Raw genomic sequence first — 57,671 nt, forward strand, 5'->3', positions numbered from 1 at the left:
ATCTGCTGACCCTCGCCCGGCTGGGTGTCGGGCATTTCCACATCGCCGACTTCGACCACTTCGAGTTGCACAACATGAACCGCCAGGCCGGGGCGAGCATGTCGCGAATGGGCTGGCCCAAAGTGGACGCGTTGCGGGACCTGGCGCTGGACATCAATCCGCAACTGGAGATCCGCAGCTTTCCGGAAGGTGTCCATACCGGCAACCTGGATGCGTTCCTTCAGGGGATCGACGTCTATGTCGACGGACTCGATTTCTTCGCCTTCCAGATTCGCCGCGAAGTCTTCGCCGCCTGTGATCGCATGGGCATCCCTGCCGTGACCGTGGCACCGCTCGGCTTCGGAGCTGCGCTGCTTAATTTTCGTCCCGGGGGCATGAGCTTTGATCGTTATTTCGATCTGCGCGATGACCTGTCCGACACCGAGCTGTCGATACGCTTCATGGTGGGTCTGGCGCCGGCGATGCTGCACACGGGCTACCTGGTCGACCCCGACGCGGTGGACTTCGAGGCCCGGCGCGGGCCCTCGACGCCGATGGCGTGCGAGCTGTGTGCCGGGGTCATGGGGACCGAAGTCCTGAAAACCCTGCTGGGCCGCGGTAGAAGCACCTGGGTCCCGCGCGGGGTGCACTATGATGCCTATCGTCAGCGCCTGGCACGGACCTGGCGACCGGGTGGCAACCGCAATCCGGTCCAGCGACTGCTGATTCATTTCGCGCGCCGCCGGCTCGCTCGACTGCAGCGACGGCGCGCGACCGCTTCACCTTCGGGAACGGGGTAACCCCATGCAACGAATGAAAACGACTCTCATGGCCCTTGGCATGCTGGCCGTCGGACCGGTACTCGCCCCGGTGGCCGCGGCCGACGACGCGGGCCGCGAACTGGCAGAGGCCGTCCACGAGCGGCCCGAAGGCAACGACGTCGTCACCCGGGGAACCATGACCCTGACCGGGGAGGGCCGCCGCGAGCGCGTGCGCGAGAGCTATGAATACCGCCTGGATGGCGATGAGCCCGGCGAGAGCTGGAACCTCATTCGCTTCACCTCGCCCGGGAACATCGCCGATACCGCCCTGCTGATTCACAACCACCCCGGTGGCGATGTGGACCAGTGGCTGTACCTGCCCGCAACGCAGCGTGAGCGCCGGGTCTCCGGCGAGAACCGGGGCGGGAGTTTCGTTCAGTCCGAGCTGTATTTCGAGGATCTCGAAGACCGCGAGCCGCACAAGGATGATCATCGGATCCTGGGTCAGGACACGTTCCAGGAAGTCGAGGTCACGATCCTGGAAAGCGTGCCGGTCGATCCCGGCAACTCGACCTACAGCAAGCGCGTGAGCTGGATACACGAAGAGACCCTGATCCCGCTGCGCATTGACCTGTACGAGGGCGGGGAAGAGCCGTCCAAACGCATGGAGGTTCAGGAAATGGAAGAAATCCAGGGCTACTGGACGGTCATGCGCAGCAGCATGACCGATCTCGACAGCGGCCGCATCACGATCCTCGGAGTTGAGGATGTGGTCTACGACAATGACCTGCCGCGTGACCTGTTCACCACGCGTGGTCTGGCGGATCCGCAGCGTGCGCGCCCCTATCGGCCCTGAACGGGCGCGGCCGCGCCGGCATCCGGGCCGGGCGGGGCTGTTCCTTGCCGTGCTGGGGGTCGTCGTGCCGCCAACGGCCGTCGGCGAGACGGCCGCGACGGAGGGTATGACGGAGAGTCCGCCGGAAGAGGCCCCCGTCCGCTTTACCTTCGGAGTTCAGGGGGAGGCCGGAGACGCTGAAAGCGAGGCACCCGAACCGGACTCGCCCTGGCGGACACGGGTGGATGATGCGAACGTGGAGGCGGGGATCCTCGCGACCTCCGATCGTCCCGTGGATTTCACCCAGCATGGCCGTGCCGTGGTCTCCGCCGCCCGCCCCCTGGGGGAGGCCTGGGAACTGCGTCTGGGTGCGCGCGTCGATGCGCAGCTGCAGCAAGGCGGTGACTATCCGGGGGTCTCGCGGCTGAGGGCCGACTACGACGAGACCTACCTGCGTTATCGCGGGGACCGGACACGCTTCACATTCGGGGCGCAGCAGATCCTCTGGGGGCGCGTCGACGAGATCCCGCCGACCGACCGCCTGAGCACGAAGGATCTGACTCGCTTCGGTCTGGATGACTATGCGGATCGGCGGCGCGCCAGCCCGGCGATCCGCGCGGAGTTTTTCCAGGGCGCCTGGCATGCGGATCTGGTGTTTCTCCCGCTGTTTCGCGAGGCCGAACTGCCGCACCGGGACAGCCTGTGGCACCCGGTGGATCGCAATCGCGGCGAACTGCTGGGCCTCCCGGCACAACCGGAGCTGGCCCCCTTCATTCGCCAGGCCGATGTCGACGATGATCTCTCCGGCAACGGGGGCGGGGGTATCCGCCTGGCGCGTGCCGGGCGCGGTGCCGATTTCGCCGTCACCCTGCAGCGGGCGCGTCACTCGGAACCCTATTATCGGTTTGACGAAGCAACACGCCAGGCGATCCTCGCCGGCATGCCTCCGCCGGAAGAGGCGACCCTGGAGGCCATCCATCCGCGAACCTGGGTCGCCGGGGGAGATATCGCCTTTGCCGCGGGGGCGTGGACCTGGCGCGCGGAGGCGGCCTGGCTGAGCGATGTTCCCGTGACTCGCGCGGACGATCTGCGCCAGGAAACGACCGAAGGCTTCGACTGGGTGATCGGTGTCGAGGGGTTCCCCGGCGATGGCGATTTCCGCATGACCACTCAGCTGACCGGGCAGCACCTGATGGGCGCCGGCGACGTGCTCGATGACACGGAGAGCTATTTCCTGACCGGCGAGTTCGAACTGCCGTTCGCGGGTCACGCGTGGAACGCGCGGCTGCGGTACTCGCTGGGACTGAACCGGCGCGACGTCTACCTGCATCCGGAACTGGCATGGACCGCCCGCGAGCCCATGGAGTTCTTTATCGGCGCTCACTGGCTGGACGGCGCGGATGGAACCGCCGGTGACTTCTATCGCGACAACCGGATGCTGGTCATTGGCTGGCGGGGCCAGTTCTGATGCACTGGATGCTGCGGCATCCGTCCCTGGCACTGGTTCTCCTGACCCTCCTGGTCGTCCTGCCCGGGCCCGTCCTGCTGCAGGTCGATTTCAACAACGCCCCCGAGATCTATTTCCCCGAGGACGCACCGGCCGTGGTCTTCGACCGCGAGCTGCGCGAGCATTTTCCCCAGGATCAGGTGATTGTCGCGCTGTTTTCCGGGGAGGGCGTCTACCAGACCGAATTCCTGCAACGCATCGGGGCACTCTCGCAGGCGCTGGCAGCCGCCCCGGCGGTCGAGCGGGTGCTGTCGGTCACCACCCTGGACCACATCCGTGCGACGCCAGCCGGCTTTTCGGTCGAGCCACTGATCGATCCGCGGGAGCTGGACAGCCGTACGCCGGAGGCCTGGCGGACGCGAGCGCTGGAGGACCGCTTCGCACCCGGGCTGGTGGTGGCCGACTCGGGCGAGGCGATCGCGCTGGTGGTCCGTCCGCACGCCCTCGACAACAGCCTCCAGCGGCTCCAGCTGGAACAGTTGCTGCGGGCCGGGATCGCGGAACACGGGCTCGCGGACGACCTGTCCGCGGTCGCCGGCCATATCGCCCTGGACGTGGCTCAGCTGCGCGCGATGCTGACCGACCTGGCGCTGCTGGTGCCGGGCACCATGACAATCGGACTTTTGCTGCTGTGGTGGCTGTTCCGGCGCTGGCTGGTGGTGGGAGTCGCGGCCGCCACCATCAGCGCCGTGACCGGTCCCGCCATCGCACTGCTGATCCTGCTCGAGCGGCCGTTCACGCTGATCTCCGCGATTCTGCCACCGCTGCTGACGGCCCTGACCGTGGCCATGCTGATGCACTTCTTCAATGCCCAGCTGCATGCGGCGCAGCGGGGTTATCTCGGGCGCGATCGGGTGGTGGCGGCCCTGCAGGCGGTGGCGCGCCCGATTCTTTTCATGGCGTTGACCACCGCGGCGGGTCTGGCTTCGCTGAACGTGAGCAGTATCCGGCCGATTGGCAGCTTCGGGCTGGTCGGGGCATTCGGCGTATTGCTGGCGGCGGCCATTGTTCTGTGGCTGTTGCCAGCCCTGATGGCCCGCTGGGACCGGGGCCCGTGGCATGCGCCCCGACGGAGCCTGCGCCTGCTGGACCGCGTCACCGGCTTCGCGGCCCATCTGGCCATCCGCCGCGCCGGCTGGGTGGTGGCCATCGCCGCAGCGCTGATCGCGATCGCGCTGCCGCAGATCCGGCATGTCGAGGTCGAGACCGATCTGTATGCCTTCTTTGACGATCACCACCCCATCACTCAGTCGACCCGGCAGGTCGAGGAGGAGCTTTCCGGCGTGATGGCCCTTGAGGTGGTGTTCCAGGGGCCGGAATGGGACAGCCTGCAGGCCCCGGACCGCCTGCAGGCCATCCATTCGGTGCAGGAATGGCTGGATGCCCGGCCGGAGGTGGATTACAGCATGTCGCTCCCGGATCTGGTCGCGGAGATGCACTGGGCCTTCAACGAAGAGGATCCGGCCTTCCGGACGATCCCGGACAGCAGCGACCTGGTGGCGCAGTATCTGTTCATCTACGACGGTCGCGACCTGTACGACGTGGTCGACCGGGATTTCGGGCGCAGTCGGCTGCTGGTCAACCTGAATGCTCACGGGGCCCGCGAGATCAATGCGCTGATGGATGATCTGCGCGACCGCCTGGAGGCGCACCCCCCGGCGGACATGCAGTGGGATCTTGCGGGGATGGCACGGCTGTTCGCCGATCAGGAACGCCTGCTGATTCAGGGGCAGCTCCACAGCCTGTACGCCGTGGCCGGCATGCTCGCGCTGCTGATGCTGGTGATGTGGCGCTCGGTCCCGCTGGCCGCCGTGAGCATGCTCCCGAACCTTGCTCCACTGGCCTTGATCTTTGCGGTGATGGGGTTTCTCGGCATCTGGCTGGACATGGCTACGGCGATGATCGCCAGTGTCGCGATCGGTATCGCCGTGGACGACACCATTCATCTGTTGTACGGCTATCGCCAGCGCCGTCTGGCCGGCAGTTCGGTCGCCTGGGCCCTGGCCCGTACGTTCCGCCGCACGGGCCGCGCGATTACGGCCACCACCATCGTGCTGGTCGGGCAGTTCCTGTTGCTGGCCCTGTCCGACTTTCAGCCGACCGCCGCCTTCGGTTTGCTCACGGCCTTCGGGCTGGTCGCCGCGCTGATCTTCGACCTGCTGGTGCTGCCCGCACTGCTGGTCCTGGGCCACCGTCTGAGGAACCGCCCGGTTCTCTCCTGACTGGCGGCGCGTAGACTCCCTGTAACCGGCACAAAAAAAGACCCCGTCCGGAGACGGGGCCGAAAAGGGGCCTTTCCTTGAGGGGGGGGGCAAGGAAGGCCCGGGCTACACCTGCGGGACTTGCGCCCGCAGGTTGTTGTCGTTCGTCTGCCGGCGGCCACGGATGGCGATGAAGCCCAGGAACAGCAGACCGGTGCCCAGCAGGATCAGCATGCCCGGCTCCGGCACTTCGTAGCGTACGGTGCTGTTCAGCTGGGTCTGGCGAACCAGAGCGCCGCTCTCCAGCTCCACCAGCTGGTCAGCCGTCGGGATGGGCGGATCCACGTTGGTGTCAAGGCGCCAGCTGATGGGGATGCCGGCACCGCCCTCTTCGCTCGCAATGTCGTAGAAGCTCTCGCCGGATTCGTGATCGATGAAGAAGTTCCGGACGAACTCGTTGTCGGCCCAATCGTCGTCGAAACTCACCTTGCCCATGATGTCGAGATTGGCGGCCTGGATCACGGAGCCCTCGACGTCCATGCGCATCACCTTGGTCCGGTCACCGGAGGCGCCGTCTTCAAAGTAGGTGTCGAAAAAGCCATCGGTGTAGCGAATGCTCAGGTCGCCGTTGTCCGTCTCGTAGACCTCCCCCTGGATCTCGTAATCGAAGGTGAGTCCCCAGCCGGTGTCGTCGTAGAACCATTCGTCGGAGGAGAAGCCGTTATTGGCCTGCGTGCCACCGACTCCGCTCACGAAGTTGAGATTCACGACATTCTTGTCGGCGACATCGTCCGGATATTTCAGCGATACCGATGATTCACCGTCGATTGCCGTGAAGTTGCCCTCCGAGAATCCGAAACCATCCATGGTGCTTTCGAGATTGGTGTCCACGAACTGGGTACCCGCGGTATTCGGGTCGCCCAGGTAGAAGGACGAGGCCAGCGTGTTACTGGTTCCGAGTGTGTCGATCTCGCCGGTCTGCGTGCTGCTGTTGCCACTGAAGTCCTGATCAACATCAATGACAAAGGATCCGGCGAGGGCAGGCGATGTCATCGCCATGCCCAGTGCTGTTGTCAAAAGGAGATTCTTGTAGTTCATCGTCATTTCCTTTGAAAGGTCTGAATGGGTACCGCAAGGATACTTATGCAGACCTCGTGCCAAAGGATGAATAGTTGCAGAAAAAGGCCTAATTACAGGAGGTTAAAATAACCTGTCTCCGGTGGTCCAGGTGCACCGGGCGGGTTTTCCGGGCCCGGTGTAAACCTTCTGTACGGGCCTGCCGGATCCCCCCCTCAGCGGGCCAGCTGATCGTGAAGCGCCCGCGCCTCGTTGCGCTCAGGGAAATCGCCTCCTTCCTGCAGGATGGCTTCCAGCAGGGTGCGTGCGCCCGTGGAATCGCCGGCCCGGTCGCGTGCCCGCGCCAGGTTGTAGCCGATGTCCGGGGTGGAAGCGGCATCGTCGAAGGCGGTCTCCAGCACTTCGCGGGCCTCGCCGGGCTGATCGCCGTAAAGCAGTACAACACCCAGGGTGTCGAGGACCACGGAATGGTCGGGCGCCAGGTCCCGTGCCCGGCGGGCGTGATCCAGCGCCTGCTCGTTGTCGCGTTCCCGCAGCAGCCAGGCAAGGTTGTTGAGCGCGATCACGTCGTTCTCGTGCCGGGCGAGCAGGACCCGGTAGGTGCTGATGGCGCTCTCCTCCTCGCCCAGCTCCACCAGGGTCGACCCGAGCAGGTGGCGTGCGCCCGGGTCCTCGGGATTGCGCTGTAACCATTCCTCCAGTTCGCTCAGCGCCTGTTCGGTCTGCCCGGCTGCCATGCGTACCTGATGACGTTCGGCCAGCCATTCCCGTCGTGGTTGCTGCTCGATCGCCGCAGAATAGGATTTCGCAGCGGCCTCGTGGTCCCCGGCGCGGGCCTCGAACCAGGCCCGCTGAGCCTTCACGGCCGGCAGGTCGGGCCCGGCCTCTTCCAGCGGGCCAAAGGCCTCCCGGGCCTCATCCACTTGCCCCATGAGGCTGAGCTGGCGCACCAGGGCCTGCCGTGCGTCCATGCGCTCGGGGTTCAGGGACAGGACCTCGCGTAGCGCGACCACGGATTCCTCCGGGGCGCCACTGGCGGCGAGAACGCGTGCCAGGCGGAACTGGAAGGTCGCGTTGTCGGGTCGCAGTGAAGTCAGCCGGCGCATTGGATCCACCGCTTCCTCCGGCGCTCCGCGGCGCTCCTGCACGTCGGCCATGGCGAACAGGGCCTCCGGTTCTTCCGGGTGGCGTTCCAGAGTTTGTGCCAGGGTCTCAACGGCAGCATCCGGGCGGTCCTGTGCGAGCTGAGCACGGGCCAGAATGAGGCGCGGCTGCAGCTGATCGGGGGCCTGTTCGATGGCCGGCTCAAGCCACTCGGCCGCCTGTTCCGGGCGTCCATCGCTGAGGGCCATCCCCGCGAGGCGCATGGCTGACCCGGGATGGCCGGGTTGCCGGCGTTGCAATTCCTCGAACACCTCGGTGGCTGCATCGCGATGGCCCATCCGCAGCTCCAGCGAGCCCAGGTTCATGGCCAGACTGATGCTGTCGGGGACCTTCTGCAGGCCTTCCTGGAATGTCAGTCGGGCCTCCTCCACACGGTCCAGCCCCAGCAGGGCCGCACCCTTGACGTTGTAGCCCTGGGCCGCGTCCGGCGCGTCCGCAATCATCTCGCGCGTGAGTTCCAGCGCCCGAGAATAGCGGCCGGCCCCGAGATGGGTCATGGCTTCCGCCTCGGCCGTGTTCCCGGATTCGCCGGCCGTGCTCTCGCGGACGGCGGCGGCCTCGTCTTCCTCGCCGCGCTCGACAAGCACCTGTGCCAGCATGCGGCGCATGGTCGGCGTGGCGTGACCTTCTTCGATGGAGGTCCGCAGCAGCGCTTCGCCCTGCTCGGTGTGGCCGGTCTCCAGGTAAACTGCGGCCAGCAGGTTACCCAGCTCCGGCGTGAGTTCCGGGCGGCTCTCCAGGGCGTTCGCCAGCACTCGGCGTGCGTGATCGGTTTCATCGCGCTCCAGGTGGATCCGGGCCTGCAGCTGATAGGTCATGGAGGTGCTTTCGCCCAGCGCGCGGTGACGCTGGAGCTGGTGTTCCGCCTGAGTCAGGTTGCCGTTCTCCAGGTGAATGGCCGCCAGGTAGGGCATCGCCGCGCGGTAATTGCGGGCAGCGGAAAGGCTTTCTTCCAGATACGCCTGAGCCTGGTCGTATTCGTCCTGGTGGAAATGGATCATGCCCTGCAGAAAATGGCCGCCGGGATGCCCGGGTGCGCCGGTCCGCAGGACCTCGGCATCGGCCGCCGCCGCTTCCATGTTTTCCAGGTGGAAGTGCGCAAAACCTCTCTTGAGACGCTCGGTGATCTGGTCCGGACGCAGCTCCACGGAACGGTCATAGGCGGCGAGGGCAGCATCGACATCCCCCTCCACACGTTTCAGGTCTCCCTTCAGGCTCCATGCGGCACCCAGCTCTTCGTCGGCGTCGAGGGCGGCCCGCACTGCGGTGAAGGCTGCCTCGATATCACCGTCACGAAAGGCCTTCTCGGCCTCGGTCAGGTGCAGAATGGCCAGGCCGGGATCCAGCGAACGAGCCTGTTCGAGACGTTCATGGCCGGACTCCGTATCTCCGGCTCGTACCAGGCCCAGGGCCTGATAGCTCAGGAATTCCGCTTTCTCCGTGTCGGTCAGATGCGCCGGAGGGTCCAGGTCCTCGATCTCCTCCAGCCGGTTCAGGTGAAAAAGGCTGCGGGCCAGCGGCAATACGATATCGGGCTGCTCCTGCTGGCGCCACGCGCGCTCAAGATGGCTCGCGGCGTTGTCGTGCTGGCCGTGGTGGTGGTAGGCGAGGCCGAGACCGGCGCGGGTTGGGGCCCGGCTTTCCTCGCGCAGGGCATTGCGGTATTCGATGATCGCCGCAGCGTAATCACCCCGTTCCATGTACTGGTCGGCACGCTCGAGGTAGTCGGCCTCGCTGGCGTTGCCCAGTCCATCGCAGCCGGTGGCGGCCAGCAGGGCCAGCGCCAGAAGAGCGGTCGGGAACGCCGGGCGCGAGTGACGAAAACGCGCGGGGCGTTGCGGGTACGGGTTCTTCATCGGGTTTCCCTCAAGCCAAGTTTGTCGAGCAGGCTGTAGACGGTCGGGCGGGTAACGCCCAGGAGGTCCGCGGCCTGGGCGATGTTCTGATTGCTGCGCGCCATGGCGCGCAGGATGGCTTCGCGTTCGGCGCTGTTGCGGACCTCGCGCAGTCGGGGAGAGGGCGCCTCTTCCGTCAGGTGATCCAGTCCAAGGTCGCGGGCGGTAAGCAGTGGCCCGTCCGCCATGATCACGGCGCGGCGGACTACGTTCTCCATCTCGCGCACATTGCCGGGCCAGTCGTAGGCTTCGATCGCATCCGTTGCGTCACGCGTGAAGCCGCGGTGGGGCTTCCTCTGTTCCCGTGCGAACTGTTTCAGCAGGGCGTGAGCAATCAGGCTGGCGTCGCCCTTGCGGTCTTTCAGGGGCGGGATCCGGATCTCGATTTCGCCGATCCGGTAGTAGAGGTCCTCGCGGAACGATCCGTCACGAATCAGATCCGCGAGGTTCTGGTTGGTGGCCCCGATGATGCGCACATTGACCGGGATTTCGGCGCGGCCGCCCAGGCGTTCCACCTTGCGTTCCTGCAGGAATCGCAGGAGCTTCGCCTGCAGGCTTTGCGGCAAGTCCCCGATCTCGTCAAGAAAGAGGGTCCCGTTATTGGCGTGTTCGATCTTGCCGATGGTCTGGCGGGAGGCGCCGGTGAAGGCCCCCTTCTCGTAACCGAACAGTTCGCTTTCCAGCAGGTTCTCCGGAATCGCCGCGCAATTGATGGCGACAAAGCGCTCGTTCGCCCGGTCGCTCAGATCGTGCAGCGCGCGTGCCAGTACCTCCTTGCCGGTGCCACTGCTGCCCAGCAGCAGGACTGTCGCATCGGATGGCGCCACGCGTTCCACCATGCGACAGACCTTGAGCATGTCGGGGTCCGAGGTAATCAATCCGGACAACGGGCTGTTCGAGTGGAGGGCCAGGGCGCGGTTCTCCGCCTCGAGCGCGTAGAGCCGTGCCGCACGATCCACGATCATGCGCAACAGATCGGACTCGACCGGCTTGATGTAGAAATCGTAGGCCCCGAGGGCCACGGCCTTGAGGGCATTGGACCGATCATCGTTGCCGGTCACCACGATCACCTTGGTTCCTGGTGCCTCGGCCAGGATTTCCTGCAATAGTTCCAGGCCCTCGGAGGCATTGGCCGCATCCGGGGGCAGGCCCAGATCCAGCGTGACCAGGCCGGGGGCATGGCGCCGGATTTCGGTCATCGCCGAAGATCGATCCTCCGCTTCCAGGATTTCGTAACCATCGAAACACCAGCGCAACTGATTGCGCAGGCCCTCGTCGTCTTCCACGATCAGTAATTTGGGCAGTGAGCTCACGCAACGCCTCCGGTTATCGGGATCTGGGTTTCGGGCGCCACGGCAGTCGGCAACGGGAGTCGCAATGTGAACTGCGTCCCCTCACCCCGCGCGCTCTGGACATCGATACGGCCACCCATGACGACAATGTGGTCACGGGCCTCGTACAGGCCTATGCCCATGCCGGCGTTCCCCTTGGTGGTCTGAAAAGGCCGGAACAGGCGGTGTTTGAGAAAATCCTGGTCCATTCCCTGACCGTTGTCGGTCACGGTCACCACGGCCCAGGGCTCCTGAGCATGCAGACCCAGCATTACGCTGCCGTCGTCCGGGGTCGCTTCCTGGGCATTGCGCACCAGGTGCATCAGCACATTGCGGAGCCCTTCGGGGTCGGCGGTCACCCGGACCGGTTCCGTGGTGGTCAGAAGAGGTTCCGGCTGCAGCTCCCGACTGGCAGTGATCACCTCCTGCAGGAGGGCCTGCAGATCTACGGTCCGCGGCGCGACCGCCGGCCCGGGCTGGCCCTGTCGCAGCTGTTGCAGGGTGCGTTCGAGACGCTCGCGGGCACCGGCCACGGTGCGGAAGGCATCGCGCACGAATGCCGGGTTCTCCGCATGGCGGTCGGCGTTCGAGCAGACCAGGGACAGCTGTGCGGAGACGTTCTTGAGGTCATGGACCAGGTAGGCGGCCAGCCGATGGAAAGTCTCGAACTGACGCGCCTCCAGCAGCGCCTCGTCGGTTTGCACCAGGGCCACGTAAACCGCGAGCTGGCGGGCTGCCGTCTTGAGGAGGTCGCGCTCTTCCCAGTCGATCTTGCGCGGCGCACGCGGGCGTGCCAGCACTACAAACCCCTGCAGGTCTTCGCCCTTGAGAAGGGGCACGATCAGCCAGTGTCGGGGGTTCCGGAGCAACCATTCGGGTAACTCGAGAAGGTCGTACAACCCCGGATCGCGACGATACTCGTCCAGGCTGACAACCCAGCCGGTCCGCCGCAGGAATTCCGCCAGCGCGCTCTCGGGAGGCTCGGAGGGGTAGTCCGGCTCGCCCATGTTGAGCACTCCGTCCAGACGACAGGAGCCGTCCCGCTCGCGCGTCCACAGGAGCCCTCCCGGACTTTCCACCAGTTCGCCGATCGCCTGAATCGCGCGCTGCCGGAATGGCAGGTCGTCATCCTCGGCCGACAAGGTGCTGGTGAAACGCAGCCATTCCTCGCGATAGTCGAACGAATCATGAAAGAAATGCTTGGAGAGAAAGACCCGCAGACGAGCACGAAGACTGCCCGAGGTGAGGATGACTCCCAGGATAACCACCGCCCCGAACAGGAAGGTGACCTGCAGCAGCGCACCCAGGTCGCCCCCGACATGACGGAGGTAGTATCCGGCCGCACCCACCGCCAGCAAGTACAGCCCGGCCCCGGTAAGGGCCGCGGTGTGGAACAGAAGCTTTCGGGAGACGGTCGGCGCGTCGAGTCTTACCGGGCGCCGGGCCAGGGAGATCGCGATCAGAGGCACCACGATGGCGTTGACCAGTCCGCGCGCCTGCCAGGCGGGTCCGTCCACCGCCTGAAACAGCACCAGCTCGGCGAACAGGAACAGGTCAAAGGCGAACACCCCTCCCAGGCCCAGGGTCAGAAACTTGATCTCCCAGCGACGGTGAGGGGGGGTGTTGCGATAGACCTGCTCCACCAGCACCAGGCCGAGGACCGCCATCGCCAGGACCGCGACCGCGGGCCAGGGACCAAGCAGCTCGACCGCCGGCCAGGTGAGCAAGAACAGCGCACCCAGCAGGAACACGAGGATGGCGAGGGTGACGGAGCGCAGGGCACCGAAGAGTCGGGCCGGCTGGTCATCACTCCCGCTGAGAAGCGCCAGCAGCAGCGCAAACCAGCCGGCATTGCGCAGGACCTCGAAGGCCCCGCCGCCGAGCGGGGTTACCCCCGAGCCCAGCGCGAGCAGACCCATGTAGGTCGCCCAGATCAGCGAGAGCCCGGCAGCCCCCGTAACCCAGAAACTGCCCGGACGCTCGCGCCATCGACCCAGTGCCAGGGCGATGAGTACGGCAAAGGCCAGGGCGGCGACGAAATAGCTGGCGGCGGCCAGATCCATGACCTGCAACCTAGCGCGCGCCGCGCCCGAACAGCACGACCTGGACTGTCTCGAACAGGATCAGCATGTCCAGGAACAGGGTGTGGTTTTTCACGTAATAAAGGTCGTACTGCAGCTTTTGCCGTGCATCCTCGACCGAAGCACCGTAGGGATATCGCACCTGGGCCCAGCCGGTAATGCCGGGACGGATCGTATGGCGGGTCGGGAAGTAGGGGATCTGTTCGGTCAGTTCCTGCACGAACACCGGCCGTTCGGGGCGCGGTCCCACGAACGACATGCTGCCTTCAAAGACGTTGATGACCTGCGGCAGCTCGTCGATCCGCAACTTGCGGATCAGTCGCCCCACGCGGGTGACCCGGTCATCGTCCTGTACCGCCCAGCGGGCGACGCCGTCGACTTCGGCATCCTCGCGCATGCTGCGAAACTTGCAGACTTCGAATGGCTGGTTGCCCAGGCCGACCCGGGTCTGCCAGAAGAAAACCGGTCCACGACTCTCCAGCTTGATCGCGGCCGCGGTCACCAGCATCACCGGAAGTGTCACCAGCAGCAGCAGCGAGCTGGCCATGATGTCGAAAGTCCGTTTGACGGTATTGCGAGTCCTGCCCTGGCGGAAACCTTCGCCAAAGACGAGCCAGCTGGCATTGAGCGAATCGAGCCGCACCCGTTGCTGCTCGCGTTCAAAGAACGTGGAAATGTCCGTAATGGCCACCCCTCGCAGCTTGCATTCCAGCAGCTGTTTCATCGGCAGGTTCGAGCGGCGATCGCGAATGGCAACGACCACCTCCTGAGCGCGATGCTGGCGGATCAGATCGATCAGGCTGGTCTCGCCGTCCAGAGTGAGGTGGCGCTCCGGGTCCTCGGGGCGGTCTTTCTCGCCGTCGGTCGCGATGTATCCGAGGATGCGGTACGGGAGTGCATCCGCGTCGATCGACTCGATGGCGCGAGCGCGACTTCCGGTGCCGAGCACCAGGATCCGGCGCTTGAATGCGTCCACCGAAGAAACATTGCCCCACAGGCTGCGTTCCGCCGCCAGACCACCCAGCAACACGAGCGCCGCGCCGGCTGCTGCAGCGGGCGAGAACAGGGCGCTGGGCGTTGTCAGGCCATACAGCGCAAGTACCCCGGCAACGACCAGCAGGGCAGGAACCAGGCGGGGCAGCGAACCGCGCACGCCATGGGTCGAAAGATAATCCGATTCGTAAAGCCCCGCGAGCATCAGTACCAGCAGCACGACGGCCGTGGCGCCTATCAATACGGGATCGAGCAGGCTGAGCCCCTCGGGCTCGAACGGGGGCAGCGTGAGCACCAGATACAGGCAGAGATACGCCATCAGGAGTTCTGCCGCGGCCAGCGCCAGAACCCGGCGAGGGATGTAATGACTGAAAATGCGCACAGCTAATACCTCCGCGCAAGCGCGCACGAACGAACGTGCCGGAGAAGGCGCGTTCCGCTGTTTCCGTACGCCCTCGAGTCGTTTGGGTTACCTGACGAGCGCGGTGAGAGCGGTGTGGCCGGACCGCAACGACCGGGCCGCAACGCTGTCAACGGGGCAGGCTGCCGGCGGCGGACAAGGTGGTCGATTCTCACGTTCCCCTTTTCTCCCACTTGTTCCGCGGAGTCGTGCGGGGCGTGGAGGACAACCCCCAGCCCACTCGTCGAGCCCCCGCCCTGGTGGCCTGTTGTTCTCCGTTCCGCGATGGGTCAGTCCGTGGCTTTATTGATGTCGCTCTTGAGATCCCCGTAGGCGGCCTCGGCCTTTCCGCCGTATTTTTTCATCTTTCCCTCCTGCTCCGTTTTCTTGTCACCAGTAATGTCTCCGGCGATTTCCTGGACCTTGCCTTTGGCAGCGTCTGTCCTGCCCTTGATCTGATTCTTGTTCATTTCAATTCCTCCATATGAACAGCAGTACCCGGTTCTCCAAATCCCGTCATGGATCGGGGGCTGCGTTGAGTGGAAAACTAATGGTCTGGGGAGGGGGCGTCTGTGCGCTACCGAACAAATCCCGGCTCTCGGGAGAATTCGGTTCGTCTTTGCAGGCGGTCGCTTTCCCGGCGACCTGGCGGGTGACTGAGGCGGGAAAAACCGGCAGTTGCGTTCTTATGGGGCTCTTCCCCAAACTGGCGACGCCGTTTCGGCAAGGAGGATGACTCGGCCACATTGAACATCTCCGGTGTCGCATTGATCGGGTTCGCCAACATGCGTCCGCGGGTGTCCAATGTAAAATTTGTTGACATTAATTCTGCTCTGGAAATGTTCCCTTGAGTTGGACTATGCTCGATCTGAAAGCTGGCTGTTAACCAGAACAAAAACACCCGCATCATGGCCGATCGTTGTTTTCGATTGCGGATCGATTTCAGGTTCGGGGGTGTGGCGAGGCAGGGGTGTTCTTAGCCATTTCTTGAAATACTGAAAGCCAGGGGAGAAATCACAATGTCCATTTCATACTTTCGAAACGCCGGGCCGGCTCTGATCATTCTCGTGCCACTGCTGCTGGCCGGCTGTGCCATGAATGATTCACCGGATGCTCCGAGCGAGGTTGAACAGGCCGTGCTGGATCAGTACGTGATTGGTCCGGGGGATTCCCTCCAGGTATCGGTGCGTGGCAATCCGGACCTCTCCACCGGGGTGTCCGTGCGGCCCGACGGGCAGATCACGACACCCCTGGTAGAGGACGTGCAGGCCAGCGGCCGGACCCCGACCGAACTGGCCCGGGAGATGGAAGAAGAACTCTCGCGTTTGCTGCGCGACCCGATCGTGACCGTGATGGTGACCGGCTTTGCAGGCCCGTATGACCGCCAGATTCGCGTGATCGGACAGGCGGCGGAGCCTCAGGCACTGCAGTACCGCGAAGACATGAGCGTGATGGACGTGATGATCGCCGTCGGGGGTATTACCGACTTCGCCGCCGGCAATCGCGCACTGATCGTGCGTCAGGAGGATGGTGAGCGGCAGCAATACCGGGTACGTCTCGATGACCTGGTCAACGGGGGGGACATCTCGGCCAACGTCGACATGGTCCCGGGCGACACCCTGATTATCCCCGAACGGCGTTTCTGAGGTGCCTGTCGGGTGCGGTTTCTCCGGGTGCGCGACGTCCCCGTGGCCAGTGCTGGCCCGGGACAGCGCTCCCCGCAGGTTTCACCTGACGATGAAGGGGGGCTCATTCTGGAGATCTTCTCGTTGCGCGCGCTGGCCGCCTGGCTTCTGCCTCCCGCGGGACCTCTGGTGCTGGCCATGGTCGGGTTGTTGCTTTGGCACCGGCCGGCGGGTCGATGGCTCGCCGTGGCCGGGGTCCTGCTGCTCTATCTCTTTTCCATCCCGCCAGTGGGCTACGCACTGATGGCACCGCTGCAGACCCCGTATGAGCCTCCCGATGATCCGGTGCTGGTCAAGGCCGACGCCATCGTGGTGCTGGGGGCGGGTTACCGCAGCGGTGCGGCGGAGTTTTCCGGGGAGACGGTCAATGACCTCGCCCTGGTCCGCCTGCGCTATGCGGCGGTGCTGCATCGACGTACGGGACTCCCGGTGATCGCTTCCGGGGGTGCCGCGAAAGGTCGCGAGCCGGAGGCGCGGTGGATGGCCGAGGTGCTCGAAGAATTCGGCGTGAGTTCGATCCTGCGGGAGGACCGGTCCCGCGATACGCGGGGCAATGCGCTGCATTCGGCCCGGCTGTTGCGCGAGGCCGGGCTGGAGCGCCCGTTGCTGGTGACCCACGCCCACCACCTGCCGCGGGCCATACGGGCGTTCGAACAAGCGGGGGTCGAGGTGATCCCGGCCCCGACCGGGGCGTTCATAGCCCCGGACAACGGGATGTCGCCCGGGGTGTTCCGGCCCCGGGCCAGTGCACTGCGTATGAGCTGGCTGGCAATGCACGAATATCTGGGCATCCAGTGGTATCGGTGGCGGTCCCGGGACCGCCCGGCAACGCCTGCGAATGCGGAACAGCCATCCGGAGGCCGGGAACAGGGGATATCATCATGAAACTGTTGGTAACAGGCGGCGCCGGCTATATCGGCAGCCACGTGGTGCGGCATCTGCGCGAAGCGGGGCATGCGGTCACCGTTTACGACAACCTCTCGACCGGCCATGCATGGGCCGTGGGTGACGCCGAGCTGGTGGTCGCGGATCTTGCCGACAGCGAGAGCCTGTGGCGGGTTCTGGCGCGCGGATTCGAAGGTGTGCTGCACTTTGCCGCCCACATCGTGGTTCCGGAATCAGTGGCCGAACCACTCAAGTACTACGACAACAACACCCGCAACACCCTGAACCTGCTGCGGGGATGCGCGGATACCGGCGTGGGCTATTTCGTGTTCTCCTCCACCGCCGCCGTCTACGGTATCCCGGATACGTCCGCGGTGGCGGAGGATGCCCCGCTGCAGCCGATCAATCCCTACGGCGCCTCCAAGATGATGTCCGAACGGATGCTGATGGATCTGGGGGCCGCTTCCCGCCTGCGCTATGTCAGTCTGCGCTATTTCAACGTGGCCGGTGCCGATCCCCGCGGGCGCCTCGGTCAGGCCACACCCGACGCCACCCATTTGATCAAGGTCGCCTGTCAGGCCGCCACCGCCCAGCGCGACGGCATCACCGTGTTCGGCACCGACTACGACACCCGCGATGGCACCTGCGAACGGGATTACATCCACGTCGAGGATCTGGCGGCCGCCCATGTGCGTGCCCTCGAATTCCTGCAGCGCGGCGGCGATTCGCAGGTCCTCAACTGTGGCTATGGCCATGGCTACAGCGTGCTCGAAGTGCTCGACGCCGTGAAGCGCGCGAGCGGTGTCGATTTCGCGGTGACCTTCGGCGGGCGTCGGGAAGGCGATCCGCCCGCGCTGCTGGCCAACGCCGAGCGCATCCGCGGGACCCTGGTCTGGCGACCGCAATACGCCAATCTTGACCTGATCGTACGTCATGCCCTGGCCTGGGAGGAGAAAGTCGCGGCATTTCCGGCCACGGCCCACCCCGGGGCGCACCGGCGATTCGAGCGCAAACACGCACATTGATCAGCGTTTCCCGGAGGTGTTTGTATGCATATCGTCATCATTGCGGGGGGCGTCGGTTCCCGACTGTGGCCGGTCTCCCGGGAAACCAACCCGAAACCCTTCATCCGGATGGAAGACGGGCGGTCGCTCCTGCAGAAGACCTGTCTGCGTGCAGTGGCCACCGGCAGCGTGGAGAGTCTGACCACGGTGACCAATCGCGATCTGTTCTTCCGCACCGAGGACGAATACCGCGAGCTGGCGCTGTCCGTGCCGCTGCACTACCTGCTGGAGCCCTTCGGACGCAACACGGCGCCTGCCGTGTGTGCCGCGGCGCTGGAGCTGCAGGCCCGCTACGGCGACGACGCGCTGATGCTGGTGCTTCCGGCCGATCACCTGGTGACGGACGAGGACGCCTTCGTGCGGGCGGTGGCGCGCGCGTCAGCGGCGGCCGCGAACGGGCGCCTGGTGACTTTCGGCATCCCGCCGTCGCGCGCGGAAACCGCTTTCGGCTATATCCAGGTCCCGGAGGGCAGCGATCTGTCCGGCAGCCATGTCCTCGAGGTCGAACGTTTCGTGGAGAAGCCCGATCGCGAGCAGGCGGAGCAGTATCTCGCCGGTGGCCGGCATCTGTGGAACGCGGGTATGTTCTGCTTTCGTGCGGGCACCCTGCTCGAAGAGCTGAACCGGCACGCGCCGGCTCTGCTGCAGGCCGTGACCGCTGCCCTGGAGGCCGCCGGCCGCAGCGAAGGGGAGGGGCACAGCGTAACTCGGCTTGCGCCGGAGAGCTTCGGTGCGGTCGAGGATGACTCCATCGACTACGCCCTGATGGAAAAATCCTCGCGGGTCTCCGTGGTGCCCTGCGACCCGGGCTGGAGCGATATCGGGTCGTGGCAGGCGATGGCCGGGCTGGTGGAGCCGGATGCGGCGGGCAATCGCGTCGTCGGCCAGGCCGAACTGGAAGACTGCCGCGATACCTATGTTCGCAGCCCGCATCGTCTGGTCGCCGCCGTGGGCGTGGAGGACCTGGTGATCGTGGATACCGCTGATGCATTGCTGGTGGCCCGCAAGGAGCACAGCGAGGACGTAAAGAAGATCGTCCAGCGTCTCAAGGCCAATGGCGGTGAGCTGCATCACCACCACGTGACCGTGCATCGCCCCTGGGGCACCTACACCGTGCTGGAGGAGGGCGAACGCTTCAAGATGAAACGGATCGAGGTGAAGCCGGGGGCGTCGCTGTCCCTGCAGATGCATCACCATCGCAGCGAGCACTGGGTGGTGGTGCGCGGTACGGCCAGGGTGGTCAACGGCGAAAGCGAGCACCTGCTGAGAACGGACGAGTCGACGTACATCGCGGCCGGTCACCAGCACCGCCTGGAGAACCCCGGCATTCTTCCGCTGGTGATGGTCGAGGTGCAAAGCGGGGAATACCTGGGCGAGGATGACATCGTGCGCCTGGACGACAGCTACGGACGGAGCTGAGCATGCCCGCCGGACAACATGGACCCGGTCGCTCGAGCGCAAGCGGGCGGGTGGATTCGCGCCGCCCCCGGATCGACGAAGTCCTGGCCCGCAGTGGCGTGGCCTTCGGGACCAGCGGAGCGCGGGGCCGGGTCGAGCAATTCGGTGATCCGGTCTGTACGGCCTTCACGGCGGCGTTCCTGACCGTGATGCGCGAGCGGGACGAGGTGCGGCAGCTGGTGCTGGGGCTCGACCGGCGCCCCGCGAGCCCGCCGATGGCCGCAGCCTGCACCGCAGCGGCACACGCAATGGGGGTGGAAGTGATCGACTGTGGCGTGCTGCCGACCCCGGCACTGGCCCTGGAGGCCATGGCCGGGGGCATGCCCGGCATCATGATTACCGGCAGTCATATCCCCTTCGATCGCAACGGCATCAAGTTCTATCGGCCGGACGGCGAGATCACCAAGGCCGACGAGCAGGCGATCATGGCCGTGAGCAGCGCGCTGCCCGAATGCGGACCCGGCGAGCGCATGCCCCTGAGTGAGCATGCCGCACGCCGCTATACGGCCCGCTATACGGACTGGTTCCCGGGGCAGCCTCTGACCGGCAGGCGCATCGGGCTGTATCAGCACTCCGCCGCCGGGCGCGCACTTAATCGGCAGGTTCTGCAGGCCCTGGGGGCCGAGGTGGTGGTACTGGGGCGCAGCGAACGCTTTGTCCCGGTGGATACGGAGGCGGTCAGTGACGCGGATCGCCGCAACGGTGAAGTCTGGGCCCGCCGCTACCAGCTGGATGCCCTGTTCACCACGGATGGTGATGGCGATCGCCCGCTGCTGGCGGACGAGCGGGGGCACTGGCTGCATGGCGATATCGTGGGTCTGCTGTGTGCCCGGGCGCTGGGCATTCAGGCACTGGCCGTGCCGGTGAGCTGCAACACCGCCATCGAGGCCTGCGGTGACTTCCAAAGGGTCGTTCGCACGCAGATCGGTTCGCCCCATGTGCTGGCCGGGATGGAGCGGCTGGGAGCGCAGTTTGACCGCGTGGCCGGGTTCGAAGCCAATGGTGGCTTTCTCCTGGGCACCGCAGTGGAGGAAAACGGGCGCCGGCTGGAGCCGTTGCCGACCCGTGACGCGCTGCTTCCCGCGCTGGCCTTGATGGTGGCGGCAGCCCGGGCGGATGTCCCGCTTTCGGCCCTGATGGCGGATTTGCCGGCACGTTACACCGCCAGTGACCGGCTCCGGGATTTCCCCTCTGAACGCAGCCGGGGCCTTTTGAATCGGTGGCAAGAGGACGGGGCGGCGTTCCAGCGTTCCCTCGGGTTGCCCGCTTCGGTCACGGCGCTCGACACCACCGATGGTCTGCGCGCGACCCTCGCCAACGGCGACATCGTACACCTGCGACCCTCGGGCAACGCCCCGGAGCTGCGTTGTTACGCGGAAGCAGACCGCGAGGATCGGGCGCGGGACCTGGTCAGCACAGCCCTTTCAAATCTGGCCGTTTTGTCCGGATAACCGTTCACCGGCACCACATCCCCGTGGTCGACGGCGGTCTCTGCTCGCAGTGAGCCCGCTCAGAACGTGAGCCCAGAGGCGTCGACCCGCCTTACGCCGCGCAGTTGTTCGGCCAGCTCGATCGCCATCTGGTGCTCCGCTTCGCTGTCCACCTCACCGCTGAGGGTGACGATACCATCCTCGGTGCTCACCGAGATGTCCCTGGCGCTTACGCCGCTGGACCAGATGAAGGTAGACCGTACCTTGGTGGTGATCCAGGTGTCACTGATGTAGTCTCCGGTGTCAGACGCAGTCTCCCGGGGCCCGGCCACGGGGCCGTCATCCGTGTCGGGTGCTTCGGCGGTGTCCGGATCCCGGATTTCCAGCCGGTTTTCCACCGAGATCACGCCGGTGGTGGTCATGGCCAGCCGCTCGGCGAGCTCACTCGCCTCCTCCGATTCAGCCGTCCCCTCCAGCGTGACGTGACCGGACGCGGTGCTCACGTCGGTGGCCAGCCCTTCCGCGTGCCGCGACCACATCAGCCGGGATTTCACCGCGGCGGTGATCGTCGCATCGGCGATCCGTTCGCCGAAGCCGGGCGAGTCTGTCGTTTCCGGAGGAACGTACTCCGCATCGACGATCAGCTGGTTGTCCACTTCGGTGACACCCTCAACGTTTCGTGCGAACTGTTCCGCCATCTCCTTGTGGATGTCTTCCGGTACCGTTCCCGTCAGCGTGGCCTTGCCATCCTCCACCGACACCGTGATATCGCCCTCCTGCAGGTGCGGATCCAGGGCGTAGGTAGTCGAGATCCGCTCCTCCAGCCGGATGTCGCTCGGGTTGCCGGACGGCGAGTCCTCGGTGGCAGCGCCGCTGGTGGCACCAAGCGCGAGTGCGACACCCGAGGCAATGATCAGTTTTCGAAACGTTGTGTTCATGGCGTGATCCCGTTTCCAGTTTTGGCTGCATCGCCAGACTGACGCAGCGTCTTCGTGGTGTCCGTACGTTATCCCACTCATCCCCTCGTATTCGCCGACGCAAGTGCAATGCGTGGCCGCATGCTCCTCCTTTTTTACCGTTTCAAAACGGACTGGTATGTCAATAAAATTTACATTCTTTCATTGGTTTTATTTCATCAGTCCATAAAAGCTTTTTTTATTAACCCCTTGGGTGTGTGGTATGCGAATTGCTTCTGGACCCGTATGTATTGCTCACGGGGGCGATCCCGTGGGAATCCACTGAGGATCTGGAATCAGGAACCCGGTCAGGCGTTTGTTCGATACCGAACCGATCGCGTGTAACCGGTCAACTAGCATCGAATGCTTCATGCATTCGATGGGGGCCAGTGAATGGGCAACAGTGAGGAACCAGTTCCGGGGTCATCGTTTCGGTCCGCCCTGAATGCCGGGCCACGCATGATCTTGCTGATCGAGGACAGCCAGTCCGATGCCGAATGGATCCTGAAGGCACTGGGGGAGCCGGAGACGCGAAGGTTTGATGTGGTATGGGTGACGTGTCTGGCCGATGCCCTGGGGCATCTGGCACGCAACACGTTCGACGTGGTACTGCTGGACCTGATGTTGCCGGACGGAGAGGGGGTCGAGGCCTTTGACCGGGTTTACCGGGCCCAGCCCGAGGCCCTGATCCTCGTGCTGAGCGCGGCCGATACTGAAGAAACCGCGCGCCGAGCCGTTCGCCACGGGGCATTCGACCATCTCGCCAAGGGACGAGCGGATCCCTATTGGCTCCCGCGTGCGCTGCGCTATGTGATGGAACGCAAGGCTACCGAGCGGGTATTGCGCCAGGCGGAAAAGAAACTGTTCGAGGAAAAAGAGCGCAGCCGGGTCACGCTCGACTCGATCGGCGACGCCGTGCTGGCCACCGATCTGGATTACAACGTGACCTATCTGAACCCCGTGGCGGAGCAGATGACCGGCTGGTCCGGGGCGGAGGCGCTGGGCCAGCCGCTGAGGAAGGTGTTCAACATCATCGACGGGGCCACCCGCGAGGCGGGGCAAAATCCGGCCTGGCGGGCCATCGATCAGGACCGGACCGTGGGGCTGGCCATGGACTGCGTGTTGATCCGTCGCGACGGCACCGAGATCGTGATCGAGGATTCCGCGGCACCCATCCACGACCGCGATGGCCGGGTGACCGGGGCGGTGATCGTATTTCACGACCGCAATCAGGCGCGCGCGGTCACCGAAAAGATGGCCTATCTGGCCCAGCATGACGGGCTGACCGGATTGCCGAATCGACTGTTGCTGAAAGAACGGTTCTCACGGGCGATCCCCCTGGCCCGGCGCAATCAAAAACTGGTCGGGCTGCTGTTTCTGGATCTGGATGATTTCAAGGAGATCAACGACTCGCTCGGGCACGCGATCGGTGACCGGGTGCTGCAGGGCGCCGCGGAACGTCTTCTGAGCTGCGTGCGGGCTTCCGACACCGTCTGCCGCTATGGCGGTGACGAGTTCGTGATCCTGCTGACCGAAATCAATCAGGCGCAGGATGCGGCGCTGGCTGCCGAGAAGCTGCACGCGGCGTTTGCCGAACCGCTGGAGATCGACGGGCACAGGCTTCGCATCCATTTGAGTATCGGCATCAGCCTTTATCCGAATGATGACGACAATCCTGATGACCTTATACATGACGCGGATGTTGCGATGCTGGATGCCAAGGCGCATGGCAAGGGTCGTTGTCGATCTTTTACTGCCGGGATGCGGCTGGGGCATGTAACCTGAAGCTCGCATAATGTGAAAATACCTCTATCCTTAATGAAATGACAACTTTGTTGGCGCATCTGATAGGGCAGGTGTCGTGCAGTCGTATGACCTGAACGGGAGCTTCAGGCGGTCGGGGGGGAGAACGGCCTTAGTCACGGGGGGGAATTGAAGGATATGTCGCAATCGACTGAACTAGGGGAAAACCATATTCTCGGCATGATTTCTTCGGAAGATTGTGCGCGCGTGTTTGCGTTGCTCGAACCCGTCACGCTGACGCTGGGCGAGGTGCTGTGCGAGGCCGGTGATCGGCCGAGCTACGTTTATTTTCCGGTGGATTCAATCGTGTCGCTGCTGTACCTGACGGAGAACGGCTCCTCGGCCGAGATCGCGGTGGTGGGCAACGACGGCATGGTCGGCATCGGGTCGTTCATGGGGGGTGGCAGCATGACCTGTCGCGCGGTGGTCCAAAGTGGCGGCCATGCCTTCCGGATGTCGGTCCCGCTTTTCGACGGCGAGATCAACCAGCATGGCGAGCTGATGCGCCTGATGCTGCGCTACAGCCAGGTTCTGATCACGCAGATGGCGCAGACGGCGGTCTGCAATCGCCACCACACCATCAAGCAGCAACTGTGCCGCTGGCTGCTGCTGTCGCTGGACCGGCTGCCGGGGAACGAACTGGTCATGACCCAGGAGCTGATCGCCAATATGCTGGGCGTGCGCCGCGAGGGGATTACCGAGGCGGCCCGCAAGCTGCACGAGCTGGGCGTGATCCACTATCGGCGCGGGCACATCACGGTGCTGGACCGTCCCGCGCTGGAGCAGCTGAGCTGCGAGTGCTACAAGGTCGTCAGGAAAGAAACGGATCGGCTGATGCCGTGGCCGCCCCGGGAGCAGGAACCGGTGTGTGGCATCCGTCACTTGACTGCTGCCCGGGTGCGCCAACGTCACTGAACGGCGCTACCGGCTCGTTGGGGGTGCATGACCGCTCACACACGGGATCCCGATCGCGGCGGCCAGACTGGCGATGGGCAGATGGACGACGAAAGCCCCCGCACCCACCATCGACATCAGCAGGGCGCCAAGCGCAACGATGGCCGCATTGGTGCCCATGGTGCTGAGCCAGGGCATCCGTCCCGCGCGCTGGCTGTATGTACGCAAGCGCACATCCCCGGCCTCCCGGCAAGCCGGCTGCGCATTCCTGCCGGTTCGGTGGGCGCCGTTACGCCACGCTGTGTGTTCGGCAACGTACAGACCTCCCCGTCCTGCTGGCGCGAGAGTGAAGCCATGCATCAGTCGCAATGACGCGACCGATATCGCTCACCGTGCCGGAGGAACTACATCATGCCCGTGGGAACCATCCTGATTATCGTCCTTATCCTTCTGCTGATCGGCGTGATCCCGACCTGGTCACATAGCCGGAACTGGGGTTATGCCCCCAGCGGGCTGATAGGAGTGGTGCTGGTCATCCTCCTTGTCCTGCTGTTGCTGGGTCACATCTGATACCGCCGGAAACAACGGCAAGGGAAGGTTTGACCGGGCTTTTTCGCCGCCCTTGCCCTTCTAAAGAGGAGTCCTGGATTGTGTACAATTACAAGCACTTTGCGCTTCTGTTCGTTGCTGTGCTGCTGGCCCTGTTCATGGCGGGCTGTGCCGCCACGGAGAGTCAGAGAAGCTTTGGCGAAACCGTCGACGATTCCGTGATCTCCTCCAAGGTGAAGACGGCGCTGTTCAACGAGCCCTCCCTGAGCGGATTCGAAGTGAGGGTCAGGACCCACCAGGGCCGCGTGCAACTGAGCGGTTTCGTCAGCTCACGGGAGGATATCGACAAGGCGGTGGAGATTGCGAGTGGTGTCGAGGGCGTGCGGTCCGTCGAGAACGACATGCAGCTCAAGTGACCTCCGTTGAGCTCTACGGCTCCGGGCTGTTGGGGCCGGTGATGTCGAGCAGGGTGATCACCACCCCGTCGATCACGTTGTCCAGCCTGCGATAGGGCATGATGCGGACCGAGAACCAGCGGCCGTCATCGGCCCGGACCTGCTTCTGCGAAAAGGCGAGGGTGCGCAGGGTTTCGCGCGCATCGTCGTGCAGGCCGGGGTAGTCGAGAGTCGTGTTCAGGTCACTCAGCGGCCGCCCGAGGTCCCGTTCCCGCAGGTGGATGAGGGTCGCGGCCCGTTCGGTATACCGCCGCACGTTCAGGTTCTGGTCCAGGAACAGGATCGCGATCTCGACACTGTTGAGCAGGTTCTGCATGTCGCTCTGGGCCAGTGCCAGATCGTCCAGCTTGGTCTGAAGCTCGGCATTGATGGTCTGCAGTTCCTCGTTCATGGACTGCATTTCTTCCTTGGACGTCATCAATTCCTCGTTCGCCGAGCGAAGTTCCTCATTAGTGGACTGCAGCTCCTCGTTGGCGGACTGCAGGTCTTCCCGGGAGGAACGCGCCTCGTTGCGCAGGCGGTGGATTTCGTCGTGGCATTGCTGCAATTCGGCCGTGCGGACGTCTCCGTCGGCATCCTGGATATCGCCGTCACCCGGCGGGGGAAGCGGGGCATCGCGGAACACGATCATGGTCATGCCCTGCAGGGGCCCGGGTTCCTGCAGGGGATCCACCGTGACCGCCACGCGGCAGGGGCCACCCGGGCTTGTCACTTCCACCCGGTGGAGGTGCTGCGGCTGCTGGCTGGCGGAGGCCCGTTCCAGCGCACCGACCAACGCCCCGCGCAGCCCCTCGCGCGCCATCGCGAAGATATTCCAGGTAGCCTTCCCGGCCGCGGGCTCCAGGTATCTTCCGGTATGCCCGCTGATGTAGACGATGTCCCCTGCTTCGTTGAGCAGGACCGCCGCCGGTGCGTACACCTGCAGCAGCAGCTGGTCGGCCGCCGTCTGGAGGTTGCAGGGGAGTGGAGAACGGGGGTCGGAAGGGGACACGCGAGCCTCCTTGGTTCTGCCGGAAAGCGGTGGAAACGAGTTCAGCAGGAAATGGGCGCCGTTCTGCAGGGCCGCGTCCCGGCGCTGATAGAGCCGCAATCGGAATTCGACGGGCGTAAAAAGGGAGCCGAATGCCCCCACTGTTTCGGCGCCACCCAGTAACAGCAGTCCTCCGGGACGCAGACAGTAATGGAACAGGGGCACCAGTTTGCGCTGCAATTCGGGGCCGAGATAGATCAGCAGGTTGCGGCAGGCGATCAGGTCGAGCCGGGTGAAGGGGGGGGCGAGCGCCACATCATGCTGGGCAAACAGCACCATGTCACGGATTTCCGGTTTGATTCGGTAGTGGGTCTCGTGCTCGATGAAAAAACGGTCCAGCCTCTCCTGACCGATCTGGTCGCGGATCGAAAGGGGATAGATGCCGCGGCGTGCCGTCGCAATGGCATCCGCGCTCAGGTCCGAGGCGAAGATTTCGAGGGTGAACCCATGGGGTTGCGGCAATCGTGCCACCACTTCACTGAAGACCATGGCCAGTGAATACGCCTCTTCGCCGGTGGAGCAGCCGATGACCCAGGCGCGCAGCTCGGGCTCGTGAGCGCGCCGCACGAGCAGTGCCGGCAGGGCCGTTTCCGCCAGATATTCCCAGACCATCGGATCTCGAAAGAAGGCGGTGACGCCGATCAGCAGCTCCGAGAACAGCAGGTCGGTTTCCTGTGTGTTGTGTTCCAGGAAATCCGCGTAGTGCACCAGTGAAGAGAGTTCGTGAATGCCCATGCGTCGCTCGATCCGGCGCTGCAGGGTGCTGGACTTGTAAAGCGAGAAGTCGTGCCCGGTGCGTTGTTGCAGCAGACGCACGATCCTTTCCAGGGCCTGCGCTCCATTGTCCTGGCTCGGGGGGGCCGGGTCGCGCATCCGGGCCGCATAGGCCCGGATGCGGGCCGGCAATGCCGCGGGCGGGCCGATGATGTCGGCACAATCCGCGGCCATGGCGCTGCGCGGCATGGACTCGAACTGCGCCGACCCGGGCTCCTGGGCCACGGTCAGGCCGCCTACTGCCTTGATGGCCAGGGCACCCAGCGTGCCGTCGGAGCCCATGCCGGAGAGCACGACTCCGATGGCCCGTTCTCCCTGGTCGCCGGCCAGGGAGGAGAACAGCACATCGATCGGTAGCCGCAGGCCCCGCGGCTCCGACGGACGGGCCAGTTGCAGGGTGCCATTGGCCACGGTCAGCTGGGTGTCCGGCGGGATCACGTACACGCAGTCCGGCCTGACCGGCGTGCCGTGTTCGGCTTCACGCACCGGCATCGCGGTTACGCGTTGCAGCAGCTGGGGCAGCAGCGCCTTCTGCGTCGGATCCAGATGCTGCACCACGACGTAGGCCAGGCCGCTGTCAGGCGGTACCTTTCCGAGGAATTGCTCCAGTGCCGCCAGGCCACCGGCGGAGGCGCCGATACCCACGATGGACGGCGGCCGGGTCGAGGAGGGAGGCGTTTGAGTCTCCATTGCCCGCCGAAGCCCGAGGCTGTGCTCAGGCCTCGGGAGATTGGCCGGATGGCGAAACGATCAGCAGTACGGAGTCGCCGCTCGCGGAGGTATTGGCCACGCCATGGAGCTCGTGCACGACGCCTTCCTCCCCCGTGCGTTGCACCTTGCAGCATGCCTGGGCGTGACCATCCCGCAGGCGGCCGAGCAGGCCGGTGAGCGCGGGCCGGCTTCCGTGGGCGAGGAAACCGGCGAGACTCTCGCCAACCAGGCTGGTGCGTGCGGCCCCCAGCAACTGGGCACCGGCCAGATTGGCTTCGATGACCTGACCCTCCGGGGTCATGGCGAAATAGCCGACCGGGGCGAAATCGAACAAGGCCTTGTAGCGGTCCCTTTCCTGGGCCAGCTCCTGCTCGTTGGCCACCAGTTGTTCATGCTGCAGATCCAGCTCCACCTGGTGGGTCTGCAGCTCATGCAGCAGCTTGAGTGCTTCGCCGGCTTCGGTCGGGTTGCTGGCCAGCCGGTACAGCAGCGCCAGTGCGTCCGGGCTTATGGTCCAGCCGCGACTGGGTGGAGCGGTGCCTTCCCGGAGCCGTTCTTCGGCGTCGCTGCGTAACCGGTCATGGTCGCCGGGATGGTGCGTGAGACTGGACATGGAACCTCCGTTGGAGATGAGGGCGAGCGGCATTCGCCCCGCCCTGGACCGCGGAACCCAATCCGGTTCCGCTGGCTTCCCCGGGTGTCGGATTGTGCCGAACCCGTGGGGACAGTATGACCTCCCTTGAGTATACGGCCTTGATCGAGTGTTCGTTGTCGTACAGACCGCAGAGAACCGACCGGTCATGCTGGTCAATCTCGGTTGCGAAATGCGATTCCGAGGCATTCCCACCCCGGAGAAGAACCTCATGAACAACATAATTTATATCATAGGTCTGATCGTCGTCATCCTGTTTATTCTGGGTTTTTTCGGACTTCGATGAATGCATTCCGGTTCGCCGGATCCGGAAGAACCCCCGTGGGCTGCGGCCGGAACGGGCCGCCACAAAAACTGAGGGAAACACGCATCCGTGTTTCCCCGGGAGGCCAATCATGAGCAAACTTCGACAGCGCAACAAAGAAGCCAGGAAACCACCGGTATTGACGCCCAAAGAGAAGAAGGCGGCGAAGAAGCTGAAGAAGCAGGATACGACTGCGCCGCGGATTATTCCCCGCTGAAGTGCCTTGCTCGCGCGAACGTCACGTCGTTGCCCGAGAGAAGATTGTGCGGCGCAACGCCGTGGACCGGCCGGTTGGCGAGTCACGCGTCGGGTGCATGAGCTGCGGCTGCGAGGCCTTGCGGCCGCCTGGAGTGTGGTGCTTCACGGGGCGCTTTTCCGGCGGGCCGTGTGCCAGTGAACGGGATCACCGACGTGCAGGGTCCCGGTCTCGAGCGGGCGCAGGCATATGCCGCTGTCGTGGCGCAGGGCGGCCGCCAGGTTGTAGCCGACGACCTGATTGAGCCAGCCGCAGGGCGGTCGCGGCCGCTCGACGACGAAGCGCGTGTCGCCGATACGGAGTTCTCCCTCGCGCGGGTTGCGTCCGAGTCCGGAGACCACCAGGTTGCGGCGGTGCTCTCCGGGGACGAGATTGGCGGGATGGCGCAGGCGCCGCGCGCGGCGCCGGGCCCGTTCGAGCTCCTCGGCGCCGATCAGGGTGACGCGGCAGGCCTCGACGGGATGCCAGTGCCCCCGGCCCTCGTGGTAGCGATCGCCCTGGAGGCCCGCGAGGTCGAGTTCGATGCGCTCGCACGGGGCCATCGGCGCGCCAGCCTGTTCCGCGATCCAGATAGCGTCCAGCGTGCCGGTCGCGGTGCGGCGGCGGAAGGGTCGGATCATGGGGCGTCCGGGGCTTTCTGGTCCCTCGGCCACATCCTGTCCAGTGCGCGGTAGCGTTCCACCGCGGCGGGGTCCACTGTCCGGTCGCGTTCGATCTCGAAAGATTTCATGGGATCGGCCCTCGGTCTGGCTGTCCCATGCTACGACCGTTCTGCGGACGAAAGGATCCCCGGCGAGTTCCAGCAGGTGGGAGACGTAGTCCTGGCGCAGGGGGTACATGTTGAGCTGGAAGTGTCACGCCGACCGGAGGCTCTCGCACTGGCGCTGGATCAGTAGCCGGTGAAGGCCGCGTTGCTGATGCCCGGCTTCGGCAATCCGCCGGGGTATCGCGCCGGTTATTCGTCTTTGTCCTCGTCGTCGTCCTTGCCGCTGGGGGTGATGGTGCGCCCCAGGGCGGCCGCGGTGCTGCCGGTGGCCTTGACGGTGCCGGTGGTGACGCTGACGGCGGCGCTGGTGGCCGAGCTGGCCACGCTGACGGCCGCGCAGCCACTGGCCAGCGGCAGGACGATGGCGAGGAGGAGTAACGGGCGCGCGCAGTGATGCATTCGCATGGGAGGGGCCTTGCGACGTGGACAGGTTTACAGTCTGGCCGGAACACCCGCGCCTTGAAAAGTCCGGGGCTGCGGCGCGGGTCTCATCAACGGCGTCGACAGACCAGGAAGACCTCTTCCACGCCGTCGGTGGCGACCATGCCGGAATGGAGTTTCAGCGGTTTCTGCAGGCGCAGGCCCAGGGGCATGAGGAAGCGGTTGTAGACCTTCATGGCCACGGGCCGGTGGCGCTCGAGGAACCACATGCCCAGGTCGTTCAGCCGCGAGGAGCGGGGTTTCATGCCGAAGATCGCGCTTTGTTCCACCTCCAGACCGTGGCGGTCGAGCAGGTCCATGAGGCGGTCGGGTTCATAGCGCCGGTAGTGACCGACGATGTCGTCGAACGGCGTCCAGTATTCGGGGTGGAGCGGGGTGGAGAGCAGGACCTGTGCGCCGGGTTCGGCCACCCGGCTGATCTCCGCCAGCGCCGCCTCGTCGTCCTCCACGTGCTCGATGATGTCCAGGGCGCTCACCAGACCGAAGCTGTCGTCGGCGTGCGGCAGGTTGGAGACCGGCGCGGTATGGGTGATGCCGCCCTCGGCGGCGAGGGTATCCAGCGCCGGCGGGCTGATGTCGACGAAGTGGGTGTTCTCGATGGGCAGGCGCGGGCGCATGCCGGGGCCGACCTCGAGTCGCCGGTCGTGGCTCCGGGCCAGGCCGGAAACCAGGCTCCAGGTGTTGAAGCGTTCGGGGCGGACCAGGCGGCTGTCCGCCCATAGCTGGTCGTAGAAGCGCTGGTTGACGTCGCTGACCTCCGATGCCGGAGGGGCGGCTGGATCGTGCGTCATGGGGAGGGCCGGTGTTGAGCGTGGGGCCCAGTGTAGTCGCCCGGGCCGGGGGACGCAGGTGGCGTTTCCGGGCGCCGCTGGCAAAAAGGGGAATGCGTCACGTTCTCAGTCCTGCGGCGGGTCCGGCCCGGCAAGCACGGCGACCGCTTCCGCGGGCAGCCGGAGTCCGGTGTGATCCAGTCGGATGTCCGGCTCGGAACGCAGGTACAGGGACAGGTGCGAGGTCTCCGGCGGCAGGGTGAGGGTTTGCGGCCGGGCGGCGAGATTGCAGGCCACCACCAGATCGGGACGCAGCAGCAGGAGCCAGCGGCGGGATTCGTCGAATTCCACGCGCATGCGGTCGAGACGGTCGTCGGCGAGGGCGGCTCGGGAACGGCGCAGCCGGATCAGGGCGCGGTGCCACTCGAGGATGTCTGCATGGGGTGCCTGCAGGGGTTCGTCCCAGTCGAGCCGCGAGCGCTCGAAGGTCTCGGCGGCCTGCGGGTCCGGGATGCGCGCGGGATCGTGGCCGAACCCGGCGAATTCCTCACGGCGCCCCTGACACACCGCCGCGGCCAGATCCGCGTCGCGGTGATCGGTGAAATACAGGAACGGGGTGGACGCGGCCCACTCCTCGCCCTGGAACAGCAGGGGGATGAACGGCGAGGTCAGCACCAGCGCGGCACCGACCTTCAGCAGACCGTGCGACAGCAGATGGCTGCTGCGCTCCCCGGTGGCCCGGTTGCCGATCTGGTCGTGGTTCTGCAGGCAGCCGACGAACCGTCGCCCCGGCACGTCACTGGCCGGCCGCCCGTGCGCCCCCCGGCGGTAGCGCGAGTAGCAGCCGTCCAGGGCGAAGCCGCGGGTAAGCACGCGGGCAAGGTGTTCAAGTCGGCCGAAATCCGCGAAATAGCCCTGCGATTCGCCGGTCAGCAGGGCGTGCAGGGCATGGTGAAAGTCCTCGTTCCACTGCGCATCCAGGCTGTAGCCGCCGACCTCGACCGGCCGGATCAGGCGCGGATCGTTCGCATCGCTTTCGGCGATCAGCGCCAGCGGTCGGCCGGTCTGCGTCTCCAGGTGCCGAACCTCGTCGGCCAGGGCCTCCAGCAGGTGGGTGGCGGAGGTGTCGACGATGGCATGGACCGCGTCCAGGCGCAGGCCGTCGAAGTGATAGTCGCGCAGCCACATGCGGGCGTTGTCGAGGACAAAGCGCCGCACCTCGTCGCTGTCGGGGCCATCGAGGTTGACGGCATCGCCCCAGGGCGTGCTGTAGGTGTCGGTGAAATAGGGACCGAACTGACCGAGATAATTGCCGTCCGGACCCAGGTGGTTGTAAACGACATCCAGGAGCACGGCGAGGCCGCGCCGGTGGCAGGCGTCCACCAGGCGCTTCAGGCCGTCCGGGCCGCCCAGCGCGTGATGCGGGGCGAACAGGCTGGTCCCGTCGTAGCCCCAGCCGCGGTCGCCGGGAAACTCGGCCACCGGCATCAGCTCGATGTGGGTGATGCCCAGCCGGACGAGGTGGTCCAGACGGTCGATCACCGCATCGAAGGTGCCGGCCGGCGTGAAGGTCCCCACGTGGATCTCCATGATGACTGCGGAGACCAGCGGCGGGGCGCGCCATCCGGCATCGCTCCAGTGGAACCGGGAATGCTCCAGCCAGCGCGACGGCCCGTGGACGCCCTGTGGCTGCCAGGGTGAACGCGGGTCGGGGAAGGGGCCGCGATCGTCGATGTGGAAAGCATAGTCCACGCCGTGTGCCACGGCGGGCGCGTCCACCGCCCACCAGCCACCCTCGCGGCGCGCCATCGGGAAGCGTTCGCCGGCGCATTCCAGCGTGACGTCGGCAGCGTGCGGGGCCCAGACCGCCACCCGGGTCACTGCACACCTCCCGTGCGTTCGAGCAGGGCCACCGGGAACGTCGCCAGCAGTTGCGCGAGCGGGATGTCACCGCCGTCGAAGTCCTCCCCGCTCAGGACATTGCGCCACCGCCCCGGCGGCAGAGGAAGCACGGTGTCCTGCCAGCCGTCGGCCAGCCCGAGCACCAGCCGGGGCACCAGGGTCAGCACCTGGTCGCCGCGCAAAAAGGCTACGGCGTGGTCGGCGCGGGGCCCGCGGGCGGCCACCGGCTGATAGCTGCCGTCGGCCCCGAACGCCCCGGGCCGGCGCCGACGCAGGGCCAGCGCCTCGCGCAGCAGCCACAGCTTCGGGAGGCCTTCATCGGCGCGATCCATAATCCGGGCGGGTGACAGCACGTCCAGTCGGGCCAGCTGCTCACGGCGCAGCCCGAAGTCCACCGGCCGCCGGTTGTCGGGATCCACCAGACTGAGATCCCACAGCTCCGTCCCCTGGTAGGTGTCCGGCACCCCGGGTACCGTGCACTTGATCAGGGTCTGCGCCAGGCTGTTGACCCGCCCGGGCGCCACCAGCGGCCGGACGAAGGCCTCGAGCGCCTCGACGAATGCCCGGTCGTCCAGCAGCCCGCGGGCGAAATCCATTACGGCCCGTTCGTAGTCCGGATCCTGGCGGGTCCAGCGCGTGTGGCGTTTCGCTTCGCGGACGGCCTTCTCCAGGTAGGCGCAGAGGCGTTCGGGATCGATCGGCCAGGCACCCACCAGGGTCTGGTAGATCAGATACTCCGTCGCGGCATCGGGGCCGGTGCTCGAGCGGTGGGGGGTGTTGCGTTCGCTCCATGCCGCCACGGCGCGGCCCCAGGCCTGCGGGATCTCCGACAACAGCAGCAGGCGGGCGCGCACGTCTTCGCTGCGCTTGGTGTCGTGGGTGGATGTGGCGAGCATGGCGTCCGGGTGCTGTTCCAGGGCGTCGCGACAGGCGCGATGGAAATCGGCGGGGGATACCCCGAACCGGTCCGGCGCGCCGCCCACCTCGTTGAGCGCCACCAGCCGATGAAACCGGTAAAAGGCGGTGTCCTCCACGCCCTTGGCCATCGCCGGGCCGGTGAGCTGCTGAAAGCGCAGGGCCAGCTCGGACTCCTGCTCCCCTTCCACCTCCAGCGAGAGCAGGGCGCGCAGGAAGTCCAGGAGCTCGGCATCCAGCTCCGGGGCTTCGGCATGCGCCTGTTCGATGGCGCTGCGGATGTAGCGGGCATCGGCCTCGGTCACGTCGGCGCCCCGGGCCAGATAGGTGCGGTAGACGGGAAAGCGGGCGGCGACCTCCAGCAGCACGTGATGCAGCTGCTCGCGGGTGTAGTCGCGGTGGCGGCGATGGCGTTCGCAGATCAGCACGAACAGCGAGGTCAGCCGGTGGAGTTCACTGCCCAGAAGCTCCCGCAGGACCTGGCGCTTGCTCGCGACCACCACGGTGTCGCAATCCGCGGGTTCCCCGGTGAAGCTCTCGTACAGCGAGGTCATCGGGGGCTCCCCGGCGGGATCCACGAACAGGCCCTGGACCCGGTTCAGAAAGTCGTAGCCCGTGGTCCCCGCGATCGGCCACTGTGGTGGCAGGCGCTCGCCGGGTTCCAGGATCTTCTCGGCCACGATCCAGGCCTCCGGGCAGGCCTCGCGCAGGCGCCGGAAGTATTCCCCGGGGTCGCGCATCCCGTCGGGGTGGTCCACCCGCAGTCCGTCCACGCTGCCTTCGGCCGTCCAGCGCAGGGGCAGCTCATGGATCGCGTCAAAGACCTCGCGCCGCTCCACGCGCAGCCCGGCCAGATCGTTGATGTCGAAGAAGCGGCGGTAGCCCAGATCCTCTGCGGCGGTGCGCCACCAGGCAAGCCGGTAGTTCTGTTCACCGATCAGGGCGTCCAGCGCATCGGGGCTGGCGTTGATGGCATCGACCTCGGCCTGGACGGCGGCCCGGGTCCCGGCGTTGTCGCGGCAGGTCTCGTCCAGTAGCCGGTGGATCACATCCTGGTCGCGTCGGCGCCGTTCGGCCGGCTCGCCGCCGGTCACCCGCGGGCGTGGCAGGCGTGCGCAGGACTCGGCCAGAAAGCCGAGCAGCTCCGGGCCGCTGCGCCGGTAGACCCGCTGGAGCAGGTCATGCAGGGAGGAGGGGTCGACGGGGAAGCGGTGTTCGTAATAGTGCAGCGTGAACCGGCCTTCGGCGAACCGCAGCTGCAGTTCGCCCGCCTCGAGGATACGGCCGTAATGGTCGCCCAGGACCGGCAGCAGTACCTTGTCGGGCCAGCGCTCTTCCGCGGCTGCCCAGTCAACGTCGAACCAGGGGGCGTGGCGGCTGGAGGGCCCGTTTTCGAGGACATCCCACCACCAGGGGTTCTGGTCGCCGGCGATCGCCATGTGATTGGGAACGATGTCCAGCACCTGCCCCATGCCGGCGCGGGCGAGGGCGACGTTCAGCCGTTTGCGCGCGGCTTCGCCGCCCAGTTCGGGATTCACGCGGCCCGGGTCGACGACATCATAGCCATGGGTGCTGCCGGAGACGGCCTGCAGGAACGGCGACAGGTAGACATGGCTGATGCCCAGGTCGGCCAGGTACGGCACGACCGCGGCCGCGTCATCCAGGGTGAACCCCGGATGCAGCTGGAGACGGTAGGTTGCGACGGGTCGAGCGCTCACCCCTCTCTCATAGCACGAAACCGTCAAAACCGGAACGCCCGGCCGGGTCGGATGCGGATCAGGTCCGGCCCAGGTTGATGCCGGTGGAGATCAGCCCGACGTGACTGAACGCCTGCGGGAAGTTGCCGAGAAAGGCCCCGCTGCCCGGGTCGATCTGTTCCGGCAGCAGGCCCAGCGGGCTGGCTCGGGCGCACAGCGATTCGAAGAGCTCCATCGCGGCGTCCCGTTCGCCCTGGCCCAGAAGGTTGTCGGCCAGCCAGAAGCTGCACAGCAGGAAGGCACCCTCGTGGCCGGCCAGTCCGTCGGGGGATTCATCGGGAAGATAGCGGAACAGCAGTCCGTCGCCGGCGCCCAGCCGACGCACCACCGCGCGAGTGGTAGCGACCATGCGTGGATGGTCGGCGGGAATGACCCGCCGCAGGGGCAGGGCCAGCAGGCTGGCGTCGATCCCGCCGCCGCCGAGGTGTTCGGTCAGGGTCTGCTGGTGCGGGTCCCAGGCCTGCTCGAGGATGGCCGTGCGGATCCGCTCGCACTCCATTTCCCAGCGTCGGGCATCGGTCTCCATGCCCATGGATCGGGCCATGCGCGCCCCCCGGTCCAGTGCCACCGCGCACAGCGCCGCGGAATAGGTGAACGGGCGCCCCGGTGTACGCACCTCCCAGATCCCGTGGTCGGGTGTCTGCCATTCTCTCGCCGCCGCTTCCACGAGGCGCCGCAGCCGGTCCCATAGCGCGGGTTCGAGTGCGCCGCCGCGACGCACCCATTGCCAGGCGCAGTCCATGATCTCGCCGAACACGTCATGCTGGCGTTGCTCGGCGGCGGCATTGCCCCACCGCACCGGCGCAGACCCGCGGTACCCCTCGAGTCCGGGGTCGTGCCATTCCGGTGGGGGGGCGTGGCCGTCCACGTCATACAGCACGCGTGGCCGCCCGGCCCGGTCCACCGCATCGAGTACCCAGCCAAGAAAACCCTCGGCCTCGTGCCCCATGCCGATCTGGGCAAGCGCATAGACCGAGAACGCCGCGTCGCGGATCCAGGCATAGCGGTAATCCCAGTTGCGCGGTCCCCCGATCGCCTCCGGCAGCGAGGAGGTGGGTGCGGCGATCATCGCGCCGGTCGCGGTGTAATCCATCATCTTCAGGGTGATCGCGGAGCGGCGGACCAGTGCCGTCTGCGGACCCTGGTAGCGGAACGAGCGCATCCAGTCGCGCCAGACCGCGATGGTGTCCGCGAGGAGTTCTTCCGGCGGGCGGGGATGGAAGCGGTGCCCCGCGGATTCCCAGCTGAGGATGAGGTGGTGGCGTTCGCCCGCGGACAGCTCGTGGGTGGTGTCCAGCCCGGCCAGCGGAAGCGAGGAGGCCAGGTGCGGCTCGAGATCCGGGCGGCGCTGCAGGCGCAGTTGCAGGCCCGCGGCATGCGGCCGGCACTCGGCGTCACCGCGCGGTTCCAGCCGGACCCGCAGGCGCACGCGCCCCTCCACTACCTCGACTATCCGCAGGAGTTCGCCGCGCCCGGCGGGGGCATCTTCCGACAGGTCGGCGCCGGCGCGGAAAGTCAGCGCGTCGGTCACGCGGACGCGCCCCTCCGGCCCCGAAAGGTCCGTTACGAGCACCCCGGTGTCCGGCTCGTAGCGCTGCGTGGCACCGGTCAGGTTTTCCGGAGCTACCGTGAAGGAGCCGCCGTTGCGATGGTCCAGCAGGCCGCAGAACAGGGCGTCGGAATCGAACCGCGGAATGCAGAGCCAGGAGATGGAGCCGTCGCGCCCCACCAGGGCCGCGGTGGTGCCGTCGCCGATCAGCCCGTGGTCCTCGATCGGGAGGTAGCCATCGCGCGGGTACGGGGGCAGCTCGGTGGCGTTCAACGGAACCCCCTGAAGTCTTGTCGTTAGCCAGAAGATTGGGGTTTCGTGACGAATCCTGTCAATGCGTATGATGGAAGTCGCACTGCCCACCACGTTGCGCGGGCGCCGTCCCGCCGGAGGCCAGCGGATGAGCGTTCAGACCGTCGACGAACTCCTCGCCTCGCGTTCCCCCGAGTCGGGACGCGAGGCGGTGGTGGCCATGACCCGCGATGGCCACGAGGCCACCGAGCGGGCGGCGCTGCTCGAAAGGGCGGCGAGACTGGCGGCCGGGCTGCGCGAGGCGGGCCTGGAACGCGGGGACCGCGTGGTGCTGCTGGCCCCCAACAGCCCGGACTGGATCGCCTCGGCGCTGGGCGTGATGAACGCCGGCGGCAGTGTGGTGCCCCTGGATACGCAGATGCCGTCCGAAGACCTGCACCACGTTCTTGCGGACTCGGCTCCGCGCTTCGTTTTTACCACCTCGGCTCTGGAAGAACGACTGGCGGATGCCCATGGCGAGTGGCAGGTCCGCCTGTTCGACGCCGCAGAGGATGCCCCGAACGCCTGGGCGACCCTGCTGCAGGCCGAGCCCGCCGACTCGATCGCTCAGGCCGGGGATGTGGCCGCGGTGTTCTACACCTCCGGCACCACCGGTCCGCCCAAGGGCGTGCCGCTGACCCACCGCAATCTGGCCAGCAACGTGGAGGCCCTGTGCGCCGAAGAGGTCGCGGACCATAAGGATCGAGTGCTGGTGCCGCTGCCGTTCCACCACGTGTATCCGTTCACGGTCGGCATCCTGGTGCCGCTGACCCTGGGCGCCTCCATCATCGTGCCGTTTTCCCTGGTCGGGCCGCAGATCGTGCGCGGCCTGCGTGATGGCGAGGCGACCGTGATGCTGGGCGTGCCCCGGCTCTACGAGGCCGTGTGGAAGGCGCTGCAGGATCGTGTCGCCGGACGCGGGCGGGTACCGGCGCTGCTGTTCCGCGCGATGCTGGGGCTGTCAAAACTGGCGCGCCAGCGCTTCGGCCTGCGTCTGGGCCGTCGCCTGTTCGGGAGCCTGCATCAGCGCCTGGCGCCGCGCCTGCGCATGGTGGTGGCCGGGGGCGCGGCGCTCGACCCCGCGCTGGGCCGCAACCTGCAGGCACTGGGCTGGGAGGTGGCGACCGGCTACGGCCTCAGCGAGACCTCGCCCATCCTCACCTACAACCCGCCGGAGCGGGTGCGTCTGGACGCCGCGGGGGTGGCGCTGCCGGGGGTCGAACTGGCCATCGACGACGGCGGATCCGGCGACGGCCGGGGCGAGGTGATGGCCCGCGGGCCGAACGTATTCGCCGGCTATCTCAATCTCCCGGACAAGACCGCGAAGGTCCTGGACGCGGACGGCTGGTTCCGTACCGGAGATACCGGCGAGATCGATGCGGATGGATTCCTTTATCTGCACGGTCGTGAATCCGCCATGATCGTGCTCTCCGGTGGCGAGAACATCGATCCGGAACGCGTGGAGGGCGCGCTGCAGTCGGCCGAAGGCGTCCGTGAGGCGGGCGTGCTGGAGCATGACGACCGGCTGGCGGTCGTGGCGGTGCCGGATGCGGGCCTGATGCGTGAGGCCGCCGGCGAAGAGCTCGAACGGCGGACCCGCGAGGCCGTCAACGAAGCGGCGAAGTCGCTGCCCACCCATCACCGCCCGGGCGTGGTACGCCTCGCGCTCGATCCCCTGCCGCGCACGCGTCTGGGCAAGCTGCGCCGGCACAAGCTGGAAGAACTGTTCGAGGAGCTGGGGCACGAAGACGCTGTGTCGCGGGCCCGTCCGGAGCCGGTCTCGCCGGAATCCATGGCCCCGGAGGACCAGCAGCTGCTGTCCGACCCGGGTGCGGAGCGCACCTGGAACTACCTCGCCGAGCGTTTCCACGACCGGCGCCTGACCCCGGACACCGGTCTGGCCGACGAGCTGGGCATCGATTCGCTCAGCTGGGTCGATCTGACCCTGGCGCTGCAGGATCGCGCCGGGATCGATCTGGACGACTCGGCGATCGAACGGGTCGAGACGGTGCGCGATCTGCTGCAGGAAGCGGCGGCCGCAGGTGCGGCCCGCGAGGGGCAGGCCGATCTGAAGGAACAGCTCGCGGATCCGGAGTCGCTGCTGGAGGCCGACCAGCAGACCGCGCTGGAACCGCCCGGTGCGCTGCGCCGCGCCGCGGGGATGGTGTTGCTGGCCGGCGCGCGCGTGCTCTCCCGGCTGCTGATGCGCGTGGAGGTGCACGGTCAGTTCCCCGCCAGCGCCCCGTACGTGATCGCTCCGCGCCATCTGAGCTTCGTCGATGCGCTCGCGCTGCTGCCAGCCCTGGACCGGCAGCGCCTCGAGTCGCTGTACTGGGCCGGTTTCCAGGGTTACCTGTTCACCGGCCCGCTGTCGCGGGCCTTCAGCCGCACGGCGCGGATCCTGCCGGTGGACCCGGGGGCCGCGCCGCGTCGCAGCCTGGCCCTCGCGGCGGCCACTGTGCAGCGCGGTCACGGACTGATCTGGTTCCCCGAGGGCCAGCGCTCGCCGGACGGAAGCCTGCAGCCCCTGCGTCCCGGCATCGGGCTGGTGCTGGCCGCGCAGCCCGTCCCCGTCGTACCCGTGTGGATCGAGGGCACGCGCGAGGTGATGGCCCCGGGGCAGCGGCTCCCGCGACCGGGCGGGAAGGTGCGCATCGTGATCGGGGCCCCGGTGGATCCGACGACCGCCGGAGGAGATGAACGGGCGATCGTCCGCGACCTCCAGGCGGCACTGGAGGAACTGGGGCAGAAATGCCCCGGTTGACGCATGCCGAATGCCGGAAGTGCTCGGCAAGGGGCCTCCGGGGGCACTGGAACGATCCCGGGGGGGCGTGTGAGGATCCGGATCGCCCCATGGAGCGGCGCGGCCGTGCTCGAGAAGATTCTGGCATGCGTTTCGCTTGGAGAGGCTGCCCCGGCTCCGTTCATGCGGAGCGGGAAAACCTTTCGAGCAGGAGCACGCCATGATCAACAGTATCGGACCCAATCCGGCCACCATGGCCCAGACGGCGGGCATGAACGGACCGAATGGCGCCGGGAACCAGGGCCCCGCGGCCGCGGCCGGGCAGAACCCGGCGGGTCAGGCGACCGGGCAGGCCGCCGGCATGGCCGCGGCGCAGCAGGCCCAGCCGGCCCAGGCGGGCGCGCAGGGCGGCATGCAGGCAGCGCAGCCGGCTCAGGCCGCGGCCAGCCCGGCCATGGGACAGGCCCAGCCCGGACAGAACGCCACCCAGGCGGCCGCTACCCAGAGCCCGGCGGCTCCGACCGGTTCCAGCGTCAACATCCAGGCCTGATCGACCCGCAGGCCTGTCCGTTCCCGGAGTGGCCGGCGATTTGCTAGCCCCTCCGGCATGGACTCTACAGGGACTGATCGAATCCGGGGCCGAGCTCGCCGGAGACACAGTGCGTCCGGGTGCCGCGGGCGTAGCAATGTGCCACATGAGTCGCGCGGATCCGTCGCGTTTCGACACATCACCCCGAACTTCGAGTTCGGGGCCGAAGTGGAAGGCGCGAGCCGGGTGGCCGCATGACCGCCGTCTCGGCATCGCGCCTGGAGGGCCTGGATCTGGCGCGTGCGCTGGCCGTGGCCGGCATGCTGTCGGCGCATGTGGGGCCGGTGGGCCTGGAGACGCTCGGCGGGCAGCTGTACGCGTTGCCTCAGGGTCGGGCGTCGGTGCTGTTCATGCTGCTGGCCGGGGTGGGTGTATCTTTCCTGGCCGCCTCCCGGCGTCCGCGACGCGGCGGGGCCGAGGCCCAGTTGCTGTGGCGGGCCGCGCTGCTGTTCCTGATCGGGCTGGGGCTGCAGGCCCTGGAGCCCGACGCCATCTACGTGATCCTGCCGGCCTACGCGGCACTGTTCGTGCTGGCGATCGCCATGCTGCGCATGCCGTCACCCGGACTGCTGGCCATCGCTGCATTGATGCTGGCCCTCGGTCCGGCGATCTTTCTGCACGGGCAGCTGACCAGCCCCGACGTGTTCGACCGTTCGCCCGTGATGCCGGGGCTTGCTGCGGGCGAGATGCTGCACCGTCTGGTGCTGTCCGGCCCGTATCCGCTGGTGACCTGGATCGTGCCGTTTGCGGTCGGGATGTGGCTGGGCCGGCTCGACCTGCGCAGTACCGCCGTGCGCCGGCGTCTGGTCGTGGTCGGGGCGGTAGGGACGGCCGGGGTGCTGCTGGCCAGCGCCGGGCTGCAGCGGGCGCTGGGGGTGGATGCCGACGACTGGGGCTGGAACCGGTTGCTGGTCACGCAGCCCCACAGTCAGATGCTGTTGTGGCTGGCCGGCTCCGTGCTGACCGCCGGCGCGGTGCTGGGGCTGTGCCTGCTCCTCGCCGATCGGGCGCGCCGCTGGCTGTGGCCCCTGATCGCGTCCGGGCAGCTGGCGCTGACCTTCTACGTGACCCACCTGCTGGTGCTCTGGCTGCTGCGGGAAACCCTCGAGAGTTCGGGCCTGGACGACCACCTGATGGACTCCCCCGCGATCGCGACCGTGGTGACCCTGCTGGCGATGGCGGCCTTCGCCGCTTTCGCGGTCCTGTGGCGTTCACGGTTCCAGCGCGGTCCGCTGGAGAGCCTGCTGTTTCTGCCGTGGATCGCGCGGCGGCAGGGCCGGGACCGGCCCCGCTGAGCGGGCTTTGAGCCGTGTCGCCCCCTCCTTTTGGAGGGGGCGTTCTTTTGTGCGTTGCGCCATCCTCTCAAGGGAAACATCGGGCCAATCAATGGCACTGAGGGGAGCGGAGAATGTACGGAAAACTCTGGCGCCGGGCCGTGGCCGGCGGTTTGCTGGCCGGTGCATTCGGCGTGGCGTCGCCGGTGGTGGCCGATGAGCATGTGAGCATCATGGTGTTCGATGCCTCGGGGTCCATGTGGGCGCGGATGGAAGACGACAAGTCGCGCATCGAGGTGGCGCGCGAGGTGGTCGACGAGTTCGCGGCCAGTCGCGACGCCGGCATTCCCTTCGGTGTGGTGGCCTACGGGCATACCCGCCGTGGCGACTGTGACGATATCGAGGCCGTCCTGCCGCTGGACACCCACGAGGGTGACGAGATCGCGCGCACGATCCACGATCTCAACCCGCAGGGCATGACGCCGCTGACCGACTCAATGGCCAGGGCCCGGGAGATGATCCCGCGCACGGCCGAGTCCGCGGACATCATCCTGGTGACCGATGGCCTGGAAAACTGCGGTGGCGACCCCTGTGCGCTGGCCGCCGAGATGGCGGAGGAGGGCATCGACCTGCGCGCCCATGTGGTCGGCTTTGCGCTCGAGGAGGAAGAGGTTCAGACCCTTTCCTGTGTGCCGGAGCAGACCGGTGGCCAGCTGTTCACCACGCAATCCGGCGAGGAACTCAGTGCCGCACTGGACGAGATCGCGGCAGCGGAACCCGAGGCAATGCGCGTGCAGCTGCGCGCGCTCGACGAACGCAATCCCGAAGAGCACGTGCGCCGGGTGGACTGGGAGGTCGCCGACGAGGCGGGCGAGTCGATCTTCTCCGGGGAGTCGCGGGGCATCATCGACCTGGAGCTGATGCCCGGTCACTACACGGTCGAGGCCGAAGCGGAGGTCTTCGCCGGCGAGACCGAGTTCGGGGTCACCCCGCAGACCGACGAGCCGGTCGACATCATGATGGCGAAGACGCAGGCCACGCTGGAGCTGAGCGCCGAGGACGCCGAAACCGGGGAAGCCCTGGGCGGGGTCGACTGGGTCGCGCTGAACGTGGAGACCGAGGAAGCGGTCGAGGCCCGCAGCGAGGATGCCGATCCGCTGGAACTCCACCTGGAGCCCGGGGAATACCGCATCTCCGCCGAACGCGGCGCGACGAGCGGTGATGCGCGGGAGACGGCGACCCTCGCGGAAGACCGGGAAGTGGTCGTGACGCTCGAACAGGAACTGCCGGACGCCGAGCTCCATGCCCCGGACACCGCCGGCGTTGGTTCCATGGTCGACGTCGGCTGGGACGGGCCCGGCGAGGATCGTGACTTCATCGTCGTGGTGGAGCCCGGCGCGCCCGGGGATGATGCGGGCCATTCACGTCGCGCCAGGGACCGCGTGCAGGGCGAGGAGCTGGTAACCCTGCAGATGCCGGACGCCCTCGGGCCCCACGAACTGCGTTACGTACATCGGGAAACGGGATCGGTCCTGGCCACCCGGACCATCGAGCTGGAGCCGGTGGAGGCTTCCGTCTCCGCACCGGAGGAGGTCCCGGCCGGTGCGCAGTTCGAGGTCGGGTGGGAAGGCCCCGTCAACCGGAACGACTACATCGCGATCGTGGAAGCCGGGGCCCCGGACGACGACACCGGGCATGGCCGGCGGGCCACTGCGCGGGTTTCGGAGGACGGCGAGCCGGTGACCCTCCAGGCCCCGGATGCGCTGGGTTCATACGAGGTGCGCTACGTCCTCCGTGACAGTCGCCGGGTGCTGGCCTCGCAGGAGGTGACGCTGACCCCGGTGGAGGCATCCGTCTCCGCACCGGAGGAGGTCCCGGCCGGGGCCTATTTCGAAGTCGAGTGGGAAGGCCCGGTCAACCGCAACGACTACATTGCGATTGTCGAAGCGGGCGCGCCGGACGATGAAACCGGGCATTCCCGCCGCGCCACGAGCCGGGTTTCGGAGGACGGCGAGCCGGTGAAGATCCAGGCGCCGGATGCGCTCGGCACCCACGAGGTGCGCTACGTCCTCCGTCTCAGTCGCCGTGCACTGGCCTCGCAGGAGGTGACACTGACCCCGGTCGAGGCGTCTCTGGAAGCGCCGGACACCGTGCTTCCGGGTGCCGACTTCGAAGTGCGGTGGGAGGGCCCGGAGAATCGCAACGACTTCGTGGCCATCGTGGAGCCGGATGCGCCCGAGGGTGACAGCGGGGACAGCCGCAGCGCCAGCAGTCGTGTCTCCGGCGACACCGAGACCCTGACCGCGCCGGACGAGGAGGGCGAGTACGAGATCCGCTACGTGATCCGCGATTCCGGCCGCACCCTGGAGGCCATTCCGATTACCGTCGGCGGTACCGATGTGACCCTTTCGGCCGAAGATTCCGTGGCCGCCCGGAGCACGGTGGAGGTGAGCTTCACCGGGCCGGGGCGCTTCGAGGATCTGATCGAGATCGTCGAAGCCGGCGCGGACCCGGACGACAGCGCGGTGCAGGATGCACGGGCCTCGCAGGGCAGTCCGGTGCAGCTGTTCGCACCTTCCAGTGCGGGCAGCTACGAGATCCGCTACCGCGCTTCCGACAGCGGCGAGGTGCTCGAGAGCATCCCGCTGGAGGTGGAATAGGAGCCGGGGGCTCAGGCCGTCTCCAGGGGCAGGCGCCCCTGGTCGGCCAGGCGCAGGCAGGCATCCACGGCCTGCGGGTCGTACAGCGTGCCGCGCTGCTTGCGCAATTCTTCCAGCGCTGCGTCGATGCCGAGCCCCGGGCGATAGGGGCGGTGCGAGTGGATCGCCTCGACCACGTCGGCCACCGCGAGGATGCGCGCCTCCGGGAGGATGGCCTCGCCCGTGAGGCCATCCGGATAGCCGGAGCCGTCGAGACGCTCGTGATGCTGGCGCACGATGGTGGCCACCGGCCAGGGGAAATCGATGCCCTTGAGAATCTCGTAACCGGACGCGGGGTGCCCCTTGATCAGCTCGAATTCCGTCGCGGAAAGACGTCCGGGCTTGGCGAGGATCTCCACCGGGACCGAGATCTTGCCGATGTCGTGCACCGCGCTGGCCACGTGCAGGCCCTTGCGCCGTTCCGGGTCCAGGTCCAGTTCCACCGCGATCGCGTCGGCGAGCTGCGTGGTGCGCTGCTGGTGCCCGGCGGTATACGGGTCGCGGACTTCGATGGTGGCGGCCATCGCCTCGATGGTGCGTTCCAGCGAGTGTTCCAGCGCCGCGCGCGACTGCTGGGTGCGCAGGCCGTACACGAGATCGCCGGCGAGTTCGCTCAGCAGGGCGACGTCGTCCGGCTCCGCGAAGGCATCCCGCGAGCGGGCCGCGACCTGCAGATCGCCCAGCGGCCCCCGGTCGTCGCTCAGCGGCAGCACCAGGACCAGAAGGGGGAGATCGACGGTCCTGCGCACCAGGCAAGGACCGTCCGGTTTCGTCCGGTCGGGGCCCGGTGTCACCGGTTCCGTGTCCATGCCCGCGAGCTGTTGCCGACCGTCCCGCAGCCGGACCCGAGCGGCGGCGTAGCCACCGGTGGTGGTGATGGCGGCGGTCATGCCGCGCAGGAGCTCGTCCGGACTTTGCGCGTGTACCAGCGCACGGTTGCCGGCGGAGACGGTATGCAGTGCACGGGTGCGCTCGTGGACCAGGGCCTCGAGCGCTTGGTGGGACTGGTGCATGGCCAGATGGCTCTTCACCCGCACCAGCACCTCCTCGGCGACGAAGGGCTTGGTGATGTAGTCCACCGCGCCGGCGGCGAAGCCCCGCAGCTTGTCTTCGGGTTCGCGCAGGGCGCTGAGGAAGATCACCGGGATCTCGGCGGTTTCGGGGTCGGCCTTGAGGCGCCGGCAGACCTCGAAGCCGTCGAGGTCCGGCATGCGGATGTCCAGCAGGATCAGTGCGGGCCGGCGTTCGGCGACCGATTCCAGCGCCATGCGGCCGCCCGGCGCCACGCGCACGCCCAGGCCGGCCTGCTGGAGCACGTCGACCATCAGGCGCAGGTTGCTGGGGTTGTCGTCCACCACGAGGATCCCGTCGCCGGCATCGGAGGACATGGCCGGGTGCGGGTGGCCGGAATCGTTCTGCGGGTTCACGTCCGGTTTTCTCCAAGCGCCTTGAGGAGGTCTTCGTAGCGGAACGCCTCCGCGGCCTTGTGGATCACCCGGGCGCGCTCGGGGTCCTCTTCGTGCAGCGTTGCGACCCACTCGTTCATGCCCTGAAGGTCGCCGGAACGTACGGCGCGTGCCAGTGCCTCGCGGCGTTCCGGAGAAAGGGGCCGCAGCTGTGCGGCCAGGGTTTCCGGCGCGGGCGCGTCGTCCGCCGGGGTCGGGGTGTCCGTTTCGGCATCGGCGTAGCGGAATTCCACGCCCAGGTGGCGCTCCAGCGTGCCGAAGATGTCGTTATCGCTGTAGGGCTTGCTGATCAGATCGGCACAGCCTGCCTCGCGGACCTCACGGGTCTGGGCGAGGGAGGCCGAGGCGGTCAGTGCGACCACCACCGTGTCCTGGCCGCCGGGGGCCTCGCGGATGGCGCGCGTGGCCTGGTAGCCATCCATGCGCGGCATGCGCATGTCCATCCACACGAAGTGCGGCTGCCATTCGCGGTAGACCTCCACGGCCTCTTCACCATCCGCCGCCAGACGGACATCGAATCCGGCCTCTTCCAGCTGCCGCTGCAGCAGGATGCGATTGGATTCGGAGTCGTCGGCCACCAGGATGCGCCAGGCTGGCTGACCCGGCGCCAGGCCCAGTACCCGACGCGCGGCGGGGGCCGGTGTATCGGCGGTGTCGTCGGCCGCTTCCAGCGGCAGGTCCACGCTGAAACGCGACCCCTGACCCGGCGCACTCGAGACATCCACCGAACCGCCCAGCAGTTCCGCGAACTGGCGGGTGATCGACAGCCCCAGGCCGGTCCCCTCGGTGGTGCCGGCCGCGCCACCCTGAACGAAGGGTTCGAATATGGATTCCTGCTGTTCCGGCGGGATTCCGGGGCCGGTGTCCTCCACGACCAGCTGCAGGCGCGGTTCGCCCGCCGGATCTTCCCGCGTCTCGGCGCGGAGCTCGACGCCCCCGGTTTCGGTGTACTTGATGGCATTGCCCACCAGATTGATCAGGATCTGGCGCAGCTTGCGCGCATCGCTGCGGATGAAGCGGGGCAGCTCGGGATCGGTGTCCAGGGTCAGCGTCAGGTTCTTCTCCCGGGCTCGTGCGCCCAGCGTTGCAACCACATCCTCCAGGGTCTGCGGCAGGTCCAGCGTGACCGGCTCCATGGTCAGGCGGCCGGACTCGATCCGGGCCATGTCCAGCACGTCGTTGATCAGCGACAGGAGGTGATCGCCGTTGCGTTCGACCAGGCCGAGGTGGTCGCGCTGTTCGCCCGTGAGGTTGCTGCCCCGTGCCGCCAGGCGCGAGAACCCGAGGATCGCGTTCAGCGGGGTGCGCAGCTCGTGGCTCATGCTGGCGAGGAAGACGCTCTTGGCGCGATTGGCGTCTTCCGCCTGTCGCCGGGCCTCGTCCAGTTCGGCGGTGCGTTGTTCGACGCGGCGCTCCAGTCCGGTGTTCAGCTCGCGGATCTGCTGTGCGGCGGCATGCTGGGCACGGACGTCGCGACTCAGGCGCCGGGCGCCCGCACTCAGTCCGGCCAGGCCCAGCAGCCAGACGCCGGACAGCGCTGCCAGCGTGACCGTGGCGGTCTCCGCCTCGCGTTCGCGGTAGTCGTCCAGGGGCACGGCCACGGACACGCCGCCGCGGATGTCGCCCACCTCGTATCCCTGATGGGCATGGCATTCCAGGCAGCCGCGCTCCACGCGCATGGGCGCCATGTAGCGCAGATGGGGCTCCTCGTCGATGTCCGCCACTTCCAGGCGTTCTTCCGCGCCTTCCCGGAAGGCCTGCAACGCCTCCTCCTCCCACGGATCGGGCGCATTCTCCGGGCGCAATGGCTGCAGGCTGGTGATATTCCCGCGTACTCCGAACAGGTCGCCGAACTGCTCGTTGAGATGGCGCAGCATGTAGGCGGGGTTCATCAGGGTCAACTCCTGACCCGAGGGCGTAGTGATGTCCCGCTCCGGCAGGTGTGCCAGGTACGGGTTGGGCTGGACCAGATCGCTCACCGGCACGTAGACCCCGCTGTGCAGGGTGCCCCAGAAACGGAAGGCCTGATCCTTGTTGAAGTTCGCCTGCGCCTCCTGATAGGCGAGATCCAGGGTCATCGTCCGGAAGTGGTCCAGCAGCCACAGGCTCAGCCCGGCAAAGAACAGGGTCCACACAAGCGCCCCCAGCGCCACGTACATCCGCAGGTGTCGCAGTTGCGCCCGGAAGGCGGTGTCGGCATGCGCGTCGGACATGGGACTGTGAACATCCATCGTGATGGAGTTCACAGTCTAACAGTTCACTCGGGCAGCACCCCTACTGACCGATGCGGTAGCGCGAGGCGAGGTCGCGCACCCGCGAGGCGATATTGGTCAGATCGTGGCTGGCGGTCTCGGTCTGGTTGGCCCCGCCAAGGCTCTCGCTGGTCGCCTCGTTGATGGAAATGATATTGCGGTTGATCTCCTCGGCCACGGAGTTCTGTTCCTCGGCGGCACTGGCGATCTGGGTGTTCATGTCGCGGATGCGTTCCACCGCCGCGACGATCCGGCTCAGCGCGTCACCGGCCTCCTGCGCATTGCTGGCGGTGTTTTCGGCCATCTCGCGGCCCCGGCCCATGGCGTCCACGGCGTTGCGGGTGCCGGCCTGCAGGTTCTCGATGGTCGACTGGATGTCGGCGGTGGAATCCTGAGTGCGGGAGGCGAGGGTGCGGACCTCGTCGGCCACCACCGCGAAGCCGCGACCCTGCTCGCCGGCGCGCGCGGCCTCGATCGCGGCGTTGAGCGCCAGCAGGTTGGTCTGCTCGGCGATGCCACGGATGACGTCCAGCACGCTGCCGATCTTCTGGCTCTGTTCGTCCAGGGACTGGACGGCTTCGGCGATCTGCCCGACCTCGGTTGCAAGCCGGCCGATGTCGCCGACGACCGATTCCACCACCTTGCCGCCCTCCCGCGATTCGCGATCCGCTTCGTGGGTGGCGCTGGAGGCGTCCGAGGCGTTGCGTGCGACTTCCTGCACGGTAGCCGTCATCTCGTTCATCGCGGTGGAGACCTGTTCGGTCTGTGATCCCTGTTGATCCAGATTCGTCTTGGTCTGGGTCGACACCGCCGAGAGTTCTTCCGCCGCCGAGGCCATCTGGTCGGTCATGCCGCGCAGCTCGCCGATCGTGTTCTGGAACTCGTCGAGCATGGTGTTCAGGCAAATGGCCGTGGAACCCAGTTCATCGTGGCTTTCGACGTCCACTCGTCGGGCGAGGTCATGGTCACTGACGATGCCCTCCATGGTCGCGCGCATGCGGCCCAGAGGGCCGGCAACCCCCCGGTAGGTCATCCATCCGGTGCCGAGTACGACGATGAATCCGGCGAGGGCGACCGCGATGAAAATGAAGACCGAGCGGTTGTGCAGCTCGGCGATCCGGGTCGCTTCCTCTCCGGCGACACGGAGTTGCAGGTCCACCAGTTCGTTGATCTTGGCGCTGATCGGATCGATGGATGCATACAGCGGGCCGTTGAATTCGCTCAGTTCGCCCGAGACGTTGCCGGACATCCCGGAAAGGGCGCGTTCCAGTCGGTCCAGATCCGCGTTGGCATCGCGAAACAGGCCGCGGGCTTCCTCGGCCAGGCGCGCCTCCTCTGCGGTGAGTTCGGTCGCCATGTAGGTTTCCCACTGCTGATCGATATGCGAACGGGCGCCGCGCACGTCCTGCAGGGCCTCTTCGGCGGTGAGCATCCCGTGATCGGCCTTGTTGACGGCGTCAATCACCAGCACCGCGTAATCGTCGGCGATCTCCTTGAGCTGCTGCAGCGGGATGACGCGGTCCTGGTGTACGCGGTCCACGCCGGCCTCGATGTCCCCCATGAAGCGCACCGAGAGCAGCGCGATCACGATCAGCGCAATCAGCGGGAGCGCCACCAGGAGCTGGATTTTCGCGCGAATACTGAGAGATTTGCCCATCGTGGATTCCTTGATCATTTGGTCGGGTAGAGTCGCCCAAAAGGGCGGATCGTACAGGTTGTGACGACTCCCCTGCCGAAAACTAAAGCGGATCAGTGTTTCCTCAAGGCCTGCACGACGCCTCGGACGGCACCCCGGACATGGATCATCTGCAATGACGGCTTTATCACCCCAACGAGAAGTCCGGGCGGCGGTGGAGCGGTATGTCACTCTCTGATATGGATGGCATCGCAAGTATCTGTGCCAAAGGGTCTTTGTTTGGCGCCGATATTGGCCGATCCCGAAGACTTCATGGATTGCGATGCGATCCATGGGGTCTACTTCCGGACCAGGCTCTGTACGCCGCCAAGGCCGGCGGACCCGCACGGCCCTCGCGTTTCGTGTATAGTGCGCAGCTGACCGTGTGGTCATTCCTTTTCGCCGGGCCCGGGGCACATCCTGTGCCGTCGCTGTTTCCGGCCCGTGTGAGTACTGTGTGATGTCCGAATCTCCCTCCTTTGACCAGCTCGGTCTGTCCGAGTCGCTGGTCCGTGCCCTGTCGAATCTGGGCTTTGCCACCCCCACCGCGGTCCAGGCCGCCTGCATCCCCGCCCTGCTGGGTGGTCGCGACGTGCTGGGCGAGGCCCAGACGGGTACCGGCAAGACCGGCGCGTTCGGCCTGCCGCTGGTGGATGGCGTGGACGCGGCCCTGAAGGCGCCGCAGGCCCTGGTGCTGGCCCCCACCCGCGAGCTGGCCGGACAGGTGGCCGACGCCCTGAGCGGTTTCGCGGCGGGTCTGGACGGCATCGAGATCCTGCCGGTCTACGGCGGCCAGCCGATGGGCCAGCAGCTGCGCGCCCTGCGCGACGGGGCCCAGGTGGTGGTCGGCACGCCCGGCCGCGTGGCGGATCACGTCCGCCGCGGGAGCCTCGATCTGTCCAGCCTGCGCATGGTGGTGCTGGACGAGGCCGACGAGATGCTGCGCATGGGCTTCGTCGAGGAGATCGAGTGGCTGCTGGAGCAGACCCCGGCCGAGCGCCAGACCACGCTGTTCTCCGCGACCATGCCGGCGCCGATCCGGCGCATCGCGCACCGCCACATGCGCGAGCCGGAAGAGATCCGCGTGGGTGCGGGCAACGAGGCCGGCGTCGACATCGACCAGAGCTACTGCCTGGTCGATCAGCGCAACAAGCTCGAGGCCCTGACCCGGCTGATGGAGACCGAGCCGGATCTGGACGCGGCGGTGGTCTTTGCCCGTACCAAGGCGGCGACGGTCGAGATCGCCGATCGGCTGGGCGCCGCCGGCGTGGCCGCATCAGCGCTCAACGGCGACATGGAGCAGGGCGAGCGCGAGCGCGTGGTCGCCAACCTGCGCGACGGTCGTCTGGACGTGATCGTGGCCACCGACGTGGCCGCACGGGGGATCGACGTCCCGCGCATCAGCCACGTGTTCAATTTCGATGCCCCGGGCGATGCCGAGGTCTACGTGCACCGCATCGGGCGGACCGGCCGCGCCGGGCGCAAGGGCCGCGCGATCCTGTTCCTGGAGCCGCGCAAGCGGCGCATGCTGCGCGACATCGAACGCCTGACCGGAAAATCCGTGCGTGAACAGGCCGTGCCCGACCGCGAGGCGGTTCGGGCTCGGCGCGAGGATCGGTTCGCCGAACGCGTGCGGGCGGCCGTGGCGGATGACGCCGGGGGCCGTCACGCGGCCCTGGTGGAACGCCTGCTGGCCGATGGCGAGACCTCGCCGCAGGATCTGGCCGGTGCCCTGGTGGCGCTGGCCACCGAGGGGTCCCCGCTGGACGCCTCCGCCACCGCCGGTGCGGACCCGCTGGCCGGTGCGGCCCGTGCTGCGCGCGACGAGCGCTCCGGTGGCCGCGACAAGGGCGAGCGCAACAACAAGCGCCGCGAAGGCGGCCGTCAGGGCGATCGTGATTCGGGTCCCGAATCCGGTATGGTGCGCTACTACATGCCGGTGGGCCGCACCCATGGCGTCGCCCCGGGCGCGATCGTCGGCGCGCTGGCGAACGAGGGGGGTCTCAAGGGCCGGGACATCGGCCGCATCGGGCTGCAGCAGGAACATTCGCACGTGGATCTGCCGGAGAGCCTGGACGAGGGCGCGATCCGCAAGCTGGGCGGCATTCATGTCGCGAACCGTCGCCTCGGGCTGACGCTGGAGATCCCGGCGCCGCAGGGCCCGGGCCACGACACGCCGGCGCGCAAGTCGAAGCCCGCATCCCGCAAGCCTGCCGGCGGCAAGCCGGCCACCGGCAAGCGCCCCGCGTATCAGGCGACGGGCAAGGGCCCCGGACGGGCTTCGGGCAAGGGCCAGAGCAAGAACGGTACCGGAACCCTGGGCATCCGCCGCAAGGCCGCCAACGGCTGATCGCCGAAGAGGCGGCCGGGGACCGGCTCAGATCCTCAGCTTTCGCAATGCTCGCAGACGGCGTCGGCGGAGGCGTCGTCCGGATATCCGCCCAGCCGCCGGCGGACCTCCTCCTCGTCCATCGCCCGGATATCTTCGGCCAGGCGGTCGAGGTGCGTGAGGATGGTCGCGGAGCACTGCTTGAGATGGGGTAGCAGCTCCCGAGCCCGGTCCAGCCGCCGGGTGTCGTCGAACCCGGTGGAACCGAACAGCCGTGCCAGCGGTGTCGGCTTCTCGGTCTGTTCCTCGAACAGGATGTTGAAGATCCGCCGGTAGGTGGCGTGGAGTTCGTCGTGCGGCGGTTCGATCCGGCAGTAGGATGCCAGATCCGACAGGCCGCGCCCTTCGCCGTAGTACCACTGGCCGAACTTGCAGTCGGTGGGGGCGACCGGTACCTTGTCCTGGTCCAGCGGGATCCCTTCGATCAGTCCGTGGGCGTAGCTGACCCACATCTTGTGGCTCAGCCGGGCGCGGTGGATCCGCTTGATCACGTCCGCTTTGGTCATCTTCGTCTCTCCGAGCGACGCGGAGCGCCGCGGCAGAGGGGGTATTCAGGGATGAAGCGACCCCAATTCTGGCCTGCCCGCGGCGCGGATGGGACGGCCGGAATGCGGAACCGTTCACGGTTCCGCACATCGTCCGGGAGTCAGTCGGCGGTTTCGTGCTCGAGGTGGTCGATCAGGTGCTGGATGTCGGCGGGGTCGGCCGCGGCGGGGAGGCGCTCGAGGACGCGCTGGCGGCGTGCTTCCGGCGTGAGGGGGGCGCGTTCGTCGACTACGCCACGCTCGCGCAGGAATTCGTGCAGCTGTTCGCGATGGCCGGCCCGCAGGCGCTGTTCCGTGCCGCTGGCCATGGTGATCGGGTGCTGCTGCAGGCTTTCCAGCAGGGCCTGCGGGTCGCCTTCGAGTTCCGTGGCGCGCTGCGCCACGCCCTCCAGCGCGTTGTCGGTGAGCACGCCGGCATCACGGGCCTCTTCCAGCAGGCCTCGGTCCACCGTCCGGTTGCGGCCGATGCGCCGGGCCGCAAGCCAGTGTTCCAGCGCGAGGGAGCGATATGCCAGCGCGGCGCGCCGGTGCTCGTCGGGCAGGGCGCGGCGTGCGATCCGGCCGTCCAGCAGGCTGCGCAGCGGGCCCACCCGATCGACCCGCCAGACCTGCATCAGGTCGCGCGCGGTCGCGGGATCATCGAACAATACATGCAGCAGGTGGACGTCTTCGGCGGGCCCCGTCGGGTCCGGTCGTGTCACCCCCAGTTCGCGTGCCCAGGCGGCCAGGTCCTTGCCGGCCGGCTCCGGGATGGCGGGAGCCGCGGGGAGCTCGAACCGGGCAGGTTCGGTCGCCTCCGCGGGGAGCCCGCGCAGCGCCTGCAGATCCACGCGGTGCGGCCATTCGCCGGTGGCCTGGTGCCATAGCTGCATCTCGTAGTCGCTGGCGGCCAGGTACAGGATCTGGCGATCCCCGTCGCGGGCCAGTTCCTGCAGGGTACGGAACATCACGCGGGCGCGTTCGGGGTCGGTGGTGGCCAGGGCCTCGTCGATCAGCAGCGGCCAGTGCCCTGCTCCCTCGGTCGCCTCGCGCGTCTCGACCCGGGCCAGGCGCAGCGCCAGCAGCAGCTGCATGCGGGTTGCAGTGGAGAGTTCGCCGGGGGGGCGCAGTGCACCCTGCACGCGGTCCTCGCCGACAAAACCGTCCTCGTCCTCGCTCAGCCGCAGCGCCCACTGGTGGTGGGTGAAGCGGGCAAAGGCCTCGCGCGCGCGGCGCAGCAGTTCCGGTTCTTCCTCGCGGCGGAACTCCTCCTGGATGTCGTCGAGCAGGAAGCGCCCGGCTTCGGCGTCCAGGGCCTCGTCGCGCCGCCGTTCCAGCTCCTCCCCGGCGGTCTGCTCGGCCGCCAGTGCTTGTTCCCGTTCCCGTTTGCGGCCGGTCTGCGCGATGCGTTCCCGGATCTGACTGCGTTCTTCCTGCAGTGGTTCCAGTCGTTCGGCACGGTCGGTGGTTTTCGCAAGCTGGCGTGCCAGGCTTTCACGGTCGCCGGGCGGGTCCCCGATGCCCGCCAGGGCCAGCAGATCCGCGCGGGACTCGAGCTGGCGGGCCAGGTCGTCGCGCCGCAGGGCCTGCTCCTGGCGCTGGCGCTGCAGGGCCTGCCAGTCTTCCCGCTGTTCCAGACGACGGTCCAGGGTTTCCCGCTGGTCGGGCTCGAGGCCGACATCGCCCAGTTCGCGTGCCTCTTGTCGGTCGATTTCCGCCAGCGCTGCCTGCAGGCGGCGACACTCGCGATCCATCTCCGCGATCCGGCGTTCCGCTTCCGCGGCCTGCGCGGCGCGGGCCCGCAGGGCCTCGAGCGCCGCCGCCAGATCCGCGGGGGAAGCCTCTCCGGGGACGGCGCCGTTCGGGTCGGGAGTCGGCCAGCGTGCGAGAGCCTCCTGCAGTTGTTGTGTCAGGGCCCGCACCCGGCCGGCGATTTCCGCGTGCCGCGCTTCGGCCTGGCCGAGCGTCAGTTCGGCCTGTTGCAGGGCGCGGGTGCGTTCGAGGAAGTCGTCGAGTCGCGCGGCCAGGGCGGGATCGAAGCCGGCTTCGCGGGCGAACTCGGCCTGTTCGGCGTCGAGTTGCTGCAACGCCGCGTCCACGCTGTCGCGGTCGGCGCGCAGGGTCTCGGCCTCGTCGAAGCGCCGGCGGGTCATGCGCAGTGCGTCGCGCTGCTGTTCGACGGCCTCGAGGCGGGTGCGCACGCCGTCTGCGTCCCAGGCGCCCGGGGGGGGAGCCAGGTCCAGGTCCAGGTCCTCGAAGTCGCGGGCGAGGCGTTCGCGCTGCGCCGTTCGTGCCATGGCGTCGGCCGAACGCCGCCGGCCCGCCGGCAGCACGCGCGGGAAGACCAGCGGGATCAGTGCGAGCAGCATCACGCCGCCGCCGAGGGCGGCGAGCCACGGGGGACCGAGGACCCCGCCATACACCGCGATGCCGCCGCCCAGTGCGGCCCCCGCCACCGTCGGCAGGACCGGTCGTGCGGGTTCGGCCGGTGCCGGCAGGGCCAGCCAGTCGTGCAGCAGACGGGCGGCGCGTTCGTAGCGCTGCAGGGCCTGTTCCGGAGAGTTCTCCGGCGCGCCCTGCAGGCGGGCCTGCAAGGCCGTGCGGCGGTCCTCCAGTTCCTGCCGCCGACGGGTCAGATCGCGAGCGCGGTCGAGCGTGGCATCGTCGAGGCGGGGCAGCTCGCGCGCCGCGGCCGCGTGCCCGTCCAGGCGGGCGATGGCCTGCTCGCGGGCAGTCCGGGCGTCGGTGCATTCGCGGGCCGCGGTGGCGAGTGCCTGGTCCTGCTGGCGAAGCTCGTCAAGCCGTGCGCGCAGGCGATCCAGTTCGGTTTCGTCGGGGCGTTCGTTCTCCAGGCCGGTTTCGGCCAGCCGGGCGTACGCCCGGGCACGATCCTGTTCTGCCTGAGCCAGTTCCTGTCGGGTGTTTTCGCGCTGGCGGGCCAGCTCGTCCAGACGTGCGGGCTCGCGGCCGGTGAGATGGTCCATGTCCGGCGGGAAGCGCTCGAGCTGCGCGTCGAGGCCGCGCAGGGCCTGTGCGGTGTCGTGCAGCTGCAGGGCGGTGTCCAGGGCGCGACGTTCCTGATCCGCATTGCGCGCGTCGTCGATGGCCCGGTCCAGATCCGGCAGGCGGCGTTCCTCGTCCGCGATCCGGCGCTGGTCGCGTTCCACCTCTTCGCGGCTCCGGCGGGCCTGCTCCAGTTCCCGGCGTTCCTTGTGGCCGGCACGCGGGGCGGAATGGAACAGCGTCTCGCGCAGGGCCGGCAGGTCGAATCCACCATTGAGTTCGCGCCGCAGGTGGCCGGCCAGCGCCTGTTCGCTGGCGCCCTGTACCTGCAGGAGGTCTTCCACCCCGATCAGGTAGCTGTCCAGCAGGTCGGGGGGCGGTGGTGCCGGCGGATCGGCGGGCCGTCCGTCACACTGCCAGGCCACGTGGGTGCCATTGCGGTCCACCGTCCAGTGGTGCTCGCCGTCGTGAAAGCCCGCGGTCAGGGACAGCTGGTGCGGATCGCCCGCGCGGGGGCCGGCCAGCAGGTAGCGCAGCGCACGGATCAGGCTGCTCTTGCCGGAGGCGTTGGGTCCGGTGACGAAATTGATGGTCGGGTCCAGCTCGTTGACGGTAAAACCGCGGTCGATGCCGGGCAGTCGGCGGATGTCGATGTGCTGCAGTTTCACGGCCGGGCCTCCGTGTCCGGATCGGCCAGCAGGTGTTCCAGCAGCCGGCTGCCGCTGTCGGCCAGCCGCGCAGCGACGGCCTCGTCATCCAGCCCGGCCTCGGGCAGGCCGCGCCAGCGGGCGTCGGTGGCGACCGAAGCCAGGCGCTCGCGTGCCTGTTCCAGCAGGGCGCGGCGGTCGGGGTCGTCGGCGGGATGTTCCAGCAGCCGCAGGCGGCGGGCGAGCAGGCCGGCGTGGTCCTGGCGCCGGGCCAGCTCGTCGAGATCGACGGGCGGGCGGGTGTCGGCAAGGATGCGCTCGATGAAGGTGAAGCGCTCGGGGCTGGCGGCGATGCTTTCCTCGCGGTGTTCCTCCAGTTGGTGCGCGACCTCGCCGGCCAGGGTGGTTTGTCCGGTCAGGCGCAGGCGCAGGCCGAGGGCGCGCGGCGGGCAGGGGCGCGTATCGAGCCGGGCTTCCAGCTCGCGCAGCCCCTGCAGCAGCCGCGTGCGGGCCTGCTCCGGGGCCTCGAGCCCGGTGAGGTCGAGATCCAGACGCGCCCAGTGCAGCGGCGCCAGGCATTGCTGTTCGATCGCGCGGATGCGCTCGCCTTCGACGGTGATCAGCCACGGGCCGCGGGGGCCGTGTTCGCCAGGGTGCAATCCGGTCACGGACCCCAGGTAGCCACCCGAGTAACGCGGCGTAGCCGACGCGGTTCCCGGTCCGAGGAGCGTGTCCAGGGCGTCTGGTCGATGGATATGCCCCAGCAGCCAGGCATCCAGGCCGGCGGCGGCCAGTTCGGCGGAGCTGACCGGGGCATAGTGCGAGTCACGCGCGTCGCGATCGGCATGCAGCAGGCCCAGTTGAACGCCGGCCGCCGCGCCTTCGCCCT

40 protein-coding genes and 1 pseudogene (2 of these 41 running past the window's edge) are annotated in these 57,671 nt (G+C 67.3%); 19 read left to right on the top strand and 22 right to left on the bottom strand.

Features of this window, described 5'->3' with window-relative positions; translation table 11 throughout:
* The 4 genes in view from G020_RS0101630 to G020_RS0101645 are tightly spaced (at most 40 nt apart) and all read left to right on the top strand, a layout consistent with a single transcriptional unit that may run on beyond the window.
* Positions 1–779 carry the 3' portion of a ThiF family adenylyltransferase gene (locus G020_RS0101630; RefSeq protein WP_018945796.1) on the top strand. 124 nt of this gene lie to the left of the window's left edge, so only the last 779 of its 903 coding nucleotides appear in the window; the start codon falls outside the window, past its left edge; its stop codon occupies positions 777–779.
* Positions 780–819: 40 nt separating this feature from the next.
* Positions 820–1,596 carry an outer membrane lipoprotein-sorting protein gene (locus tag G020_RS0101635; protein WP_231363033.1) on the top strand — a complete coding sequence of 259 codons (777 nt, stop codon included), beginning with the start codon at positions 820–822 and terminating at the stop codon, positions 1,594–1,596.
* A gap of 37 nt (positions 1,597–1,633) precedes the next feature.
* On the top strand, positions 1,634–3,043 hold the full coding sequence (locus G020_RS0101640; protein WP_369774023.1) for a hypothetical protein: 1,410 nt from the start codon (positions 1,634–1,636) through the stop codon (positions 3,041–3,043).
* Positions 3,043–5,304, top strand: a complete 2,262-nt coding sequence (locus G020_RS0101645; RefSeq protein ID WP_024328395.1) for an RND family transporter — start codon at positions 3,043–3,045, stop codon at positions 5,302–5,304. Before G020_RS0101640 ends, G020_RS0101645 begins: the two co-directional genes overlap by 1 nt.
* A 105-nt stretch (positions 5,305–5,409) precedes the next feature.
* Here G020_RS0101645 and G020_RS0101650 read toward each other — a convergent pair whose 3' ends face one another.
* The 6 genes from G020_RS0101650 to G020_RS0101675 all read right to left on the bottom strand — a co-directional run bounded on the left by G020_RS0101650 (position 5,410) and on the right by G020_RS0101675 (position 14,694).
* Positions 5,410–6,381, bottom strand: coding sequence for a PEP-CTERM sorting domain-containing protein (locus tag G020_RS0101650; protein ID WP_024328396.1), 972 nt, complete (start codon positions 6,379–6,381; stop codon positions 5,410–5,412).
* Between the two features lie 194 nt (positions 6,382–6,575).
* Positions 6,576–9,380: an XrtA/PEP-CTERM system TPR-repeat protein PrsT gene (gene prsT, locus G020_RS0101655; protein ID WP_024328397.1), complete on the bottom strand. Its 2,805-nt coding sequence runs from the start codon at positions 9,378–9,380 to the stop codon at positions 6,576–6,578.
* On the bottom strand, positions 9,377–10,723 hold the full coding sequence (prsR, locus tag G020_RS0101660) for a PEP-CTERM-box response regulator transcription factor (RefSeq protein WP_024328398.1): 1,347 nt from the start codon (positions 10,721–10,723) through the stop codon (positions 9,377–9,379). The genes prsT and prsR overlap by 4 nt, the downstream gene beginning before the upstream one ends.
* Positions 10,724–10,728: 5 nt before the next feature.
* Complete coding sequence (gene prsK, locus G020_RS0101665; RefSeq protein WP_024328399.1) at positions 10,729–12,813, bottom strand: XrtA/PEP-CTERM system histidine kinase PrsK; 2,085 nt, start codon at positions 12,811–12,813, stop codon at positions 10,729–10,731.
* Between the two features lie 10 nt (positions 12,814–12,823).
* Entirely contained in the window at positions 12,824–14,206 is a 1,383-nt protein-coding gene (locus tag G020_RS0101670; protein WP_024328400.1) for a TIGR03013 family XrtA/PEP-CTERM system glycosyltransferase, read from the bottom strand.
* A gap of 308 nt (positions 14,207–14,514) precedes the next feature.
* Positions 14,515–14,694: a CsbD family protein gene (locus tag G020_RS0101675; RefSeq protein ID WP_024328401.1), complete on the bottom strand. Its 180-nt coding sequence runs from the start codon at positions 14,692–14,694 to the stop codon at positions 14,515–14,517.
* Positions 14,695–15,243: 549 nt separating this feature from the next.
* Between G020_RS0101675 and G020_RS0101680 the strand changes: the two genes are divergently transcribed.
* The 5 genes from G020_RS0101680 (at position 15,244) to G020_RS0101700 (ending at position 20,767) form a co-directional block, all read left to right on the top strand.
* Positions 15,244–15,870 carry an XrtA/PEP-CTERM system exopolysaccharide export protein gene (locus tag G020_RS0101680; RefSeq protein WP_018945806.1) on the top strand — a complete coding sequence of 209 codons (627 nt, stop codon included), beginning with the start codon at positions 15,244–15,246 and terminating at the stop codon, positions 15,868–15,870.
* Between the two features lie 108 nt (positions 15,871–15,978).
* Positions 15,979–16,794: a YdcF family protein gene (locus tag G020_RS0101685; protein ID WP_024328402.1), complete on the top strand. Its 816-nt coding sequence runs from the start codon at positions 15,979–15,981 to the stop codon at positions 16,792–16,794.
* Positions 16,791–17,819 carry a UDP-glucose 4-epimerase GalE gene (gene galE / locus G020_RS0101690; protein ID WP_024328403.1) on the top strand — a complete coding sequence of 343 codons (1,029 nt, stop codon included), beginning with the start codon at positions 16,791–16,793 and terminating at the stop codon, positions 17,817–17,819. Before G020_RS0101685 ends, galE begins: the two co-directional genes overlap by 4 nt.
* Positions 17,820–17,843: 24 nt before the next feature.
* A complete protein-coding gene (locus G020_RS0101695) occupies positions 17,844–19,277 on the top strand; it encodes a mannose-1-phosphate guanylyltransferase/mannose-6-phosphate isomerase (protein WP_018945809.1) in 1,434 nt (477 codons plus the stop codon).
* Positions 19,278–19,279: 2 nt separating this feature from the next.
* Complete coding sequence (locus G020_RS0101700) at positions 19,280–20,767, top strand: phosphomannomutase (RefSeq protein WP_231363032.1); 1,488 nt, start codon at positions 19,280–19,282, stop codon at positions 20,765–20,767.
* 59 nt (positions 20,768–20,826) lie between these two features.
* Here the strand turns inward: G020_RS0101700 and G020_RS0101705 are convergent, their stop codons facing one another.
* Positions 20,827–21,684 (bottom strand): BON domain-containing protein, encoded by an 858-nt coding sequence (locus G020_RS0101705; RefSeq protein WP_024328405.1) that lies wholly within the window; start codon positions 21,682–21,684, stop codon positions 20,827–20,829.
* Positions 21,685–22,161: 477 nt separating this feature from the next.
* Between G020_RS0101705 and G020_RS0101710 the strand changes: the two genes are divergently transcribed.
* Together G020_RS0101710 and G020_RS0101715 are read left to right on the top strand one after the other, a co-directional pair.
* Complete coding sequence (locus tag G020_RS0101710; protein WP_024328406.1) at positions 22,162–23,487, top strand: GGDEF domain-containing response regulator; 1,326 nt, start codon at positions 22,162–22,164, stop codon at positions 23,485–23,487.
* A 198-nt stretch (positions 23,488–23,685) separates the two neighbouring features.
* Positions 23,686–24,420, top strand: a complete 735-nt coding sequence (locus G020_RS0101715; RefSeq protein ID WP_196800297.1) for a Crp/Fnr family transcriptional regulator — start codon at positions 23,686–23,688, stop codon at positions 24,418–24,420.
* Between the two features lie 45 nt (positions 24,421–24,465).
* Here G020_RS0101715 and G020_RS0101720 read toward each other — a convergent pair.
* Positions 24,466–24,609: pseudogene (locus G020_RS0101720) on the bottom strand (fatty acid desaturase); the annotation flags it as partial.
* Between the two features lie 207 nt (positions 24,610–24,816).
* Between G020_RS0101720 and G020_RS14860 the strand changes: the two are divergent.
* Both G020_RS14860 and G020_RS0101730 read left to right on the top strand, forming a co-directional pair.
* Positions 24,817–24,969, top strand: a complete 153-nt coding sequence (locus G020_RS14860; RefSeq protein ID WP_208854537.1) for a DUF3309 family protein — start codon at positions 24,817–24,819, stop codon at positions 24,967–24,969.
* 137 nt (positions 24,970–25,106) lie between these two features.
* Positions 25,107–25,364 carry a BON domain-containing protein gene (locus tag G020_RS0101730; RefSeq protein WP_051130311.1) on the top strand — a complete coding sequence of 86 codons (258 nt, stop codon included), beginning with the start codon at positions 25,107–25,109 and terminating at the stop codon, positions 25,362–25,364.
* A gap of 13 nt (positions 25,365–25,377) precedes the next feature.
* Here the strand turns inward: G020_RS0101730 and G020_RS0101735 are convergent, their stop codons facing one another.
* Together G020_RS0101735 and G020_RS0101740 are read right to left on the bottom strand one after the other, a co-directional pair.
* Positions 25,378–27,897, bottom strand: a complete 2,520-nt coding sequence (locus G020_RS0101735; RefSeq protein ID WP_024328410.1) for a chemotaxis protein CheB — start codon at positions 27,895–27,897, stop codon at positions 25,378–25,380.
* 25 nt (positions 27,898–27,922) lie between these two features.
* A complete protein-coding gene (locus G020_RS0101740; RefSeq protein ID WP_024328411.1) occupies positions 27,923–28,531 on the bottom strand; it encodes a PAS domain-containing protein in 609 nt (202 codons plus the stop codon).
* Between the two features lie 434 nt (positions 28,532–28,965).
* On the opposite strand from G020_RS0101740, the gene G020_RS15580 reads away from it, so the two are divergent.
* A complete protein-coding gene (locus G020_RS15580; RefSeq protein WP_255349524.1) occupies positions 28,966–29,091 on the top strand; it encodes a hypothetical protein in 126 nt (41 codons plus the stop codon).
* A 143-nt stretch (positions 29,092–29,234) separates the two neighbouring features.
* On the opposite strand, the gene G020_RS0101750 is transcribed toward G020_RS15580, so the two are convergent.
* The 6 genes from G020_RS0101750 to G020_RS0101785 all read right to left on the bottom strand — a co-directional run bounded on the left by G020_RS0101750 (position 29,235) and on the right by G020_RS0101785 (position 37,503).
* A complete protein-coding gene (locus G020_RS0101750; protein WP_018945819.1) occupies positions 29,235–29,750 on the bottom strand; it encodes an MOSC domain-containing protein in 516 nt (171 codons plus the stop codon).
* Positions 29,751–30,085: 335 nt separating this feature from the next.
* The gene (locus G020_RS0101765; protein ID WP_018945821.1) at positions 30,086–30,295 is read right to left on the bottom strand and encodes a hypothetical protein; all 210 of its coding nucleotides are present in this window, start codon (positions 30,293–30,295) and stop codon (positions 30,086–30,088) included.
* Between the two features lie 92 nt (positions 30,296–30,387).
* A complete protein-coding gene (locus G020_RS0101770) occupies positions 30,388–31,128 on the bottom strand; it encodes a bifunctional 2-polyprenyl-6-hydroxyphenol methylase/3-demethylubiquinol 3-O-methyltransferase UbiG (protein WP_024328412.1) in 741 nt (246 codons plus the stop codon).
* 105 nt (positions 31,129–31,233) lie between these two features.
* Positions 31,234–32,988: a malto-oligosyltrehalose trehalohydrolase gene (treZ, locus tag G020_RS0101775; protein WP_024328413.1), complete on the bottom strand. Its 1,755-nt coding sequence runs from the start codon at positions 32,986–32,988 to the stop codon at positions 31,234–31,236.
* Positions 32,985–35,642, bottom strand: coding sequence for a malto-oligosyltrehalose synthase (gene treY, locus G020_RS0101780; protein WP_024328414.1), 2,658 nt, complete (start codon positions 35,640–35,642; stop codon positions 32,985–32,987). The genes treZ and treY overlap by 4 nt, the downstream gene beginning before the upstream one ends.
* A gap of 58 nt (positions 35,643–35,700) precedes the next feature.
* A complete protein-coding gene (locus G020_RS0101785) occupies positions 35,701–37,503 on the bottom strand; it encodes a glycoside hydrolase family 15 protein (protein WP_024328415.1) in 1,803 nt (600 codons plus the stop codon).
* Positions 37,504–37,630: 127 nt separating this feature from the next.
* Between G020_RS0101785 and G020_RS0101790 the strand changes: the two genes are divergently transcribed.
* The 4 genes from G020_RS0101790 (at position 37,631) to G020_RS0101805 (ending at position 44,787) form a co-directional block, all read left to right on the top strand.
* On the top strand, positions 37,631–40,285 hold the full coding sequence (locus tag G020_RS0101790) for an AMP-binding protein (RefSeq protein WP_024328416.1): 2,655 nt from the start codon (positions 37,631–37,633) through the stop codon (positions 40,283–40,285).
* Positions 40,286–40,484: 199 nt separating this feature from the next.
* Positions 40,485–40,814, top strand: a complete 330-nt coding sequence (locus tag G020_RS0101795) for a hypothetical protein (protein ID WP_024328417.1) — start codon at positions 40,485–40,487, stop codon at positions 40,812–40,814.
* A gap of 233 nt (positions 40,815–41,047) precedes the next feature.
* Positions 41,048–42,148: an acyltransferase family protein gene (locus G020_RS0101800; protein ID WP_024328418.1), complete on the top strand. Its 1,101-nt coding sequence runs from the start codon at positions 41,048–41,050 to the stop codon at positions 42,146–42,148.
* 113 nt (positions 42,149–42,261) lie between these two features.
* Positions 42,262–44,787, top strand: coding sequence for a VWA domain-containing protein (locus G020_RS0101805; protein WP_024328419.1), 2,526 nt, complete (start codon positions 42,262–42,264; stop codon positions 44,785–44,787).
* 11 nt (positions 44,788–44,798) lie between these two features.
* Here G020_RS0101805 and G020_RS0101810 read toward each other — a convergent pair whose 3' ends face one another.
* The 3 genes from G020_RS0101810 to G020_RS0101820 form a co-directional block, all read right to left on the bottom strand.
* Positions 44,799–46,253, bottom strand: a complete 1,455-nt coding sequence (locus G020_RS0101810; protein WP_024328420.1) for an HD domain-containing phosphohydrolase — start codon at positions 46,251–46,253, stop codon at positions 44,799–44,801.
* A complete protein-coding gene (locus G020_RS0101815) occupies positions 46,250–48,505 on the bottom strand; it encodes an ATP-binding protein (RefSeq protein ID WP_024328421.1) in 2,256 nt (751 codons plus the stop codon). Before G020_RS0101815 ends, G020_RS0101810 begins: the two co-directional genes overlap by 4 nt.
* A 61-nt stretch (positions 48,506–48,566) precedes the next feature.
* Positions 48,567–50,201 (bottom strand): methyl-accepting chemotaxis protein, encoded by a 1,635-nt coding sequence (locus tag G020_RS0101820; protein ID WP_024328422.1) that lies wholly within the window; start codon positions 50,199–50,201, stop codon positions 48,567–48,569.
* Positions 50,202–50,679: 478 nt separating this feature from the next.
* Here G020_RS0101820 and G020_RS0101825 point away from each other — a divergent pair, with 478 nt between their 5' ends.
* Complete coding sequence (locus tag G020_RS0101825) at positions 50,680–52,569, top strand: DEAD/DEAH box helicase (RefSeq protein WP_024328423.1); 1,890 nt, start codon at positions 50,680–50,682, stop codon at positions 52,567–52,569.
* A gap of 35 nt (positions 52,570–52,604) precedes the next feature.
* Here G020_RS0101825 and G020_RS0101830 read toward each other — a convergent pair whose 3' ends face one another.
* The 3 genes from G020_RS0101830 to G020_RS0101840 form a co-directional block, all read right to left on the bottom strand.
* On the bottom strand, positions 52,605–53,114 hold the full coding sequence (locus G020_RS0101830; protein ID WP_024328424.1) for a CZB domain-containing protein: 510 nt from the start codon (positions 53,112–53,114) through the stop codon (positions 52,605–52,607).
* Between the two features lie 140 nt (positions 53,115–53,254).
* Positions 53,255–56,803: a hypothetical protein gene (locus G020_RS0101835; protein ID WP_024328425.1), complete on the bottom strand. Its 3,549-nt coding sequence runs from the start codon at positions 56,801–56,803 to the stop codon at positions 53,255–53,257.
* Positions 56,800–57,671, bottom strand: partial view of a DNA repair exonuclease gene (locus G020_RS0101840; RefSeq protein WP_024328426.1) — the 3' portion only. Its footprint extends 460 nt past the window's final position; the window shows 872 of its 1,332 coding nt (coding positions 461–1,332); the start codon falls outside the window, past its right edge; the stop codon is at positions 56,800–56,802. The genes G020_RS0101835 and G020_RS0101840 overlap by 4 nt, the downstream gene beginning before the upstream one ends.

Origin of the sequence: Thioalkalivibrio sp. ALR17-21, from assembly GCF_000420185.1 — a bacterium.
Lineage (GTDB): Bacteria > Pseudomonadota > Gammaproteobacteria > Ectothiorhodospirales > Ectothiorhodospiraceae > Thioalkalivibrio > Thioalkalivibrio halophilus.

Bases quoted from the DNA above. Each gene is read 5' to 3' on its own strand.
- G020_RS0101635 (WP_231363033.1), top strand. From the start codon at position 820: ATGCTGGCCGTCGGACCGGTACTCGCCCCGGTGGCCGCGGCCGACGAC.
- G020_RS0101645 (WP_024328395.1), top strand. From the start codon at position 3,043: ATGCACTGGATGCTGCGGCATCCGTCCCTGGCACTGGTTCTCCTGACC.
- G020_RS0101650 (WP_024328396.1), bottom strand. From the start codon at position 6,381: ATGAACTACAAGAATCTCCTTTTGACAACAGCACTGGGCATGGCGATG.
- prsT (WP_024328397.1), bottom strand. From the start codon at position 9,380: ATGAAGAACCCGTACCCGCAACGCCCCGCGCGTTTTCGTCACTCGCGC.
- prsK (WP_024328399.1), bottom strand. From the start codon at position 12,813: ATGGATCTGGCCGCCGCCAGCTATTTCGTCGCCGCCCTGGCCTTTGCC.
- G020_RS0101675 (WP_024328401.1), bottom strand. From the start codon at position 14,694: ATGAACAAGAATCAGATCAAGGGCAGGACAGACGCTGCCAAAGGCAAG.
- G020_RS0101680 (WP_018945806.1), top strand. From the start codon at position 15,244: ATGTCCATTTCATACTTTCGAAACGCCGGGCCGGCTCTGATCATTCTC.
- galE (WP_024328403.1), top strand. From the start codon at position 16,791: ATGAAACTGTTGGTAACAGGCGGCGCCGGCTATATCGGCAGCCACGTG.
- G020_RS0101695 (WP_018945809.1), top strand. From the start codon at position 17,844: ATGCATATCGTCATCATTGCGGGGGGCGTCGGTTCCCGACTGTGGCCG.
- G020_RS0101700 (WP_231363032.1), top strand. From the start codon at position 19,280: ATGCCCGCCGGACAACATGGACCCGGTCGCTCGAGCGCAAGCGGGCGG.
- G020_RS0101705 (WP_024328405.1), bottom strand. From the start codon at position 21,684: ATGAACACAACGTTTCGAAAACTGATCATTGCCTCGGGTGTCGCACTC.
- G020_RS0101710 (WP_024328406.1), top strand. From the start codon at position 22,162: ATGATCTTGCTGATCGAGGACAGCCAGTCCGATGCCGAATGGATCCTG.
- G020_RS0101715 (WP_196800297.1), top strand. From the start codon at position 23,686: ATGATTTCTTCGGAAGATTGTGCGCGCGTGTTTGCGTTGCTCGAACCC.
- G020_RS0101730 (WP_051130311.1), top strand. From the start codon at position 25,107: ATGGCGGGCTGTGCCGCCACGGAGAGTCAGAGAAGCTTTGGCGAAACC.
- G020_RS0101735 (WP_024328410.1), bottom strand. From the start codon at position 27,897: ATGGAGACTCAAACGCCTCCCTCCTCGACCCGGCCGCCGTCCATCGTG.
- G020_RS0101740 (WP_024328411.1), bottom strand. From the start codon at position 28,531: ATGTCCAGTCTCACGCACCATCCCGGCGACCATGACCGGTTACGCAGC.
- G020_RS15580 (WP_255349524.1), top strand. From the start codon at position 28,966: ATGAGCAAACTTCGACAGCGCAACAAAGAAGCCAGGAAACCACCGGTA.
- G020_RS0101750 (WP_018945819.1), bottom strand. From the start codon at position 29,750: ATGATCCGACCCTTCCGCCGCCGCACCGCGACCGGCACGCTGGACGCT.
- G020_RS0101765 (WP_018945821.1), bottom strand. From the start codon at position 30,295: ATGCATCACTGCGCGCGCCCGTTACTCCTCCTCGCCATCGTCCTGCCG.
- G020_RS0101770 (WP_024328412.1), bottom strand. From the start codon at position 31,128: ATGACGCACGATCCAGCCGCCCCTCCGGCATCGGAGGTCAGCGACGTC.
- G020_RS0101790 (WP_024328416.1), top strand. From the start codon at position 37,631: ATGAGCGTTCAGACCGTCGACGAACTCCTCGCCTCGCGTTCCCCCGAG.
- G020_RS0101795 (WP_024328417.1), top strand. From the start codon at position 40,485: ATGATCAACAGTATCGGACCCAATCCGGCCACCATGGCCCAGACGGCG.
- G020_RS0101800 (WP_024328418.1), top strand. From the start codon at position 41,048: ATGACCGCCGTCTCGGCATCGCGCCTGGAGGGCCTGGATCTGGCGCGT.
- G020_RS0101805 (WP_024328419.1), top strand. From the start codon at position 42,262: ATGTACGGAAAACTCTGGCGCCGGGCCGTGGCCGGCGGTTTGCTGGCC.
- G020_RS0101815 (WP_024328421.1), bottom strand. From the start codon at position 48,505: ATGTCCGACGCGCATGCCGACACCGCCTTCCGGGCGCAACTGCGACAC.
- G020_RS0101820 (WP_024328422.1), bottom strand. From the start codon at position 50,201: ATGGGCAAATCTCTCAGTATTCGCGCGAAAATCCAGCTCCTGGTGGCG.
- G020_RS0101825 (WP_024328423.1), top strand. From the start codon at position 50,680: ATGTCCGAATCTCCCTCCTTTGACCAGCTCGGTCTGTCCGAGTCGCTG.
- G020_RS0101830 (WP_024328424.1), bottom strand. From the start codon at position 53,114: ATGACCAAAGCGGACGTGATCAAGCGGATCCACCGCGCCCGGCTGAGC.